The following is a 57,671-nucleotide window of genomic DNA, read 5'->3' as shown; positions in this document are numbered from 1 at the left end:
ACGTTTCACTTTGACGCTTTAACACCGGATCTAATGTGGTACGCATTAGAAAGCATCGGTATCCGCGCAGAATCTGGCTTTCTTGCGCTAAACAGCTATGAAAACCGCGTTTATCAGTTTGTCGATGAGGACAAACGACGTTTCGTCGTAAAGTTTTACCGTCCGCAACGCTGGACTACCGATCAAATTCGCGAAGAACACGAGTTTGCACTTGAATTGGCTGATGCAGAAATCCCTCTCGCGCCACCACTGGTTATAAACGGTACAAGTCTGCATCACTATCAAGGATACGACTTTGCACTGTTTAACAGCGTCGGAGGTCGTCAATTTGAAGTAGACAATCAAGAGCAGCTGGAATGGGTTGGCCGATTCTTAGGTCGTATCCATAAGGTTGGTGAAGGAAAAATATTCCAACATAGACCAACCTTGGGCTTGGAAGAGTTTCTGTATCAACCTAGAAAATTACTGCAAAACTCTCAATGCATCCCAATGCACCTTGAGAACGTGTTCTTCAACGATTTAGATTTACTGATCAAACAGATTGAGCAGCAATGGCCAGCAACTCACACCAATATTCGTCTCCACGGGGATTGCCATCCCGGTAATATTTTATGGCGTGATGGACCGATGTTTGTCGATCTGGATGACGCTCGCAACGGCCCAGCAGTGCAGGATTTATGGATGCTGCTCAACGGTGATCGCCAAGATAAACTTGTTCAACTGGATATTTTGCTTGAAGGCTACCAAGAGTTTTGCGATTTTAACGTCTCCGAATTGAAACTAATTGAACCGCTTCGTGGTCTACGAATGGTGCACTATATGGCTTGGTTGGCAAAACGTTGGGATGACCCAGCTTTCCCAATCGCCTTTCCTTGGTTCAACGATCCTAAATATTGGGAAGGCCAAGTGCTCGCATTCAAAGAACAAATCGCAGCATTAGACGAGCCCGTGCTCCCACTGATGCCACAATGGTAACATCACAGTATTAAGTTAGCGCCTTAAAAGGAAAAATGGAGTCCATAATGAAAAAATTGTTTGCACTGGTTGCAACCCTGATGTTTAGCCTATCGGCTTACGCAACAGACTTTCAGGAAGGAGTGCACTACAAAGAGCTCGACCTAACACCTTCTTCAAAACCTAGCGTAGTTGAGTATTTCTCTTTCTATTGCCCACACTGTAATCAGTTCGAGCCAATCATTGCTCAGCTAAAAGACAAATTGCCAGAAGGCGTGAAGCTACAAAAAAATCACGTATCTTTCATGGGTGGTAACATGGGTAAATCCATGAGCAAAGCTTACGCAACTATGATTGCTCTTGGCGTTGAAGATAAAATGATCCCTGTTATGTTCAACCGAGTACATAACTTACGTCAGCCACCAAAAGACGACCAAGAACTACGTCAGATCTTCACTGATGAAGGGATTGATGGTAACAAGTTCGATGCAGCGTTCAGCGGTTTCGCGGTGGATTCAATGGTTCGTCGTTTTGATAAACAGTTCCAAGAAGCCGGTCTAAGTGGTGTACCTTCTGTCGTAGTTAACAATCACTACCTAGTTCAAGCTCAAGGTATCAAGACTCTGGATGAATATTTTGAATTGGTTAATTTCTTAATCAATAAAAAGTAAACACAAAAAAGGGAGCACTAAGCTCCCTTTTTATTCATTAAGACTTGTAAATCTCTTTCAATAAATCGTCTTTGTCTTGCCACACATCCCCCAGCCATTGTTGAAATTGGCGTTTATAGGGTTTGTCATTGAAATAGTCACCTGAGACCTTCTCATCAACAGGTAATACTCGAATCCGTACCACTATCTTTGACATACGCCCCATCAACATATCTCTGAAAGGCTTCTCTACGTTGTCCGGGTAAGCAAGCGTAACATCAATGATATTCTCAAATTGCTCACCCATAGCAGCTAGTGTGTATGCGACACCACCAGATTTTGGCGGCAGAAGATGCTGATAGGCAGAGCGAACCGCTTGTCGTTTCTCTGCATCAAAACGGGTTCCTTCTACATAGTTCACAACCGTCGTTGGGTGGAACTTAAACTTCTCGCAAGAACGACGCGTGGTTTTCAAATCTTGACCACGTTTTTCTGGATGACGAAGTAAATACTCTCGGGAATAACGACGCATAAAAGGCATATCTAACGCCCAGCATCCCATACCGACAAATGGCACATAAAGCAGTTGATGCTTTAAGAAAAACTTAGGCATAGGTATGCGATCTTTAAACACCGAGCAAAGCACCACGATATCTGTCCAGCTTAAATGATTACTGATCAGCAAGTACCAACCGTCTTTCTTTAAATCTTCCCCACCTTCAATATCCCACTCAACAGGATTAGAAAGTGATAGCAGCCCTGCGTTTACCGTCGCCCACATCCACATCGCTTTATCAGCCATTTGAGTAGCACGGGCTTTGAGTCTCGGTGTTGGCAACAGCACTTTAATGACTGCAATCGCACAGATAATAAGAGAGCTTATCGCCGTGTTGGCAATAACCAATAATGCATTGATAACAAGCAGAAAATAAGACAACGCAGAGCCTTTACTTCAATGAACAAAAAATGAGCGCACAATTATACAAGCTTGTCATTTTTTTGAAATATCCTTCAGCAATGGTCAGAGTACTCACTAGCCTTTGTTGAATGGTAAGTAACTACTAACTGATTGATTGTGATGTCAGTTGTTTTAGCAATCTATCCATTGCTCGATAACCCAATGCTTCGGCCAAATGTGAACGATTGATCTGAGACTCCCCCTGCAAGTCGGCAATCGTACGCGCCACTTTGATAATTCGATGATAAGCACGTACAGACAATCCCAAACGATGTAGCGCATTCTCAAGAAATTCAGCATCCGGTTTCGTGAGCGGACAGACTTGCTCTATTTCTCGACTTTGCAAAAACGCGTTCACTTTACCGCTGCGCTCTAACATTTTCTCGCGTGCTTTCTGCACTCTTTGTTTAACAACAACCGTCGGCTCGCCTCTATCTCCTCCATTAGCTAGCGTGCCTTTTGGCAGTGCAGGAATTTCAATCGACATATCAAATCGGTCCAACAAAGGACCTGACAACCGGCTCAAATAACGCAGTATCACTTGTGGATTGACTCTTGCCTGCTCTCCCTCGTGATAACCTGTTGGGCTTGGGTTCAATGCCCCGACCAATTGAAAACGAGCGGGAAAGCGAGTTTTTCCTTGAACACGAGAGATGATGATCTCACCCGATTCCAAAGGCTCACGCAGTGAATCTAAAACCTTACGTTCGAACTCAGGCATTTCATCTAAAAACAGCAATCCATTATGGGCTAAGGATATTTCCCCAGGGCGAGGAATTGAGCCACCACCCACCAGAGCAGCCATTGAACTTGAATGATGAGGTGATCGAAATGGGCGCTGTTTCCAGTTATGAGCGTTGATTTCTTGCTGAGTTAGAGAAGCTACCGAAGCCGTCTCTATCGCTTCGGCATCAGTCATAGGTGGCAGTAAATCACACAAGCGTGAAGCCAACATGGTTTTGCCCGTACCGGGAGGTCCCAAAAACAGCAAGTTGTGATTTCCTGCAGCGGCAATTTCTAAAGCACGCTTTCCCTGTTGCTGTCCGATGATATCTTGTAAATCTCGTAGATGATTGGGTTCTGCTGGCAAATTTGAACTCTCAAATAGGCTCAATGTTTTCTGTCCACATAGGTCGGCACACACCTCCAGTAGAGTTTGAGCCGATTTATGCTGCTGACTATCGACTAAAGCTGCTTGGTCGCCGTTCCAGTGAGGAACCACCAAACAACGTTTGCTTTTGGATGCAGCCAATGCAGCCGGAAGTACGCCTTTCACACTTCGAAGCTCGCCAGATAGCGCCAGTTCTCCGATAAATTCATGCTTATCTAAGCATGTTTGTGCGATTTGGTTCGAAGCCGCCAAAATGCCCAGTGCAATAGGTAAATCAAACCTACCCCCTTCTTTGGGCAAATCTGCGGGTGCGAGGTTGACGGTAATTTTCTTCGCAGGGAAAGAAAACTGAGAGTTGATGATCGCACTGCGAACTCTATCTCTTGATTCCTTAACTGTGGTTTCTGGCAAACCGACCAAGGTGAACCCCGGCATACCGTTGCTGATATGAACTTCCACTGTAACTGAAGGTGCTTCCACACCCACACTGGCTCGACTATGGATAATCGCAAGTCCCATTTTGTCCCTTATTCTTTGATTAACAATCACTCAGCAGTGAATCCTCTGTCTGCTGGCCAATGGCATTTGTTATATATCGCGGGAGTTCAAAACGAGAATGTGAAAAAAGAATGAGTTTTTGCTTGTCATGTAACGGAGATGTATGTTACCACTAGAGACGCAAACAATTGCGCATACTATTAAAACGATTTTTTAGAGCATATTGATGAATTTGAACGCCCGCATTAACTCACTGATTACCCTGATTATCGTGGTCATTATTAAGACCGCGCGGGGACTTGCAGGCGTAAAATAATTGCCAAGATTCAAAAAGCCCCCGCACTGAAAAGTCCGGGGGCTTTTTTACAGCCTTTATGCTGAAACAAAAACAATAAGACTATACCCAAACTACTTGAAGTTGCAGGTAGGCGACAAGTGAGTGAATCCCCATGAGCATCGATAACTATGTGATTGGGGTGAACGAATGCAGACAACACCACTGCAGCTTCAAGTAGGAAGGGGATAAATAAAAAGCACATACTGATTAATACCTAGTCGGATATGTCAGGAAGAATGGGAGCGCACATGACGTGCAAACACAACACAACTAACCAACGCGATTCAAATCGCACTATCGGAGGCATACGATGACGGGAGCGCAACTAGTCGTAGCCGCTTTAAAACAGCAAGGTATCAAAACCGTTTTTGGTTATCCGGGTGGCGCAATAATGCCCATCTATGATGCTTTGTATGATGGCGGAGTAGAACACATACTGTGTCGCCACGAACAAGGTGCTGCAATGGCTGCCATAGGCATGGCCAGAGCCACTCAAGACGTAGCAGTATGTATGGCAACATCAGGCCCTGGAGCCACAAACCTTGTAACCGGCCTTGCCGATGCCTTTCTAGATTCCGTTCCACTCGTTGCTATCACAGGTCAGGTCGCCAGCTCTCACATTGGTACTGACGCTTTCCAAGAAATGGATGTGATAGGTATGTCTCTCTCCTGTACCAAGCACAGCTACCTCGTTACCGATATTAATGAACTGGCTCCAACTCTCGCTGAAGCGTTTGAGGTTGCTAAAACTGGCCGTCCAGGTCCGGTTATCGTTGATATCGCTAAAGACGTTCAACTTGGTCAAGCACCGGTGACATCACTACCAAGTTTTACTCCACCAGCAATCCCTCAGGTTGACCCACAACAGTTAGTGAAAGCACAACAGTTGATGGCCGAAAGTAAGCGTCCTGTTTTGTATGTGGGTGGCGGTGTTCAACTGGCTCACGCGACAGACTGCGTGCGCAACTTCTTGCGTTTAAACCCTATGCCTTCAGTAAGCACACTTAAAGGTTTAGGAACCATTGAGCGTCACGACCCACATTACCTTGGCATGCTGGGTATGCACGGTACCAAAGCCGCTAACCTAGTCGTTCAGGAAAGCGATTTGTTGATCGTTGTCGGTGCTCGTTTTGATGACCGAGTGACTGGCAAACTGGACACCTTCGCTCCTCATGCGAAAGTTATCCATATCGATATCGATGCTGCGGAGTTCAATAAGCTGCGTAAAGCGAATGCCGCACTGCGTGGTGACATCAACAGCATCTTGCCTCAGCTCGAATTAAGCCATGATATTTCATCTTGGGTACATCACAGTGAAAGCCTACGCAGTGGCTTTAAGTGGCGTTATGACCATCCGGGCGATCTCATCTACGCTCCGCTATTGTTGAAACAGCTATCAGACATGATGCCTGATAGTGCGATTGTCTCTACCGACGTAGGTCAACATCAGATGTGGGCAGCGCAACATGTACAGCCGCGCATGCCACAAAACTTCATCTCATCTGCCGGTTTGGGAACTATGGGCTTTGGCTTACCTGCCGCAATGGGCGCAGCGGTCGCTCGTCCAGAAGACCAATCTATTCTAGTTTCAGGTGATGGTTCATTCATGATGAACGTTCAAGAACTCGGCACACTGAAACGCCGCAAAATTCCGGTGAAGATGGTACTGTTGAACAACCAACGCCTAGGTATGGTTCGTCAATGGCAATCACTGTTCTTTGATGGTCGCCACAGCGAAACCATCCTTGATGACAACCCAGATTTCGTGATGCTGGCAAAAGCATTCGATATTCCGGGTAAAACTATCACCAAGAAAGAAGAAGTTGAGCCAGCATTGAAAGAGATGCTTGAGAGCAAAACTGCTTATCTGCTTCACGTGCTTATCGATGAAGAAGAAAACGTATGGCCGTTGGTACCGCCGGGCGCATCCAACAATGACATGTTAGAGAACACTTAAGAGAGGCTCACCATGCAAAGATATCTACTCGACATCAAAGCAGACGATAAACCAGTACTACTTGAGCGTGTTCTGCGTGTTATTCGCCACCGCGGATTCATCATTAAGCAAGTAGCGGCAACTCAGAACCACGAAAGCAAGGTTGCAAGCGTAGAGATTATTGTCGACAGTGACAGACCTATTTCTACCCTAACAAACCAGATAGAAAAATTATGGGACGTTCGTACTGTTGATGTAACCAACATCAGAAATGACGAGCTGCCAAACAACAATTTACAACAAAAAATTTGCGCTTAAACCCTTTAGGGCAAAGCAATAAGGTAAGGAAACACAACATGCCTAAATACCGTTCGGCCACCACTACACATGGACGCAACATGGCTGGAGCACGCGCACTATGGCGTGCTACTGGCGTTAAAGAAGAAGATTTCGGTAAGCCAATCATCGCAGTCGTGAACTCATTCACTCAGTTCGTTCCGGGTCACGTTCACCTTAAAGACCTAGGTCAACTGGTTGCTGCTGAAATCGAAGCGGCAGGCGGCATCGCCAAAGAATTCAACACCATCGCTGTTGACGATGGTATCGCAATGGGTCACGGCGGTATGCTTTACTCACTGCCTTCTCGTGAACTGATTGCAGACTCTGTAGAGTACATGGTGAACGCACACTGTGCTGATGCAATGGTGTGTATCTCTAACTGTGACAAAATCACTCCGGGGATGCTAATGGCGTCTATGCGCCTTAATATTCCTGTGATCTTTGTTTCTGGTGGTCCAATGGAAGCGGGTAAAACTAAGCTTTCTGACCAGATCATCAAGCTAGACCTTGTTGATGCAATGATGCAAGGCGCTGATCCTAAAGTTTCTGACGCGCAAAGCGAACAAGTAGAACGTTCTGCATGTCCAACTTGTGGTTCTTGTTCAGGTATGTTCACCGCAAACTCAATGAACTGTTTGACTGAAGCTTTGGGTCTATCTCAACCGGGTAACGGTTCTATGCTAGCAACACATGCTGACCGCAAAGAGCTGTTCATCAATGCAGGTCGTCGTATCGTAGAACTCACCAAACGTTACTACGAAAAAGATGACGCAAGTGCTCTACCACGTAATATCGCAAACAAAGATGCGTTCGAAAATGCGATGGCACTAGATATCGCGATGGGTGGTTCAACCAACACTGTTCTTCACCTGTTAGCAGCTGCTCAAGAAGGCGATGTGGATTTCGATATGACCGATATCGACCGCATGTCTCGCATGATCCCACATCTATGTAAAGTGGCTCCATCAACGCAGAAATACCATATGGAAGATGTTCACCGTGCCGGTGGCGTAATGGGTATTTTGGGTGAGCTAAACCGTGCAGGTCTGCTTCACAGCAAAACCAACACCGTTCTTGGCATCACAATGGAAGAGCAGCTTAACCAATACGATGTCATGCAAACCAGTTCTGATGCAGTGAAAGACTTCTTCCGCGCAGGCCCTGCTGGTATCCGTACCACTCAAGCTTTCTCGCAAAATTGCCGTTGGGACACATTAGACATTGACCGTAAAGACGGTTGTATCCGCGAGAAACAACACGCGTTCAGCCAAGACGGTGGCCTGGCAGTACTTCGCGGTAACATCGCCCTCGATGGCTGTATCGTTAAAACAGCAGGCGTAGATGAAAGTATCCTCAAGTTTGAAGGTCCAGCGGTGGTATTTGAAAGCCAAGAAGATGCCGTTGAAGGCATTCTTGGTGGCAAAGTGAAATCTGGCGATGTAGTAGTTATTCGTTACGAAGGTCCTAAAGGTGGTCCGGGCATGCAAGAGATGCTTTACCCAACCACTTACCTCAAATCTATGGGTCTAGGTAAAGAGTGTGCACTATTAACTGACGGTCGTTTCTCCGGTGGTACTTCTGGTCTATCAATCGGTCACGTATCTCCTGAAGCAGCGAACGGTGGCACGATCGGTTTGGTGAAAGCAGGCGACACTATCTCTATCGACATTCCAAACCGTACCATTGTGTTACAAGTCTCAGAGCAAGAGCTTGCTGAGCGCCGCTCTGAACAAGAGAAGCTAGGTTGGAAACCTGTTGATCGTCAACGTGAAGTTTCTTTTGCACTAAAAGCTTATGCCAGCATGGCAACCAGTGCTGACAAAGGCGCGGTGCGAGATAAATCTAAGCTAGAGGGCTAGCTTTATGACCTTGACCCAACAAACTGGCGCAGATTATCTGCGCCAAGTCCTTAGAGCTCCTGTCTATGAAGTGGCGAACGTTACGCCACTTCAGGAAATGCCTCGCCTGTCTGCACGTATCGGTAACCAAGTGCAGATCAAGCGTGAAGACCGCCAACCCGTGCACTCGTTTAAGCTGCGTGGTGCTTACAACATGGTGGCGAACCTGACCGAAGAGCAAAAAGCAGCAGGTGTTATCGCAGCCTCTGCGGGTAACCATGCTCAAGGTATGGCGTTGTCTGGCACTAAACTCGGTATTAAAACGACCATCGTCATGCCTCGCACTACACCTGATATCAAAGTAGAAGCAGTTCGCGGATTTGGCGGTAACGTTATTCTTCACGGCAGTAACTTTGACGAAGCAAAAGCAGAAGCAGAGCGTCTATCGGTAGAAAACGGTTATACCTTTGTCCCTCCTTTTGACCATCCATTAGTGATTGCAGGTCAAGGCACTATTGGTATGGAGATGCTGCAGCAAAACGGTCATCTCGATTACATATTTGTGCCAGTCGGTGGCGGTGGTTTAGCAGCAGGTGTTGCGGTACTGGTTAAGCAACTGATGCCTGAAATCAAAGTCATTGCGGTAGAACCTGAAGATTCAGCCTGTTTAAAAGCGGCTCTGGATGCAGGTGAACCTGTGGTGCTTGACCAAGTGAGTATGTTTGCCGACGGCGTGGCAGTAAAACGCATCGGTGATGAAACCTTCCGCCTATGTCAGCAATATCTAGACGGTCATATAACAGTATCAAGTGATGAAATCTGTGCTGCAGTAAAAGATATCTTTGAAGATACTCGCGCTATTGCTGAGCCTTCAGGAGCTTTAGCTCTGGCTGGATTGAAAAAATTCGCTGAGAAAAACCAACTAAAAGATAAGAAACTGGCAACCGTACTATCGGGGGCTAACACCAACTTCCACGGTTTGCGTTATGTTTCAGAACGATGTGAATTGGGTGAAAAGCGTGAAGGTCTACTCGCGGTAACGATTCCAGAACAAAAAGGCGCATTCTTTAAGTTCTGTCAAATCATCGGCAATCGTGCTGTAACTGAGTTTAACTACCGTTATAGCGATGACGAACTCGCGAATATCTTTGTTGGTATTCGTTTGGCTGGTGGTCAAGAAGAGCTAAATTCAATCATCAAAGAGTTACGTGCTTCAGGCTATCCAGTTCAAGATCTCTCCGACGATGAAATGGCGAAACTGCATACCCGTTATATGATTGGTGGTAAGCCGTCTAAACCATTGAAAGAACGTTTATACAGCTTTGAATTTCCAGAATATCCGGGGGCGCTGCTCAAATTCCTAAGCACTTTGGGTACTCACTGGAACATCAGCCTGTTCAACTACCGTAACCACGGTGCAGACTATGGTCGCGTACTGTGTGGTTTTGAACTTGAACAATCAGACTTAGAGCGTTTCTCTGCTCATCTGGTTGAACTGGGCTATCGCTGTAAAGATGAAACCGACAACCCGTCGTATCGTTTCTTCTTGGCAAAATAAGCCTCTCTCTTCTCTATACGAAAGACGAAAGATGAAAGACGAAAGCCATCGAATATTGATGGCTTTTCTTTTGTGCTTCGTTTTAGTTTTGACGCAAAAGAAAAGCTCCCGCCGATGGCAGGAGCTTTCACTGAGCTTAGCGCTTCAATCCTTATTTGATAAGGTCAAAACGGTCAGCATTCATCACTTTAGTCCAAGCTGCGATGAAGTCTTTTACGAACTTCTCTTGGTTATCATCTTGAGCATACACTTCCGCGTATGAACGCAAGATTGAGTTTGAACCAAACACTAGGTCAGCGCGAGTTGCAGTGAACTTAGCTTCGCCAGTCTTACGGTCACAGATATCGTAAGAGTTGCGACCTGTTGGTTTCCAAGTAAATGCCATGTCGGTTAGGTTAACGAAGAAATCGTTAGTCAAAGTACCAACGCGGTCAGTAAACACGCCGTGTTTGCTGCCACCATGGTTAGTACCTAGAACACGCATACCACCGATAAGCACAGTCATCTCTGGTGCAGTCAAACCAAGCAGTTGAGCACGGTCTAGTAACATCTCTTCAGGTGTCACTGTGTAGTGTTTCTTCTGCCAGTTACGGAAACCGTCTGCTACAGGCTCAAGTACATCAAATGATTCTGCATCAGTTTGTTCTGCTGTTGCATCACCACGACCTGCTGCAAATGGTACTTTAAAATCGTAACCAGCAGCTTTTACCGCTTTCTCGATACCCACGTTACCTGCAAGAACAATCGTATCTGCAATGCTGATACCAAATTCTTGTGCAACCTTAGTCAGCTCAGCAAGAACTCGAGCTAAACGCTCTGGCTCATTGCCTTCCCATGCGTTTTGAGGAGCAAGGCGGATACGAGCACCGTTTGCACCACCACGTAGATCTGAATTACGGAAGGTACGTGCACTATCCCAAGCTGTAGCAACCAACTCTGATACAGTTAAACCAGTAGCTGCGATCTTAGCTTTCACAGCTTCAATATCGTAACCAGTCACGCCTGCTGGAATAGGATCTTGCCAAATCAAATCTTCTGCAGGTACATCTGGACCAACATAGTTTGCTTTAGGACCTAAATCACGGTGTGTCAATTTAAACCAAGCACGAGCAAACACTTCGTTAAAGTACGCTGTATCTTGGTGGAAGCGCTCAGAAATCTTACGGTATTCCGGGTCAACTTTCAGTGCCATGTCCGCATCAGTCATCATTGGGTTGTAACGGATTGATGGATCTTCAACGTCTACTGGCTTGTCTTCTTCAGCGATGTCTACTGGCTCATACTGCCATGCACCTGCTGGGCTCTTAGTCAGTTTCCACTCGTGTTCTAGCAGCATCTTGAAGAAGCCGTTATCCCACTGTGTTGGATGAGTTGTCCATGCGCCTTCGATACCACTTGTCACTGTATCGCGACCGATACCGCGAGACTTATGGTTGTTCCAGCCAAGACCTTGCTCTTCAATGTCAGCCGCTTCTGGATCTGGACCTAGGTTTTCAGCTTTGCCGTTACCGTGAGCTTTACCCACAGTATGACCACCAGCCGTTAGCGCTACAGTTTCTTCGTCGTTCATTGCCATGCGAGCAAATGTTACACGCATGTCAGCCGCAGTTTTAAGTGGGTCAGGATTGCCATCCACACCTTCTGGGTTTACGTAAATCAAACCCATCATTACTGCTGCTAGAGGATTTTCTAGGTCACGTTCACCTGAGTAACGGCTACCTTCGCCACCACTCTTCGCTAACCACTCTTTTTCAGAACCCCAATAAATGTCTTTTTCTGGATGCCAGATATCTTCACGGCCGAACGCAAAACCAAAGGTTTTTAGACCCATTGATTCATAAGCAATGTTACCCGCAAGAATCATCAAGTCAGCCCAGCTGATTTTGTTGCCGTATTTTTTCTTGATTGGCCATAGTAGACGACGCGCTTTATCTAGGTTCGCGTTATCTGGCCATGAGTTTAGAGGAGCAAAACGTTGGTTACCGGTAGAAGCACCACCACGACCATCCGCAGTACGGTAACTACCCGCTGAGTGCCAAGCCATACGAATCATCAAACCGCCGTAGTGACCCCAGTCTGCTGGCCACCATTCTTGGCTATCTGTCATTAATGCTGTTAAGTCTTTCTTCAAAGCTTCTACATCAAGCTTCTTTAGTTCTTCTCGGTAGCTGAAATCTTCACCAAGTGGGTTAGTTTTCTTATCGTGTTGATGAAGGATGTCCAAGTTTAGTGCATTCGGCCACCAGTCCATTACCGTTGAACCCGTTGATGTCATGCCACCATGCATCACCGGACATTTACCTGTTGAATTGTGATCTTTGTTATTCATAAGGGATGCTCCTTTCAAAGCAGAAGTTTTGTAATATTCTCTTACATCCAAACCTATTATTTAGATGTTAATATTTCTCAGTTACGAATTAGGTTATATGCTTTTTAATTATTTCAAACTTATTATATTAATAGTTTGAAATATGATCACATTATTTAAACCGATTAAATCAATAAGAGAAATCTATCAAACAGATAAAACTTGCTTGATTACGACATAAAAACCAACACAAAATAATAAAAATCAAAAACTTAAATTAATATCATTTTTATATCAATGTATAAAAACCGGCTAAAAACCGAGTTAATTCACGTTAGAAAAAGCGAAAAAACTGACAAGAATAAACCCACAGAGACTCCAGAAAGCACCTACAATTAGAAAAGAAAAATTCCTAATAATTTCTATATATTTTCATATTTAAAAATAAATAACGAAAAACAAAAAATTTAAATATTCAAAATAAAGAAGGACTATTCGTTTTATATTCGCTTCTATATAGCCACAAAAGAATAAATCGACGTCGTCTATACTCAGGCTTAAAAACTATATACCCACATTTACTATGCGTGTTATGCATAGATCTAATGCTAAAGTTTCATTTAATTCATCAAGCTATCAAGGCTAGACTGTAGTCAATCAAGACAAATCACTCATGGAGGAACTTTATGTTTCAAGCTTTAACTCTTAACCAAGAAGACAAACGCACCATCGCATCGATTGAACAAATTGACGAATCTCAGCTTCCTGAAGGTGAAGTGGTTGTTGCTGTTGACTACTCCTCATTGAATTACAAAGATGGCCTAGCCATTACTGGTAAAGGCAAAATAATCCGTAACTTTCCTATGGTGCCTGGCATTGACCTAGCAGGTAAAGTTATCAGCTCTGAAGATGCTCGCTATAAAGAAGGTGATGCCGTTGTTCTAACTGGCTGGGGCGTTGGAGAAAATCACTGGGGCGGAATGGCACAAAAAGCGCGCCTAAAAGCGGATTGGTTAGTTCCTCTTCCTCAAGGCTTCTCTGCCAAACAGGCCATGATGGTTGGTACTGCAGGATTTACTGCAATGTTATGTGTACAAGCATTGTTAGATGCGGACATTAAACCTGAAGACGGTACTATTCTTGTTACCGGTGCTAGCGGTGGTGTGGGTTCAGTGGCGGTAACACTACTGGCTCAGTTAGGATACAAAGTAGCAGCCGTAACTGGTCGTGTTGAACAAAATGGGCCATTGCTTGAAAAATTAGGTGCGAGTCAGATTATTGATCGCAGTGAATTTGAAGAACCTGCACGTCCATTAGAAAAACAAGTTTGGGCAGGTGCAGTCGATACTGTCGGCAGCAAAGTATTAGCGAAAGTGTTAGCACAGATGGACTACAACAGCGCGGTTGCTGCTTGTGGGTTAGCTGGTGGTTTTGACCTTCCAACGACAGTCATGCCATTTATACTGCGTAACGTTCGTCTGCAAGGCGTTGACTCAGTGAGCTGCCCGCTAGAAAAACGTGTTGCTGCATGGAAGAAGCTTGCAGAGCTTTTACCTGCAAGCTACTTCGAACAAGCGTGTACAGAAATCGACTTGGCACAAGCGCCGAAATACGCAGAAGACATAACAAACGGTCGAGTAACTGGTCGTGTCGTTATTAAGCTGTAACTTGTCAGTAGATAAGGCTCTAAGAGCCTTATCTATTCAAGCCCCATATCTTCTACCCGCTTCGCTATTAGTTTTCCGCACTCTTCTTTCACAATACTTCTCAACCACTCCTGTACCGGAGAGTGTTCGCAACGCGGATGCCAAATCATTGAATAATCGAAAGGCGTAAAGTGAAACGGCAATGGTTTCACAACGAGATCGTGTCGCTCTGCAACTAAATAAGCGAGATCCGCCGGAACCGTCATAATCAAAGACATCATATCGATGATCGCCAACGCAGCCTCTAAATGATAAGCACGTAACACCATTTTTCTTGGTGGGTAAGATATTAAGGCTTGTTCAATAAGTGCTTTTACACCATCGCTGATAGCTATCATTGCATGAGGAAACCGCAAATAATCTTGCAGACTCATCGTTTTCTCTGCCAATGGGTGCTGTTTTGATAGTAAGCACAGCACACCGACCCTACCCAAAATCTCATGTTGCAGCGGCTCAATGGCTCTAATAGGTCGACAGATAGCGAGATCAGCGCCTTCATAAGTCAGTTGGTCAATCAGGCGTTCATGCTGAAGCGGCAGGAATTCGAAAGCAACGTTTGGCGCCTCTTTATATATTCGAGGTAAAGCGAAAGGCAGAATAGTCTGCATTGCATAATCGGTTGTGGCGATGGTAAAGGTGTGATCATAGGAAATGGGATTAAAATCTGTGGGAGAAAGTACCTGCCGAAGCGATTCTAAAGGTTCACCTAGAGCCAAATTTATCGCTAACGCTTTTTCAGTTGGAATAAGGTGTTGTCCCTGACGAGTGAACAGCGGATCCGACAATAAATCTCGCAAGCGCCCTAATACGCGACTCATCGCAGATTGGCTTAGATTTAATCTTTCTGCTGCTCGGCTGACACTGCACTCTTCAACAAGAACTCGCAATGCAATCAGCAGATTCAAATCGCGGCGATAAACGTCTTCTAATTCCACAATAACACTCAGGATTTAAAACAATAGTCAGAGTGTAACCAATAAATAAAAAAAATCCCGCCTTTCAGCGGGGAAGCCCAAGAAAACTGGGGATAGTGTCGGAATATCGTAGAGCATAGTATGACAATTAATGTTTCTGTTCTTCAGACGAACCTTGCCACAGGTGCATCTCAAGCCAGATACCACTGAGTGATGCAATAACACCCACCAACGGCATGAGAGATTGTTCAACCGGCGTTTTAATAACTAATGAGCAAAAGGAGATAAAACACATAACCGAATAGATGGTCAGTCTATCTAATGCTGTTAACATACAACCCCCGACTCACTTGTTACCAACTTGTTAACGAATTTAAACTAAATTGTTTCAATTGCCAAGAGTTTATTGAATAATTTTTCTCCAACAGTATTATCTACGCCCTAAATGTGACATCCGTTAGGTTTACTATGAGTTTCAACCAAGAAATTGCCGATAACATTAGTGTCGATAAAGTATTAGAAGCTGAAGGATTACGCTGCCCAGAACCTGTGATGATGGTCAGAAAGACAATTCGAACTATGCAGGATGGTGAGGTGCTGCTGGTAAAAGCGGATGACCCATCGACCACTCGAGACATTCCGAGTTTCTGTCGCTTTATGGATCATCAGTTGCTGTCATCAAAAACAGACGAATTGCCGTACCAGTACCTAATCAAAAAAGGTATGGACTAAAAAGCGGGAATGGAAAACAACAAAGGCTGCCACAACCCACTTAAGTTAACAAATCGATGGTTAACAAGGTGAAGTAATAGCAGCCTTTTGCTTAATCTTGATTTTCTACTGAGCGTAGCTCAACTTTCAGATTGTTAACTTGCTTTTGCAACGCTCGAATTTCGTTATGCAACGGAATGATGTGAGAGACACGAATCCAAGATTCCACCGTTAACCCCGCCATAATGATCGCACCGGCAACCATAGGTAGCCACATTTCAGTTAACGACATTCCAAGCAAAGTTAAAACAAAGCCAAACGTAAACAAGTAACTCTGACTTTTAACGCTCATCCCCATGTATCGTGACAACATAAACGAGCCCTCTTTTAGAAAATTCGCCTATTACACTAGCATGACAAGCGTGACACAAATATGTCAGCCTGCGCATTATTGGTTGTTATTTAAACAATAATTGCAACCAAAAATTACAGGCTGACACGAGCGAATTATAAGAAAGCTGTACCAGCAGCCAATGCCAAGAACAGTAGCGCAGTGACTTTGCGGATAATGCCTAACGGAAGTTTGTCTGCAGACAATTTGCCAATCAACACAACAGGAACATTCGCCAGCAGCATACCAATCGTCGTACCTAGAACAACCATAGTTAATGCATCAGAGAACTGAGCACCCAGGATAGACGTTGCGATCTGAGTTTTATCTCCGATCTCTGCGACAAAGAATGCAATGAAACTGGCAATGAAAGGTCCACGATTCGAGATCTCTTCATCGTCGTCCAGTTTATCTGGAATCAACACCCACCCAGCCATCGCTAAGAAACTGACCACGACAACCCATTTAAGAACTTCTGGAGATAAATAATCAGCAACAACAACACCTAGCCATGCAGCAAGAGCATGATTGACCACAGTTGCAAGGAAAATAGCTGCAATAATAGGAACCGGTTTACGGTAACGACTGGCTAACAGAAGAGATAGTAATTGGGTTTTGTCACCGATTTCGGCTAAGGCGACTGTTGTAATTGAAATTGCTAAAACGCTCACGACCTACTCATTAGGGCAGGGATTATTATATAAACCATAGACAAACCCTACGCCCTACCCAAGTTCGCAGTGTTTGTCTAAGGTCTTGCTAAACTCGAAGGGCTTCGAGTCTCGGACGCCATGGTGATTTTGCACCAATTATGTTGACGAACGAATCAATACCACTTGCCATGGTCATTGATAAGCTACTCCCCAAAGACAGGCGGAATTCTATACAGCATCGTTATTAATCTCAACCCTAAATTCGCCATAAGCTTCTATTTAACTTTTTCTCTTATCAAAGAATAAAGGCTAATAAACGATAAAAACTCTCCTAAAAGAAAGTTTAAGCTAATAATTAAGCAATATTGGCACTACTTTGTCAGGGAATAACTGGGTATACTTGATCGTTATTTTTTATCAATTCAGACAGAAGAATCGCGCGAACCTGACTATGCAAAAATACGATATCAAAACCTTTCAGGGTATGATCCTCGCGCTGCAGGATTATTGGGCCCAACAAGGCTGTACCATTGTTCAGCCATTAGATATGGAAGTGGGCGCAGGTACGTCTCACCCAATGACGTGCTTACGAGCTCTTGGCCCAGAGCCAATCGCTACAGCGTATGTTCAACCTTCACGCCGTCCAACTGATGGCCGTTACGGTGAAAACCCTAACCGTCTTCAGCACTACTACCAATTCCAGGTAATCATTAAACCGTCACCAGACAACATTCAAGAGCTGTACTTAGGTTCTCTGAAAGTACTTGGCGTTGACCCACAAGTACACGACATCCGTTTCGTGGAAGACAACTGGGAAAACCCAACTCTAGGTGCATGGGGTCTTGGCTGGGAAGTTTGGCTAAACGGTATGGAAGTAACTCAGTTTACTTACTTCCAACAAGTTGGTGGTCTAGAGTGTAAACCTGTTACAGGCGAGATCACTTACGGTATCGAGCGTCTAGCTATGTACATTCAGGGCGTTGATTCTGTTTACGACTTGGTATGGACAGATGGCCCACTAGGCAAAGTGACCTATGGCGACATCTACCACCAAAACGAAGTTGAGCAATCAACTTACAACTTCGAACATGCAGATGTGGATTTCCTATTCACTTTCTTCGACCAGTGCGAAAAAGAGTGTAAACACCTGCTTGAGCTAGAAAAGCCTCTTCCGTTACCAGCTTATGAGCGCATTCTAAAAGCAGCTCACGCATTCAACTTATTGGATGCACGTAAAGCAATCTCAGTAACAGAGCGTCAGCGTTACATCCTACGTATCCGTAACCTAACTAAATCGGTTGCAGAAGCGTACTACGCATCTCGTGAAGCTTTGGGCTTCCCTATGTGTAAAAAGGGTGAGGACAAATAAGATGGCAAAAGAATTTCTAATTGAACTCGGTACTGAAGAGTTACCACCAAAGCAACTTCGCACATTAGCGGAAGCATTTGCTGCAAACTTTGAAGCGGAATTGAAAGCCGCTGACCTTGCTCATGAAGGTATCAAATGGTTTGCAACACCACGTCGTTTAGCACTTAAAGTCACCAACCTTTCTGAAGGTCAGGCTGACAAAGTGGTTGAAAAGCGTGGTCCTGCGGTTGCAGTAGCTTTTGATGCAGACGGTAAACCAACCAAAGCTGCTGAAGGCTGGGCTCGTGGTAACGGCATCACTGTTGAACAAGCAGATCGCCTAAAGACAGACCAAGGCGAATGGCTGCTTTACAAACAAGAAGTGAAAGGCCAAGAAGCAAAAGCGGTTGTTGTTGAACTGGCAGCAAAAGCACTGGCTAACTTACCTATCGCGAAACCAATGCGTTGGGGTGATAAAGAAACTCAATTTATCCGTCCGGTAAAAACACTGACTATCCTGTTCGGTGAGGAGCTTATCGAAGGCGAAATCCTTGGTGTAAGTTCTTCTCGTACTATCCGTGGTCACCGTTTCATGGGCGAAGCAGAATTCACTATCGATTCTGCATCTCAATACCCAGCGATTCTAGAAGAGCGCGGAAAAGTCATCGCTGACTACGATGCTCGTAAAGCAACCATCATTGCTGATGCACAGAAAGCAGCACTACAAGTTGGCGGCGTTGCAGACCTAGAAGATGACCTAGTTGAAGAAGTAACTTCTCTGGTTGAATGGCCTGTTGTGCTTACTGCTAAGTTTGAAGAAAAGTTCCTCAAAGTACCTTCAGAAGCTTTGGTTTACACCATGAAAGGCGACCAGAAGTACTTCCCTGTTTATGACGCAGATAAGAAACTGCTACCTAACTTTATCTTCGTATCAAACATCGAGTCTAAAGAGCCTCGCCATGTTATCGAAGGTAACGAGAAAGTAGTTCGTCCACGTCTTGCTGATGCAGAGTTCTTCTTCAACACAGACCGCAAGAGCAAACTGGTTGATCGTCTACCTCAACTTGAAACGGCAATCTTCCAGCAACAACTGGGCACAATCAAAGACAAAACAGACCGTATTACTGAACTTGCAGGCTACATTGCTGAACAAATCGGTGCGGATGTTGAGAAGTCAAAACGCGCAGGCTTGCTAGCAAAATGTGACCTAATGACATCAATGGTATTCGAGTTTACCGATACTCAAGGTGTTATGGGCATGCACTACGCACGTCATGATGGTGAAGCTGAAGAAGTTGCAGTAGCCCTTAACGAGCAATACATGCCTCGTTTTGCTGGCGACAACTTGCCAACCAACGGTGTGTCAGCAGCGGTTGCTATGGCTGATAAACTAGACACTATCGTAGGTATCTTCGGTATTGGCCAAGCACCAAAAGGCAGTGACCCATTTGCACTACGCCGCGCATCTCTAGGTGTACTGCGCATCATCGTCGAATACGGCTACAACCTAGATTTAGTAGACTTAGTCGCGAAAGCGAAATCACTGTTTGGTGATCGTTTAACTAACGAAAGCGTTGAGCAAGACGTAATTGAATTTATGCTAGGTCGTTTCCGCGCATGGTACCAAGATGAAGGTTTCAGCGTAGACATCATCCAAGCGGTACTAGCTCGTCGCCCAACCAAACCAGCAGACTTTGACCAACGAGTTAAAGCGGTTTCTCACTTCCGTGAGTTGGATGCAGCAGAATCACTTGCAGCAGCAAACAAACGCGTGGGTAACATTCTAGCGAAATTCGAAGGCGAACTGCCAGCTGAGATCGAACTGTCTCTTCTTCAGGAAGATGCAGAGAAAGCTCTGGCTGAAAACGTTGAAGTACTAACAGAAGCGCTAGAACCGGCGTTTGCAACAGGCAACTACCAACAAGCACTGAGCCAACTTGCTGCGCTGCGTGAGCCAGTAGACGCGTTCTTTGATAACGTAATGGTAATGGCAGAAGACGAAGCGCTGAAGAAAAACCGCTTAACTCTGCTTAACAACCTACGTAACTTGTTCCTGCAAATTGCGGATATTTCACTGCTACAAAAGTGATATAACGTTTCAGTTTGACTAGCTCAAACTACAAAGAGCGGCTAACTCATCGGAGTTGAGCCGCTTTTTTTATATATCGATACTTTGCCCCTAAATAGTGCTTTGCCTCACAAAAACATTGCGGTATGTTCAGGAGCTACTCTAAACGGCTGAGAATCTATCCGCCGACAATACTCCAAATAAACACAACCCCAGGTAGTCAGTAATGCAGTTTTCAACTTTTGGCGAGAAATTTAATCGATATTCAGGTATCACCCAATTAATGGATGATCTTAATGATGGTCTACGCACTCCGGGTGCCATCATGCTTGGTGGAGGTAACCCTGCCGCCATCCCAGAAATGCTCGATTATTTCCGACTGACAACCGAAGAAATGCTAGCTGATGGCTCGTTACTGGCGGGAATGACCAACTACGATGGTCCTCAAGGTAAAGATGTCTTCATCAGCGCGTTAGCCAAATTGCTACGTGATACTTACGGCTGGGACATTTCAGAAAAGAACATCAGCTTAACCAACGGCAGCCAAAGTGGTTTTTTCTACCTGTTCAACCTGTTTGCCGGTAAACAACCAGATGGCAGCTTTAAGAAGATTTTATTGCCTCTAGCACCTGAATACATTGGTTATGGTGATGCGGGTATCGACGAAGATATTTTCGTTTCTTACCACCCAGAAATCGAACTGCTGGACAACGGTCTATTCAAATACCACGTGGATTTTGAGCAACTAAAAATCGACGATTCCGTTGCAGCTATCTGCGCCTCTCGCCCAACCAACCCTACGGGGAATGTGTTAACAGAGGAAGAGATCCACAAACTCGACCAATTGGCTCGTGAAAACAATATCCCACTGCTGGTGGATAACGCTTATGGCGTACCATTTCCAAACATCATCTTTGAAGATGTAGAACCGTTCTGGAATGAGAACACCATTCTCTGCATGAGTTTATCGAAACTCGGACTTCCGGGTGTTCGCTGCGGCATCGTGATTGCCAACGAACAAGTCACTGAAGCACTGAGCAATATGAACGGCATCATTAGCTTAGCACCAGGGAGCGTTGGCCCTGCTCTGGCTCATCGCATCATTGAAAAGAACGACTTGCTACGTTTGAGTGAAGAGGTGATTAAGCCTTTCTATAAACAAAAATCACAGCGTGCAGTAGAGCTTCTACAACAAGCTATCGATGATGAACGTTTCCGCATTCACAAACCGGAAGGCGCTATATTCTTATGGCTGTGGTTTGATGAACTGCCAATTACTACTATGGAACTTTATAAACGTTTGAAAGAACGCGGAGTTCTGATCGTTCCGGGTGAATATTTCTTTATTGGTCAGAAGGAAGATTGGGCTCATGCTCATCAGTGCCTACGCATGAACTATGTTCAAGATGATGAAGCGATGCAAAAAGGTATCGCAGTCATCGCTGAAGAAGTTAAGAAGGCGTATCAGGAAGCATAAAACAGACACAAAAAAGCCCGCTTTCGCGGGCTCTTTCATATTAATTCTCTAGTAAGTGCTTGCCGTTAATGGCTATCTTTCTTGGTTGCATCACTTCTGGAATTTCACGTTCCAAATCGATATGTAGCAAACCATTCTCCATATTGGCACCAATCACTTTTACGTAGTCCGCTAATTGGAACTTACGCTCGAAATCACGCTCGGCAATACCTTGATAAACGTATTTTTTTTCTTCTGCTGCTTTACGTTCACCGCGTACGATTAAGGTGTTTTCTTGTTGAGTGATATCTAGCTCTTCGTCAGCAAATCCAGCTACCGCCATCGTAATGCGGAACTTGTTCTCTTCTTGCTGCTCGATGTTGTATGGAGGGAAACCGCCTTGGCTATTTTTCGCTGCGTTCGCTTCCATCATGTTTAGAAGACGATCAAAACCAATTGCGTTACGGTATAGAGGAGTAAAATCTACAGTTCTCATAATAAGTATCCTTCTGTGAAGCAATATTTAAAAACAATCATTGATGAAGCGAACTCTCCTTTAGGACGAGTCAGTGGAAACCCACCAGCTGCGGCATTTCCTGCTTCGTAAATAGATATAAGGTCTGTTTTATCTCTTTCAAGCCTAGGGTAAAAAATTTTTTGTATTGCCCAAAAGCAGCCTATATGGCACCTGATTGCATAAAAAATGATAAAAGTATCAGGAGTCTTGGAGGCCTATCACAAATTAACACCAATCCGCACAATATACCGTTCAGAGTTCTAGCCAAATAAAATCGGTGGGTTAGACTCGAACATGTTAATGCAATGTTAAAACCATAAGGACAATTGATTGTCCCATCCCTACGTATTGAACCATCCTAGATGACGCTACTTTCCATCACACAAATACACCTGCCTAGTAGCTGTCACGTAATAAAGGAACTGATAGAACATGATCAACGACGCTTACCATTATCAAAATAAATTCAATAACGTCGCGCAATTACTGGAAGATGGATTTTCCCGTTTTGACGAAAAACCGGCTTTTCACTGCTTAGGTCAATCCTTAAGCTATGCCGAAATAGAGCAGAAATCTCGTTATCTTGCTCAGTGGTTTCAACATCAATGTGGTTTGAAGGCTGGTGATCGCATCGCCATTCAACTTCCCAACCTGACTCAATATCCGATTGTTACCTACGCCGCTTTTCGCGCAGGTCTGGTTATTGTCAATACTAACCCGCTCTACACCTCAAGAGAGATGAAGCATCAGTTCAATGATTCCGGCGCTCGAGTTCTGGTCATTCTGGAAGATTTAATGCCTAAATATCAGGCTATTGAAGATGAACTGTGCATAGAGAAAGTTCTGATCACCGCCGCACCCGATCTACTTACAGGTAAACAACAAGATCGTGGCGACTATTTTGATTTCAACTCAGTAATCAGTGAAGGTGAACACCTGCCACCAGTATTTGAAAATAACGCACAGATTAACGATATTGCGGTTATCCAATACACTGGCGGTACAACAGGCGTATCAAAAGGAGCCTGTTTAACTCACGGTAACTTGATGGCAAACGCCTCACAAATGAACATTCGAATCATCCAACGAACTGAATCTGAGGGCGAGAATTTTGTCTGCCCGCTACCCCTGTATCACATCTATGCCTTTACCGTGAACCTGATCAGCCTGTTCAGCTTAGGGGTGCAAAATATCCTGATCCCAAATCCAAGAGATATTGATGGTTTCATTCAAACCCTCAAAAGCGTTCGTTTCTCTGGTTTTTCAGGCATTAACACGCTGTTTATGGGGCTTTGCCAACATCCTGAGTTCCAGTCGTTGGATTTCAGTCAGCTTAAAATTACCTTCTCTGGTGGCTCTATGCTGACCAGCAAAGCGTACAACACTTGGCTTGAAATCACCGGCTGTACGATTACCGAAGGTTGGGGGTTATCAGAAACCTCGCCAGTCATTACCTTAAATGAGTTCGACAAAGAGCAAGTTGGATGTGTGGGGACACCTCTTCACGCAACAGAAGTACAGGTATGGGATATTAATGATAAACCTTTGGCACAAGGTCAAATTGGTGAGCTGGTGGTGAAAGGACCACAAGTGATGTTGGAATACTGGCAACGCCCCGACGAAACAGCAAACTCGATCATCAATGGTTTCTTCAAGACTGGCGACGTGGGCTTAATTAAAAGTGACGGCCATGTCCAAATTGTCGACCGCTTAAAAGATATGATTATCGTCTCTGGCTTCAATGTGTATCCAAATGAAGTGGAAGATATTTTGTGTAGCCACCAGCATATTACTGAAGCAGCAGTAGTCGGCGACCATGATGAAAAAACGGGTGAAATGGTGCATGCGCATATCGCAACCCTAGAACCATTAGACGAAGGGGATATTATCCACTTCTGCCGACAGCATCTGACTAACTATAAAGTGCCAAAGCGCATCACTTTCCATCAGCAATTGCCAAAATCTGCGGTTGGCAAAGTACTGCGCCGCGAGTTACGCAATACTCAATAACTAGTGAGTGAAACAGCAAAACTGCGAGCACAAAAAAGCGCACTCTAAAGTGCGCCTTTTGTTACTTTGACTAACTCGTGCGTGAATTACACGTCTAGGTTAGCTACTTTCAGAGCGTTGTTCTCGATGAACGCACGACGAGGTTCAACTTGGTCACCCATCAATGTGGTAAACAATTCATCCGCGCCCACAGCATCTTCGATAGTAACTTGCATCATACGACGAGTTTCTGGGTCCATAGTGGTTTCCCAAAGCTGATCTGGGTTCATCTCACCAAGACCTTTGTATCGTTGTAGAGAAAGACCACGACGAGACTCTTTGATTAGCCAATCCAGCGCAGAAGCAAAACTGTCTACAGGCTGTGTACGCTCACCACGTTTGATAAATGCACCGCTTTCAATTAAGCCATGCAGTGCTTCAGACGTATCAGCTAGCTTGCCATACTCTCTAGAGTTCAGCAGATCGACACTGATTAAGTATTCGTAAGTCACACCATGAGTACGAACCACCAATTTCGGTGCATAAACGCTTTGCTCAGCGTTTTGCTCAACTTGGTAGCTGTATTGGCTAGCACCAGACTCTTTCGCGTTTAGTTGATCAACCAACACTTTAGTCCATGCATCCACAGCCGCTTGGTCTTTACACTGTTCTGCCGTTAGGCGAGGAACATACATGAACTCTTGAACCATAGCGTATGGGTAACGACGGCTCATACGACCAACAAGTTTAACTGCCGCATTGTACTGATGTACAAGTTGCTCAAGAGGAGCACCTGCTAATGCAGGAGCATCAGCGTTAACATGCAGTTCTGCACCATCCAAAGCCAAAGAAACTTGGTATTGCTCCATAGCATCTTCATCTTTGATGTACTGCTCTTGTTTACCTTTCTTCACTTTGTAAAGTGGTGGCTGAGCAATATAAATATAACCACGCTCAATCAACTCAGGCATTTGACGGTAGAAGAAGGTCAACAGTAGCGTACGAATGTGCGAACCGTCGACGTCAGCATCGGTCATGATGATGATGTTGTGGTAGCGCAGTTTGTCTGGGTTGTACTCATCGCGACCGATACCACAACCGAGTGCAGTGATCAGTGTTGCCACTTCCTGAGAAGAAAGCATTTTGTCAAAACGTGCTTTTTCAACGTTTAGAATCTTACCTTTCAGAGGAAGAATCGCTTGGTTCTTACGGTTACGTCCCTGCTTGGCTGATCCGCCAGCAGAGTCCCCTTCCACTATGTATAGTTCAGACAGTGCAGGGTCTTTTTCCTGACAGTCAGCAAGTTTACCCGGAAGACCTGCAAGGTCTAACGCACCTTTACGACGTGTCATTTCACGAGCTTTACGCGCCGCTTCACGTGCACGAGCCGCATCGATGATTTTGCTACACACCATCTTCGCTTCAGAAGGATGCTCAGCAAGGAACTCATTCAGTTTCTCACCCATTGCAGACTCAACCGCAGATTTCACTTCAGATGAAACCAGCTTGTCTTTAGTTTGGCTTGAGAATTTTGGATCTGGAACTTTTACAGAAACAACCGCTGTCAACCCTTCACGAGCATCGTCACCAGACGTCGCTGTTTTGGCTTTCTTGCTGTAGCCTTCTTTGTCCATATAAGTATTTAGTGTACGAGTTAACGCTGCACGGAAACCTGCTAAGTGAGTACCACCATCGCGCTGTGGGATGTTGTTGGTAAAGCAGTAAATACCTTCTTGGAAACCATCGTTCCATTGCATTGCAACTTCAACGCTAATGCCGTCTTCACGCTCTGAGTTAAAGTGGAAAACTTTCTCGTGAATTGGTGTCTTGTTACGGTTTAGGTGAGTTACAAACGCCTGAATACCACCTTCATACATGAAGTGGTCTTTCTTATCTTCTTCACGATCATCAATCAGTTTGATTGATACACCAGAGTTCAAGAATGAAAGTTCGCGTAGACGCTTAGCGAGAATATCGTAGTGGAATTCGATATTGGTAAACGTGTCAGCACTTGGCCAAAAACGCACTGTAGTACCGGTTTTTTCAGTATCACCAATCACACTGAGTGGCGCTTGAGGTACACCGTGGTGATAAGTTTGAGTATGAACGTGACCACCGCGGTAAATCGTCAGAACCACTTTTTCAGATAGCGCGTTTACTACCGACACACCTACGCCGTGCAGACCGCCTGATACTTTATAAGAGTTATCATCGAACTTACCACCAGCGTGCAGTACCGTCATGATAACTTCAGCTGCAGAAACTTTCTCTTCTGGGTGAAGCTCTGTTGGGATACCACGGCCGTCATCGCTAACCGATACTGAGTTATCTTCGTGAATAGTAACGATGATGTCTTTACAGTGACCTGCTAACGCTTCATCTATTGAGTTATCCACCACCTCAAAAACCATGTGGTGTAGACCGGTGCCATCATCAGTGTCCCCGATGTACATACCTGGACGTTTACGTACTGCGTCCAGACCCTTTAGTACCTTAATACTCGATGAATCGTAGTTATTCGACATGAGTTACTCTCTGACTAAATTATCCTTGCTCTATTGTGCCATGTTCCACATGAAACATCTTGCTGTTTGGCTCGACCATGTCGGCAACTTGGCTTTGCGTAATAGAACTTACAAAAACTTGAGCCTGCGTCGCCTTCAAGCAGTCTGCAAGACGCTTACGACGCTGGCTATCGAGTTCGGAAGCAAAGTCATCTATTAAGTAGATGCATTGTTTCCCGGTCAACTCAGTTAAGTGTTGGCCCTGTGCGACACGTAGTGCACACACCATTAATTTCAGTTGCCCCCGTGAAAGCACATCTTCCACCGGAGTACCGTTAACTTTTATCTTCAAATCCGCTTTGTTTGGTCCACTAAAGGTGTAACCAAGCTGTTGATCTCGTTCGAAGTTCTTTTCCAGTATCTGCTGGTATGGGGTGTCTTTGTCCCAACCGCGGTAGTACTTTACCGCAATATCGAACTCCGGTAAAAACGTGCGGCATAATTCTTCGGCAACGACTTTCATTTGTTCGACGTAAGTACGGCGCCATTGGTCAATATGTCCAGCCAACAAGGCCAATTCCTGATCCCAATAACTCAACTCACGGTAGCTTGTCGCCGTTTTGAGTAATGCATTACGCTGTTTACTTAAACGCTTAAATCTTCCCCATGCATCATAAAAAGCTGGTTCAGAATGAAACACACCCCAATCGATGAATGATCGGCGCTGTTTCGGTCCATCCGTCAATAAATCAAAGCCTTCCGGATGAATCAACTGCAACGGTAAAACTTGTGCCAACTGCGCCAATTTTTGACCCGATTGGCCGCCTATTTTAACCTCAGTTGAACCGTCACGCTGCTTATTAATGCCGATAGGTAACTCAAATTGATCCGAAGTCAAAAAACGCCCATGAACAAAGAGTTCAGAGCACTCATTTTGAATCACTCTCCCGGTGAGCGAACTTTTGAAAGAGCGACCATGCCCAAGCAGATAAATCGCTTCCAAGACACTGGTTTTGCCACTTCCATTGACACCAATAAGAAAGTTAAAGCCTGATGATAAAGAAATATCACAGGCTTTAATATTACGAAATTGCTGAATAACCAGACGCGTTAGCGGCATAGCGCGAACTTAACTCTGAGTTACAGACGAATTGGCATCACAACATACATCGCGCTGTCATCTTCTGCATTCTCCACCAGTGCACTGGCGTTAGCATCTGACATCGAGATACGTACGTTATCACAACGAAGGGTATTCAACACATCTAGGATGTAGCTTACGTTGAAGCCGATCTCAATCGCTTCACCTTCGAAGTTCACATCCAAAACTTCCTCTGCTTCTTCCTGCTCTGGGTTATTCGCCGTAATACGCATTTCATTGTCAGCCAAATTCACACGTACACCGCGGAATTTTTCATTCGACAAAATAGCAGCACGTGAAAAACACTGACGTAATTCATCACAGTTAGCAAGCAAAACTTTGTTGGTACTTTGTGGCATTACGCGGCGATAATCAGGGAAACGACCATCAACCAGTTTAGATGTGAAGACAAAGTTGTTCACATCTGCACGCAAGTTTGAACTGCCGATTTGTAGTACTACCGATTGCTCAGGGGCATCCAGCAGCTTGACTAATTCCAGTACACCTTTACGTGGCAATATGATTTGCTTATGCGCAAAATCAGCGCCAAGTTCAGTTTGAGAAACTGCCATACGGTGACCGTCTGTTGCCACTGAACGCAGTGTGCTGCCATCAATTTCAAACAGCATACCGTTTAGGTAGTAACGCACGTCTTGGTTTGCCATCGAAAACTGAGTTTTCTCAATCAGACCACGTAACTCACCTTGTGTCAGTGACACTTCCACTTCGCTTTGCCAATCTTCGATATTAGGGAAATCATTGGCTGGTAAGGTTGCAAGTGAGAAACGGCTACGACCAGAACGTACTTGAATACGATCACCTTCTAAAACAACGGTAATCACAGCTGAATCTGGCAGACCACGGCAGATATCAAGAAATTTACGAGCTGGAACAGTAATACTGCCTGCTTCAAAATCACCTTCCAACGTGACACGACTGATCAGTTCTACTTCCAAATCCGTTGCCGTCATCGACAATTGATTATCTTCAACTTTAATCAGCAAGTTACCTAAAATAGGCAGTGACGCACGGCCACCTAAAGTGCCCGATACTTGTTGTAGAGGTTTAATGAAGTGGCTACGTTCGATAGTAAATTTCATAGTGTGCTCTTAAACGATAGACGGATAAACGACGCAAATCAGCGCAAGCTCAAATCAGCGAAAACTATAGCGCAATTATGAAGAAAGCGTACGAATCAAGTTTGAGTAGTCTTCTTTTATGTCGTGGCTCTCTTCGCGCAGTTGCTCGATTTTACGACATGCATGAAGCACAGTGGTATGGTCACGGCCACCGAAAGCATCACCAATTTCTGGCAAACTGTGGTTAGTCAGCTCTTTGGCTAGAGCCATCGCTAACTGGCGTGGACGCGCTACCGAACGTGAACGACGTTTTGACAGTAGATCCGCCATTTTAATTTTGTAGTATTCTGCGACTGTCTTTTGAATGTTATCAATCGTTACCAGCTTCTCTTGTAGAGCCAGTAAGTCACGCAGTGCTTCACGTACAAAATCAATAGTAATTGGACGACCGGTAAAGTTCGCATTGGCGATGACACGGTTTAGCGCACCTTCCAACTCGCGAACGTTTGAACGCAGACGTTTTGCAATAAAGAATGCCACTTCATCAGGTAGATGAATTTGGTGGTCTTCCGCTTTTTTCATCAAGATAGCCACACGAGTTTCTAGCTCTGGCGGCTCAATTGCAACGGTTAAGCCCCAACCGAAACGAGATTTTAGGCGGTCTTCTACCCCATTGATCTCTTTTGGATAACGGTCAGAGGTTAGGATGATTTGCTGATTACCTTCCAACAACGCGTTGAAGGTATGGAAGAACTCTTCTTGAGAGCGCTCTTTATTGGCAAAGAATTGAATATCATCGATCAATAACGCGTCAACGCTACGGTAGTAACGTTTAAATTCTTCAATCGCGTTATTTTGCAGTGCTTTAACCATGTCCTGAACGAAACGTTCTGAGTGCATGTAAACCACTTTCGCATTCGGTTTGTTATCTACAATGGCGTTACCCACAGCATGAAGCAAGTGAGTTTTACCTAAACCCGTGCCACCGTATAAGAATAGTGGGTTATACGCAGCTCCAGGGTTATCAGCCACTTGACGAGCCGCCGCCAAACCTAACTGGTTCGATTTACCTTCAACGAAGTTATTAAACTTATGCTTAGGGTTAACGTTCGAGCGATAAGTAATGTCCGCTTCGACAGACTCATCATCCCACGTTTTATGGACAGGACGACGCTGTGCCAACTGTGCAGGAGCCGATGACTCAGCCGCGACATCAGCAGCAGAACGAGCTGGAGCCGGTTTTACTGCAGCAACAGGCTTACTGCCAACTTCAAAACGTAGACTTGGTACGTCATTGCCACAGTACTCTTTCAACAATAAGTTGATGTTATTGATGTACTTATCGCGAACCCAATCAAGCACGAAGCGGTTCGGAGCAAACAAAGTGAGAGTATTATCATTGAGCTCCGCCTGTAGCGGACGAACCCACATGCTGAATTCTGCTGCTGGTAATTCTTCTTGAAGCTGTTGCAAGCATTGCAACCAAAGCGAAGATGACACGGTGCTCTCACTCTAATACGATGATCGATAAAGGTTGGTAATTCTACCTGTTGATAACTAAGATCGCCAGCAATTGATCGATGATCCAGTGAATAAGATCAAAGTTATTCACAATATTTCCTTCTCGATTGTAGAGATCTACATAAACATCCCCATTTTTACCCACATATCCCAGAAAATTAGTAAGTTATCCCAAATTAAGAATTTATTATGGTTATTGTTAATAACATAAGGTTATTTGTTCTGAACTGACATTTGCCAGTAACATTCCGCCCTATATTCATTAGGAGTTAGAAAATGAAAAACTGGATTAAACTAGCAGTGGCAGCACTTGCTCTAGCCGCTTCTACAGCTCAAGCTACAACAGATATTAAAGTAGGCATGTCTGGCCGTTATTTCCCATTCACATTTGTTAAACAAGACCAACTGCAAGGTTTTGAAGTGGATGTATGGAATGAAATTGCTAAACGCAACGATTACAAAGTGGAGTTTGTGACTTCAAACTTCTCTGGTCTATTTGGTCTTCTAGAGACAGGTCGTATCGATACTATCTCTAACCAAATCACTATTACTGACGCTCGCAAAGCAAAATACCTTTTTGCAGACCCGTACGTAATCGATGGTGCACAAATTGCCGTTCGTAAAGGTAATGACAGCATCAATGGCATCGAAGACTTAGCTGGTAAAACAGTTGCAGTAAACCTAGGTTCTAACTTTGAACAACTGCTACGCGACTACGATAAAGACGGCAAAATCAACATCAAGACTTACGACACGGGTATTGAACACGATGTGGCTCTAGGTCGCGCTGACGCATTCGTAATGGACCGTCTATCTGTTCTAGAAACTATCGAGAAAACAGGTCTTCCTCTACAGTTAGCGGGTAAACCTTTCGAAACAATCGAAAATGCTTGGCCATTCCTGAACAACGAGAAAGGTCAAAAACTACAAGCTGAAGTTAACCAAGCACTTGCAGCAATCCGCGCAGACGGTACGCTAAGCACAATCTCAAACAAGTGGTTTGGCACTGATATTACTAACTAATCAGCTAAACTGTACTTACTGAGAGGTGGGATTGTATGATCCCGCCTTTTGTTGTCTTTAAGGGGAAGTAAATGGGTTTTGACTTTCAATACATGCTGGATCTGATGCCGATACTGCTGAAGTATCTTGGCACGACTATGGAAATGGCGACGTGGGGAATGTTTTTCTCTCTGATTCTTTCTGTCATCTTAGCCAATATTCGAGTATTTAAAGTTCCTGTATTGGATCAGCTTAGTCAGCTCTACATTAGCTTCTTCCGTGGTACACCACTGCTAGTTCAGCTTTTCCTTCTTTATTATGGCTTACCACAAATATTCCCTATCTTAGTGGGCATAGATGCGTTTAGTGCAGCCGTTATTGGTATCACATTGCATTTTGCCGCCTACATGGCAGAGAGTATTCGAGCAGCCATTATTGGTATTGATCGTAGCCAGATGGAAGCAAGCCTTTCTGTAGGCATGACCACCAGCCAAGCTATGCGCCGCATTATTTTGCCGCAAGCAACACGTGTGGCTTTACCATCTCTGATGAACTATTTCATCGACATGATCAAATCGACTTCCCTCGCCTTTACACTAGGCGTAGCCGAAATCATGGCGAAAGCTCAGATGGAAGCATCATCCAGTTTCCGCTTCTTTGAAGCTTTCCTCGCTGTGGCTTTGATTTATTGGGGTGTTGTGGTGGTTCTGACACGCGTACAAATTTGGGCTGAAAACAAACTCAACAAGGCGTATGTAAGATGATCAAACTGACTAACATTCACAAACGCTTTGGCAATAGTGAAGTACTTAAAGGTATCGATCTCTCTATTAATAAAGGAGAGATCATTGTCATCATCGGTTCAAGCGGCACAGGAAAATCAACTCTTCTGCGCTGCGTAAATTTCCTAGAGCAAGCTGACCAAGGCATCATCAACATTGATGATGTCACTGTTGATTGCCAAAACCATACAAAAGCGGAAGTGTTAGCGCTAAGACGTAAAACCGGCTTTGTATTCCAGAACTACGCTTTGTTCTCGCATATGACAGCAAGACAGAACATCGCTGAAGGTTTAATTACAGTAAAAGGCTGGAAGAAAAGCGAAGCTTTAGCTCGAGCGCAGCAAATTCTTGATGATATAGGCCTTGGTGACAAAGGAGACAGCTACCCTTCTGCGCTATCTGGCGGACAACAGCAACGAGTGGGTATTGGCCGAGCAATGGCACTTCAGCCCGAATTATTACTGTTTGATGAGCCAACTTCCGCACTCGATCCTGAATGGGTAGGCGAAGTTCTTGCGCTGATGAAGAAACTCGCCACGCAGCATCAAACAATGTTAGTGGTTACTCACGAGATGCAGTTTGCCAGAGAAGTAGCGGACAGAGTGATCTTCATGGCTGAGGGCAATATAGTCGAACAAGGTTCTCCACAGGATATTTTTGGTAATCCACAGGATCCTCGTTTAAAGAAATTCTTAAATATGGTTGGGATCGACTAAGGATCCTTGAGATTTTATCGAGACTCCGTATAATCGCCCGACCGGAAAAACCGAAGCCTCGTTTTCTTATTAATTTGAGAAATTGAACAGGACTTCGGCAAACCCAATCATTGACACCTTTTGTGACAGTGATTACAATTCCGCCTCTTTGTTGAGAGGCGTCGGATAGTCCTTTCTTTATATAAAGAGAAGACACAAGGCCCACGCCGGGTTTAACAAACCTAAAAACTACTGATCAGTAAGGTATTTACAATGAGCAAACGCACTTTTCAACCTACAGTTCTAAAGCGCAAACGTACTCACGGTTTCCGTGCTCGTATGGCGACAGCGAACGGTCGTAAAGTAATTAATGCACGTCGTGCAAAAGGCCGTAAGCGCCTTTCAAAATAATCCTTAAATTATTTTGAGTACGTACGCATTCAATCGGGAGTTACGCTTGTTAACTCCCGAGCATTATAAAAACGTCTTTCAGCAAGCTCATCGAGCTGGCTCTCCTCATTTCACAATCATTGCCCGCAACAATAATCTTTCTCACCCTCGTTTAGGTTTAGCTGTTCCAAAAAAACAAATTAAAACTGCCGTTGGTCGTAACCGCTTTAAGCGTTTATCTAGAGAAAGTTTTCGTCTTCAACAACACAAACTTCCAAACAAAGATTTTGTTGTAATAGCGAAAAATAGCGCGCAGTATTTGAGCAATGAAGAACTATTTACTTTGTTCGAAAAGTTATGGCAACGCCTATCTCGCCCTTCACGTGGATAGCCATTGGTTTAGTAAAACTTTACCAATGGACTATTAGTCCGCTTATCGGCCCTCGCTGCCGGTTTACTCCAACCTGTTCGTCATATGCTATAGAAGCACTGAGAGTTCACGGTTTTGTAAAAGGGTGTTGGTTATCTGGCAAACGTCTATTAAAATGCCACCCTTTGAATGAAGGCGGGTTTGACCCCGTTCCACCGATCCAAAAACACGACAGAGATAATTAACGATGGATTCTCAACGTAATATCCTGTTAATCGCTTTGGCTCTGGTTTCTTTTTTACTCTTCCAACAATGGCAAGTAGCTAAGAATCCAGCTCCGCAAGTGGTTGAACAGGCTCAATCAGGCAATACAGTACCTGCACCATCATTTGCAGATGAGTTTGACCCAGCACCACCTCAAACTAATGCTGTTGCAAAAACGATTACCGTTACTTCAGATGTACTAACTCTGTCTATTGACACAGTTGGCGGTGATGTCGTTTCTGCAAAACTAAACCAGTATGCAGAAGAACTGGATTCAGAGACTCCATTCCAACTACTTAAAAATGAGCAAGGCCATCAGTTTATTGCTCAAAGTGGCTTAATAGGTCCTCAAGGCATCGACCTAAGCAGCACTACTCGTCCTAATTATCACGTTGATGCTGACAGCTTCACGCTTGCAGACGGTCAAGACGAACTTCGTGTTCCAATGACGTATTCAGCAAACGGTATTGACTACACTAAGACTTTCATCATCAAACGCGACAGCTATGCAATTGATGTTGAATTCAACGTTGTAAACCACTCTGGTAACAACGCAACTATGGGTATGTACGCGCACCTACGTCAAAATCTACAAGATTCTGGTGGTAGCTTAGCAATGCCAACTTACCGTGGCGGCGCATACTCAAGTGAAGATACTCGTTACAAAAAGTACAGCTTCGACGATATGCAAGATCGTAACCTGTCTATCAACCTACCAAACGGTACTGGTTGGGCAGCGATGATCCAACACTACTTCGCAACAGCGTGGATTCCACGTAATGAAGCAGGTACTAACATCTACTCACGTATTATCGGTAACTTAGGTGATATCGGTATTCGTATGCCAAACAAAACGTTGGCTGATGGTACTCAAGAAACCTTCAAATCAACACTATGGGTTGGTCCAAAACTTCAAGACGAAATGGCAGCCGTTGCTCCAAGTCTTGACCTAGTAGTTGACTACGGTTGGTTATGGTTCATTGCAAAACCTCTACACTCACTGCTTTCGTTCATTCAAGGCATCGTAGTGAACTGGGGTTTAGCAATCATGTGTCTAACGTTTATCGTTCGTGGTGCTATGTACCCGCTAACGAAAGCACAATACACATCAATGGCGAAAATGCGCATGCTGCAACCTAAACTGCAAGCAATGCGTGAGCGTATTGGCGATGACCGTCAACGCATGAGCCAAGAGATGATGGAACTGTACAAAAAAGAGAAAGTGAACCCACTTGGTGGCTGTTTACCAATCTTCCTACAGATGCCAATTTTCATCTCGCTATACTGGGCACTAATGGAATCTGTTGAGCTACGTCATTCACCATTCTTTGGTTGGATTCATGACTTGTCTGCTCAAGACCCATACTACATCCTACCTATTCTAATGGGTGCAAGTATGTTCATGATCCAGAAGATGAGCCCAACGACAGTTACTGATCCGATGCAACAAAAGATCATGACTTTCATGCCAGTAATGTTCACATTCTTCTTCCTGTTCTTCCCTTCAGGTCTGGTTCTTTACTGGTTGGTATCGAACATCGTGACTCTGATTCAGCAGACTTTGATTTACAAAGCGCTGGAGAAGAAAGGCTTACACTCCAAGTAAGTAATCAATGATGAATTGCAAAGGCGGCCAAAAGGTCGCCTTTTTGTTTGTTGCTGATTACAATAACGCTAATTCTTATGTATTTAGGTAACAACCGTTATGACGACTGATACCACTGTTTTCCAAAGTAGCCTTGCTTATCAAGATACTATTGTTGCTCAAGCAACAGCTCCTGGACGAGGCGGAGTCGGCATTATCCGTGTCTCAGGCCCACTTGCGGCTAAAGTAGCTCTAGAAGTAACAGGACGCACACTAAAACCACGCTACGCGGAATACTTGCCATTTAAAGATGATGATGGTCTTGAACTTGACCAAGGCATTGCTCTGTACTTCCCTAACCCACACTCATTTACCGGTGAAGATGTATTAGAACTGCAAGGTCACGGTGGCCCTGTTGTGATGGATATGCTGATCAAACGTATTTTGAAAATTTCCGGAGTTCGCCCAGCACGACCAGGTGAGTTTTCAGAACGAGCATTCCTCAATGACAAAATGGATTTAACCCAAGCAGAGGCAATTGCAGACTTAATCGATGCCAGTTCTGAGCAAGCAGCAAAGTCTGCTCTTCAATCGCTGCAAGGCCAGTTCTCACAACGAATTAATACGCTGGTGGAATCACTGATCCACCTTCGCATCTATGTCGAAGCAGCCATTGATTTCCCAGAAGAAGAAATTGATTTCTTGGCCGATGGTAAGGTAGCAGCCGATCTGCAATCTATCATCGACAACTTAAATGCTGTTCGTAAAGAAGCCAATCAAGGCTCTATTTTGCGTGAAGGCATGAAAGTGGTGATTGCTGGTCGTCCAAATGCTGGTAAATCGAGCCTGTTGAATGCGTTATCCGGAAAGGAATCGGCGATAGTTACCGACATAGCAGGTACCACTCGTGACGTTCTGCGCGAACATATCCATATCGATGGTATGCCACTACACATCATCGATACAGCAGGTCTTCGTGACGCTTCTGATGAAGTTGAAAAGATTGGTATCGAACGCGCTTGGGATGAAATAAAACAAGCTGACCGTGTGCTTTTCATGGTCGATGGAACAACAACAGACGCAACTAACCCAGAAGATATTTGGCCAGATTTTGTTGATCGTCTGCCAAGCAATATGGGAATGACGGTGATTCGTAATAAAGTGGATCAAACTGGCGAAACTCTGGGCATTTGCCATGTGAGTACGCCAACCTTGATTCGCCTTTCAGCAAAAACCGGTGAAGGTGTAGAAGCACTTCGCACACACTTAAAAGAGTGCATGGGCTTCTCTGGCAACCAAGAAGGCGGCTTTATGGCGCGTCGTCGCCACCTAGATGCCCTAGAACGAGCGGCAGAGCACTTAGACATAGGCCAGCAACAACTTGAAGGTTACATGGCGGGAGAAATCCTAGCAGAAGAGTTGCGTATTACTCAGCAACACTTAAATGAAATTACGGGTGAATTCAGCTCTGACGATCTTTTGGGCCGAATCTTCTCATCTTTCTGTATCGGTAAATAAACGGTATTAGTAAATAAAGCGGAGCGCTATGATCCATATAATTACAGGCAGTACCCTTGGTGGTGCGGAATACGTGGGTGATCATCTGAGTGACTTGCTCCAAGAGCAGTCATTGGAAACAACGATTCATAATCAGCCAGAATTTGAAGATATCCCAGCTGAAGGAACATGGTTAATCATCACTTCAACTCATGGAGCTGGTGATTATCCTGATAATATTCAGCCTTTTATCGCTGCATTACAAAATACTCCACCAAAAACCGGCAACTTAAAATTTGCTGTCATTGGGATTGGGGATTCAAGCTACGATACATTCTGCGCTGCAGGTAAACATGCGTATGCATTGCTTGAAGATATTGGTGCAACACCCGTATCAGAGTGCTTTACCATCGATATTCAAGAACATCCTGTTCCAGAAGACGCAGCCGAAGAGTGGTTAAAAAGCATCATCCACCAGCTTTAAATCAGTAACTAAACTATAGAATAAGCAGCGGCAACGCTGCTTTTTTTACACCCCAATGAAACTGACACTATACTTTTTATCAAATATTGATGCTAATTAGACCAATTAGATTGTGGATAACTATACATTTATCCGGTGATCAACCTATAGTTATCCAAATAATAACTTTGATCAGTTTTAGGTGTTGTGTATAAGTGTACTTTTTGATCCCAGCTAATACGCAATTAGATCGTGTGTAGATCACAAGTTCTGATCCGTTAAAGATCCATGATCTTATTGATCATTTTTCACTTATCCACAGAGATCGTCGATCCTAATAGTAAGAACAATAAAAGATCTCTATATAAAGATCTTATATATATTTAGTTATTCGTAGTGACAGGAAAATATAGAAAAGCGATTTTCTAGACTTAGGAAAGAAGGTAGAATACGCCTCTTTTGTTTAACTCTTAATCTCATTGAATACCTGAGGTCGTTCATGCTTTATCACGAAACATTTGACGTCATTGTGGTTGGTGGCGGTCACGCAGGAACGGAAGCCGCTCTCGCAGCCGCACGTACAGGACAACGTACGTTACTTCTAACGCACAATATTGACACGCTAGGACAGATGTCTTGTAACCCAGCGATTGGTGGCATTGGTAAAGGCCACTTAGTTAAAGAAGTAGATGCAATGGGTGGTTTAATGGCTCAAGCTATTGACCATGCGGGTATTCAGTTCAGAACACTGAATGCTTCTAAAGGCCCTGCAGTACGTGCAACACGCGCACAAGCTGACCGAGCTCTATACAAAGCTTATGTTCGCAGCACACTAGAAAACACACCAAATTTGACCCTTTTCCAACAAGCGGCAGATGATCTTATTGTTGAAAACGATCAAGTTCAGGGTGTAGTTACTCAAATGGGCGTTAAATTCCGCTCTAAATCGGTGGTATTGACAGTTGGTACCTTCTTAGGAGGAAAGATCCATATTGGTATGGAAAACTTCTCTGGGGGCCGCGCAGGCGATCCACCATCGATCGCGCTTGCCGATCGACTACGCGAATTACCGTTCCGTGTTGATCGCCTGAAAACAGGTACACCACCACGTATTGATGCAAACAGTGTCGATTTTTCTGTGCTTGAAGTTCAGCACGGTGATAATCCAACACCTGTTTTCTCATTCATGGGTAAGCGCGAACAACATCCGCGTCAAATTCCGTGTTACATCACACACACCAATGAGCAAACTCACGATGTGATTCGTTCGAATCTCGATCGCAGCCCAATGTATGCTGGCGTGATTGAAGGGATTGGTCCACGCTACTGCCCATCTATCGAAGATAAGGTGATGCGTTTTGCTGATAAAAACAGCCACCAGATCTTTATTGAACCAGAAGGTTTGAATACGACGGAACTCTATCCGAACGGTATTTCCACCAGCTTGCCATTTGACGTACAAGTTAAGATTGTGCGTTCAATGAAAGGTTTTGAGAACGCGCATATTGTGCGTCCTGGTTATGCTATCGAGTACGATTTCTTTGACCCTCGTGATTTGAAACAGACTTACGAGACGAAATTTATCCAAGGCCTGTTCTTTGCTGGCCAAATTAACGGTACAACGGGTTACGAAGAAGCTGCTGCACAAGGTTTGATGGCAGGTTTGAACGCAAGTTTGTACAGCCAAGGCAAAGAAGGTTGGAGCCCACGTCGCGATCAAGCCTATATGGGCGTGTTGATCGATGATCTATCCACCATGGGTACTAAAGAGCCATACCGCATGTTTACTTCGCGTGCTGAATACCGTTTGTTGCTGCGTGAAGATAACGCTGATCTTCGTTTAACGGAAAAAGCGCGTGAACTTGGTCTTGTTTGTGATGAGCGTTGGGCTCGTTTCAATCAGAAGATCGACAATATGGAAAAAGAACGTCAACGCCTAAAAGAGACTTGGATGAACCCTAACTCAAAAGGTATTGATGCTCTAAACGCACTTTTGAAAACACCAATGTCACGTGAAGCGAGTGGTGAAGATCTACTACGTCGTCCAGAGATGGATTACGATTCACTGGTGTCTTTGCCTGAATTTGGTCCTGCGCTTGAAGATGCAGAAGCGGCTGAACAAGTTGAAATTCAAGTGAAATACGAAGGTTATATCGATCGCCAAAAAGATGAGATCGAGAAATCTTTACGCCATGAAAACACTAAATTGCCTGCAGATCTTGATTACAAGCAAGTAAAAGGTCTATCGAACGAGGTAGTCTTGAAGCTCAACGCAGCTAAGCCTGAAACGGTTGGTATTGCGTCACGTATATCTGGTATTACTCCTGCTGCAATCTCAATCTTGTTAGTTCACTTGAAAAAACAAGGTATGTTGAAAAAAGGAGAGGCGGCTTAATGGATTTGCGCGCGAAACTCGATTCGTTAATCGCCAAAACAGATTTAGATGTATCTGATAAGCAACGTGAGCAACTGCTGGGTTATGTTGGACTGCTGAACAAGTGGAATAAAGCGTATAATCTTACATCCGTAAGGGACCCTGCGGATATGTTAGTGAAACATATCCTTGATAGCATTGTGGTGAGCCCTTACCTTGACGGTGAGCGCTTCATTGATGTTGGAACGGGGCCTGGATTACCAGGTATCCCTCTGGCAATCATGAACCCTGACAAGAGCTTTGTCTTGTTGGATAGCTTGGGTAAACGTATTCGCTTCATCAAGCAAGTCCTACATGAACTTGGTATCGCAAACGTAACGCCTGTACAGAGTCGTGTTGAAGAATACGACCCTGAAGGTGGATTTGATGCTGTCTTAAGTCGCGCTTTCGCTTCGATGTCAGATATGGTTGAGTGGTGTCAACACTTACCGCGCGCCAATTCTGGTGTGTTTTTTGCCCTCAAAGGACAACTGCCACAGGAAGAGATCGATCTGTTACCTGAGTGGTGTTCTGTGACCGATGTCAAAGCTTTGAAAGTTCCAGAGTTAGAAGGCGAGCGTCATCTTGTAATCTTATCCCGTAAGGGATAACAGCGAGGCATACCGTGGGTAAAATCGTAGCGATCGCCAACCAGAAAGGTGGCGTAGGAAAAACAACAACTTGTGTTAATTTAGCAGCCTCTATGGCGGCAACTAAACGTAAAGTTCTGGTGATAGATCTTGACCCTCAAGGGAACGCCACTATGGCAAGTGGTGTAGACAAATACCAAGTCGACGCTACGGTTTACGAGTTTTTGGTGGAAGAAGCACCATTTGAAGAAGTGGTATGCCGCAACACTGCTGGACATTATGACTTGGTCGCAGCCAATGGTGATGTGACTGCTGCAGAAATCAAATTGATGGAAGTTTTCGCTCGCGAAGTCCGTCTTAAGAACGCTTTAGCGGCAGTTCGTGATAACTATGATTTCATCTTTATTGATTGTCCTCCTTCTTTAAACCTCCTTACAATCAACGCGATGGCAGCTGCAGACTCTGTGTTAGTGCCAATGCAATGTGAGTATTTCGCATTAGAAGGTTTAACCGCGTTAATGGACACCATTAGCAAACTTGCTGCGGTTGTGAACGATAAATTGAAAATTGAAGGCTTGCTTCGCACTATGTACGACCCTCGTAATAGATTGGCGAACGAAGTCTCTGATCAGTTGAAAAAGCACTTTGGTAACAAAGTCTATCGTACTGTTATTCCTCGTAATGTCCGTCTCGCTGAAGCTCCAAGTCATGGCAAACCTGCTATGTACTATGACAAGTATTCCGCAGGCTCTAAAGCTTATTTAGCTTTAGCTGGAGAAATGCTTCGTCGCGAAGAAGTTATCGCCTAACACAGATTAAAGGAATTCGTTTACATGTCGTCTAAACGTGGTTTAGGAAAAGGATTGGATGCTCTACTGGCAACCAGTTCACTTGCTCGTGAAAAGCAACAAGTCGCATCGCACAGCCAAGAGATGTCTTCGGACGGTGAATTACAAGATATTGCGATTACCAGCTTAAGACCGGGTATTTATCAACCCCGTAAAGATATGTCTCCTGAAGCTTTGGAAGAGCTGTCTGCATCCATCCAATCTCAAGGTATTATTCAACCTATTGTTGTGCGCCCTGTTAATACAGGTGGCTACGAGATTATTGCAGGCGAACGTCGTTGGAGAGCAGCTAAGCAAGCGGGTTTGAAACAAGTCCCTTGTTTGATCAAATCTGTGGAAGATCGAGCAGCGATCGCAATGGCTTTGATCGAGAATATCCAACGTGAAGATCTTAATGCGATCGAAGAAGCTCAAGCTTTAGAACGTTTACAAGACGAATTTAAACTCACTCATCAACAAGTTGCAGATGTGATTGGTAAGTCACGCACCACTGTGAGTAACTTATTACGCCTTAATCAACTCTCTGAGTCGGTAAAGCGATTGGTGGAAACTAAACAACTTGAAATGGGGCATGCGCGTGCGTTGTTAATGCTCCAAGGTGAGCAGCAAGAAGAGATTGCAGAGCGTATTGCTAAGAAACAATTAACGGTTCGTCAGACAGAGCAATTAGTTAAAAAATGTCTCTCAGACGTATCTGAAGAAAAAAATGTGGTTGAAGACGTAGAAGTTCAACAAATGTCACAAAAACTAAGTGAAAACTTAGGGGCAAAAGTGTCAATTGTGCGTTCCAAAAATGGTAAATCTAAGGTGACGATTAGCCTTGATGAACCCCAGAAACTAGAGCAATTGGTTGCAAAGCTACAAGCCTAGGTGACATAATCGCGCTGCGTCACATTTTTAAGAAAAAAGAATTTTGTGTGAAAAATGTTGGTTAGCATACAAAAATGTAACATAAGATTGTATTTACGTTGCATTACTTTTGCGCCTTCGTATAATTTTCGCCAATTTCTCAACACCAAGTTTTTTCAGTGTTGAGAATGTAACTAGAGGTACGAATACATGGTAGCTGCGTTGGCTAGGCCAGGACGAGAGCTTGCAAAGCAATTGTTAATGATCCAGTTTGGCGCGGTTATGGTTGTGGCAGCAGGGATGGCGATTGCTGTAAATGCTGATTGGGGAATTTCAGCGCTGATTGGGGGAGGCATTTGTGTCTTTGCCAATGCGGTTTTTGCGCTGTGTGCTTTTATGTTTAGTGGAGCTCGCGCTGCAAAGCGTATCGCGGTCTCTTTCTACACTGGTGAAGCTCTTAAAATCCTCATTACAGTAGTTTTATTCTCTGTCGCTTACATGTATATGCAGGTGGAACTTGTTCCCCTGAAACTAACCTATTTGCTGGCTCTAGGTATTAATATCTGTGCGCCAGTGCTATTCATTAACAACAAAAAATAGGATGAGTTATGGCTGCGCATGGTGAAGCGCTAACATCGTCCGGATACATTGAACACCACTTGACTAACCTTTCTCTTTACAAGTTAGGTCTAGTTGAAGCGGAAACAAGTTTCTGGAACGTACATATCGATAGCCTGTTTTTTTCTTTGTTTACTGGATTGATTTTCCTTTGGATTTTCCGTTCTGTAGCGAAGAAGGCGACAGCGGGTGTACCAGGCAAGCTACAGTGTTTTGTTGAAATAGTGGTTGAATTTGTCGATACCAACGTCAAAGACACCTTCCATGGACGCAATCCACTAATAGCACCGTTGGCACTGACTATCTTTTGTTGGGTATTGCTAATGAACATCATGGACTTAGTGCCAATTGATTTCTTGCCGTATCCAGCACAGCATTGGCTAGGTATCCCTTACTTGAAAGTGGTTCCTTCTGCTGATGTGAACATCACCATGGCTATGGCACTAGGCGTATTTGCTTTAATGATTTACTACAGCATTAAAGTGAAAGGTCTGGGTGGTTTTGCGAAAGAATTAGCATTACATCCATTTAATCACCCTGTGATGATTCCGTTTAACCTACTAATTGAAGTGGTGTCGCTACTAGCTAAACCTCTATCACTTGGTATGCGTCTATTCGGTAACATGTTCGCAGGTGAGGTTGTATTTATTCTTATCGCAGCAATGCTACCATGGTGGCTACAATGGATGGGTTCACTACCGTGGGCAATTTTCCATATTCTGGTAATTCTGATTCAATCTTTCGTGTTCATGATGTTGACTATCGTTTATCTGTCAATGGCACACGAAGATAGTGATCATTAATATATAGCTTTTATTTGGGCACAATTAGCCAACAACTATAATTGGAGATAGTAATGGAAACTTTACTGAGCTTTTCTGCAATCGCCGTAGGTATCATCGTCGGTCTTGCTTCTCTTGGTACAGCGATTGGTTTCGCACTTCTAGGTGGTAAATTCCTTGAAGGTGCAGCTCGTCAACCAGAAATGGCTCCTATGCTACAAGTTAAGATGTTCATCATCGCGGGTCTACTGGATGCGGTTCCAATGATCGGTATCGTAATCGCACTTCTATTTACATTCGCGAACCCATTCGTTGGTCAATTAGGTTAATCACGTTTTTCCAGCGGCAAGCCTGTATAGGTTTGCCATTGATTAATACTAAGTCCATATAGAGGGGTAGCTGTTGTGAATATGAACGCAACTCTGCTAGGTCAAGCACTGTCTTTCGCACTATTTGTGTGGTTCTGCATGAAGTATGTATGGCCACCAATTATGCAAGCGATTGAAGAGCGTCAGAAGAAAATTGCTGATGGTCTACAAGCCGCTGAGCGTGCAAAAAAAGATTTAGATCTAGCACAAGCCAACGCTTCAGATTCTTTGAAAGAAGCGAAGCGCACAGCAACAGAGGTCATCGAGCAAGCGAATAAACGCAAAGCTCAGATTCTAGATGAAGCTCGCGAGGAAGCTCAGGCAGAACGCCAGAAAATCCTAGCTCAAGCAGCATCAGAAGTTGAAGCTGAACGTAATCGTGCCCGCGATGAGCTGCGCAAACAAGTTGCAACTCTGGCAATTGCTGGTGCTGAGAAAATTCTTGAGCGTTCTATCGATAAAGATGCGCACAAAGATATTCTCGACAACATTACTGCAAAACTTTAAGTCTGGGGGCGCGAATGTCTGATTTGACTACTATTGCTCGCCCCTACGCTAAAGCAGCTTTTGACTTTGCGGTAGAAAAGCAACAACTGACTCAATGGAGTGAGATGTTAGCTTTCGCTGCCGAAGTTACAAATAACGAGCAAATGAATGAACTGTTAACCAGTTCTGCTTCTGCTGAGAAACTTGCAGAAATTTTTATCGCAATTTGTGGCGAACAGTTTGATGAATTCGGTCAGAACCTAATTAAGGTGATGGCTGAGAATGGCCGTTTACGTGCTATTCCTGATGTTTTTGAGCAATTCGTTGCTCTTAAGAAAGAGTATGAGAAGAAAATCGACGTAGAAGTAATTTCTGCAACTGAGCTTTCTGAACAACAACTTTCAGATATCGGAAGCAAACTGGAGCAGCGTCTAGAACGTAAAGTTCAGCTGAATTGCAGTGTAGATGAGACCTTACTTGGTGGGGTCGTAATTCGAGCCGGAGATCTTGTCATCGATAACTCAGCGCGTGGTCGTTTGAACCGCCTGAGCGATGCCTTGCAATCTTGATGGGGATTGGAGCATGCAACTTAATTCCACGGAAATTAGCGATCTAATTAAACAGCGTATTGAATCATTTAACGTTGTTAGTGAAGCTCGCAATGAAGGTACTATCGTATCGGTAAGCGATGGTATTATCCGTATTCATGGCCTTGCGGACGTGATGCAAGGTGAAATGATTGAATTACCGGGCGGTCGTTATGCACTAGCACTTAACCTTGAGCGTGACTCAGTGGGTGCGGTTGTAATGGGCCCATATGCTGACCTTAAGGAAGGCATGAAAGTTACAGGTACTGGTCGTATTCTTGAAGTACCAGTTGGTCCAGAACTACTAGGTCGCGTAGTGAACACACTAGGTGAGCCTATCGATGGTAAAGGTCCAATCGAAGCTAAATTAACTTCGCCTGTAGAAGTGATTGCACCAGGTGTAATCGACCGTAAATCGGTAGATCAACCTGTACAAACTGGTTATAAGTCAGTTGACTCAATGATCCCAATCGGTCGTGGTCAGCGTGAGCTTATCATCGGTGACCGTCAAACTGGTAAAACAGCGATGGCGATCGATGCAATCATCAACCAGAAAAACTCTGGTATTTTCTCTATCTACGTAGCAATCGGTCAGAAAGCATCGACTATCGCAAACGTAGTTCGCAAACTAGAAGAGCATGGCGCACTATCGAACACTATCGTAGTTGTTGCATCTGCTTCTGAATCTGCAGCGCTACAATACCTAGCGCCATATGCAGGTTGTGCGATGGGTGAATACTTCCGTGATCGCGGCGAAGACGCACTGATTGTTTACGATGATCTATCTAAACAAGCGGTAGCTTACCGTCAGATCTCTCTACTACTAAAACGCCCACCAGGCCGTGAAGCATTCCCGGGTGACGTTTTCTACCTCCACTCTCGTCTACTAGAGCGTGCTGCTCGTGTAAACGAAGAATACGTAGAACGTTTCACTAACGGTGAAGTGAAAGGTAAGACAGGTTCTTTAACTGCACTACCTATCATCGAAACACAAGCTGGTGACGTTTCAGCATTCGTACCGACAAACGTAATCTCTATTACCGACGGTCAGATCTTCCTACAAACTGAGCTATTCAACGCGGGTGTTCGCCCAGCGGTTGACCCAGGTATCTCAGTATCTCGTGTAGGTGGTTCTGCGCAAACGAAGATCATCAAGAAACTATCAGGTGGTATCCGTACAGCACTAGCTGCATACCGTGAACTAGCGGCTTTCGCTCAGTTTTCTTCTGATCTTGATGAAGCGACTAAGCGTCAGTTAGACCACGGTCAAAAAGTTACTGAACTGATGAAGCAGAAACAATATGCTCCAATGTCAGTGTTTGACCAAGCTCTAACTATCTTTGCAGCAGAGCGTGGCTACCTAAAAGATGTAGAACTGTCAAAAGTTCTAGATTTTGAGGCGGCTCTACTATCGTATGCTCGCGCTCAGTACGCAGATTTTGCAGCTGAGATCGACAAGACGGGTGCTTACAACGATGAGATCGAAGCTCAGCTTAAGAAGCTAGCAGACGATTTTAAAGCAACCCAAACTTGGTAATAAGTCGGTGGCAGTCTCTGCCACCAACTAATGGAGAGTAACGATGGCCGGCGCAAAAGAGATACGTAATAAAATCGGTAGTGTTAAAAGCACGCAGAAAATTACGAAAGCGATGGAAATGGTAGCAGCTTCAAAAATGCGTCGCTCTCAAGACGCAATGGAAGCTTCTCGTCCATACGCTGAAACAATGCGTAAAGTGATCGGTCATGTGGCTAACGCAAATCTAGAGTACCGTCATCCGTACCTAGCTGAGCGTGAAGCTAAACGTGTTGGTTATATCATCGTTTCTACAGATCGTGGCTTGTGTGGCGGCTTGAACATTAACGTGTTCAAAAAAGCTGTGACAGATATGCAAGCTTGGAAAGCAAAAGGTGCTGACATTGAGCTAGCGGTAATCGGCTCTAAAGCAACGGCTTTCTTTAACAACAGTGGCGCAAAAGTCGTCGCTCAGGTTTCTGGTCTTGGTGACTCACCAAGCTTGGAAGATCTGATCGGTTCTGTTGGCGTAATGTTGAAAAAATACGATGAAGGTGAATTGGACCGTCTATATGTGGTTTACAACGAGTTTGTAAACACCATGGTTCAGCAACCAACGATCGATCAATTGCTACCTTTGCCTAAATCGGAAAGCGAAGAGATGCAGCGTCCGCATTCATGGGACTACATCTACGAGCCTGAACCAAAACCTCTACTGGATACGCTTCTTGTGCGTTACGTAGAGTCTCAGGTTTATCAAGGTGTAGTTGAGAACCTTGCTTGTGAGCAAGCGGCTCGAATGATTGCGATGAAGGCTGCAACTGATAACGCAACCAACTTGATTGAAGATTTAGAACTTGTGTACAACAAAGCCCGTCAGGCCGCGATCACACAAGAACTATCGGAAATCGTTTCTGGTGCGGCAGCGGTTTAAGCTTAGGTAAAACAAACAGTTTAGAGGATTAACGATGGCTACAGGTAAGATCGTACAGATCATTGGTGCGGTAGTCGACGTAGAGTTCCCACAGAGCGAAGTACCTAGTGTTTACGATGCTCTGAACGTTGTGGATTCTAAAGAGCGTCTAGTTCTTGAAGTTCAACAACAGCTTGGCGGTGGCGTAATTCGCGCAATCGTTATGGGTAGCTCTGATGGTTTACGTCGCGGTTTGGCAGTTGAAAACACTGGCGCTCCAATCTCAGTACCAGTAGGTACTAAGACACTAGGTCGTATCATGAACGTACTTGGTGATGCGATTGACGAGCGTGGTGAAATCGGTGCGGAAGAGCTTTACTCTATCCACCGTGCAGCGCCAAGCTACGAAGAGCAATCAAACGAGACAGCTCTTCTAGAAACAGGTGTAAAAGTAATCGACTTGATTTGTCCATTCGCTAAGGGTGGTAAAATCGGTCTATTCGGTGGTGCAGGTGTAGGTAAGACCGTTAACATGATGGAACTTATCAACAACATCGCACTACAACACTCTGGTCTATCAGTATTCGCGGGTGTTGGTGAACGTACTCGTGAAGGTAACGACTTCTACTACGAGATGCAGGAAGCGGGTGTTGTAAACATCAACGAACCTGAGAAATCTAAAGTAGCAATGGTTTACGGCCAGATGAACGAGCCACCAGGTAACCGTCTACGTGTTGCACTTACTGGCTTGACTATGGCTGAGAAATTCCGTGATGAAGGCCGTGACGTACTGCTGTTTATCGATAACATTTATCGTTACACACTTGCAGGTACTGAGGTATCAGCACTACTAGGTCGTATGCCTTCTGCGGTAGGTTACCAACCTACTCTTGCTGAAGAAATGGGTGTTCTACAAGAACGTATCACTTCAACTCGTCAAGGTTCTATCACGTCTGTACAGGCGGTATACGTACCTGCGGATGACTTGACTGACCCATCTCCAGCAACAACGTTCGCACACTTGGATGCAACAGTTGTACTTAACCGTAACATCGCAGCTATGGGTCTATACCCAGCGATCGACCCACTAGATTCGACTTCACGTCAGCTAGATCCATTGGTTGTTGGTCAAGAGCACTATGATGTTGCGCGCGGTGTTCAGCAAACGCTTCAGCGTTATAAAGAGCTGAAAGATATCATTGCGATCCTAGGTATGGACGAGCTATCTGAAGGTGATAAGCAAGTTGTATCTCGTGCACGTAAGATTGAGCGTTTCCTAACTCAGCCTTACCACGTAGCGGAAGTATTTACTGGTGACCCTGGTGTGTACGTTCCTCTTAAAGAAACACTACGTGGCTTTAAAGGCCTACTAGCTGGTGACTACGACGACATTCCAGAGCAAGCGTTTATGTACTGCGGTACTATCGACGAAGCTATCGAGAATGCGAAGAAGCTATAAGGCTAACTAGGAGGCGATATGGCAGCAATAACCTTTCATCTAGACGTTGTGAGCGCAGAGAAGAAAATCTTCTCAGGTCGTGTTGAAACGTTTCAGGTGACCGGTAGCGAAGGTGAGCTTGGTATTTTCCATGGTCACACACCGCTGCTGACCGCTATTAAGCCTGGTATGGTGCGTATAGTGAAGCAACACGGCCACGAAGAAATTATTTATGTTTCTGGTGGTATTGTTGAAGTTCAACCTGGTACAGCGACTGTACTGGCTGACACAGCAATTCGTGGTGAAGATCTAGATACAGCCAAGGCTCAAGAAGCCAAGCGTCGCGCTGAGGAGAAAATCCAGAATCAGCATGGCGATATGGACTTCGCGCAAGCGGCCAGTGAACTGGCTAAAGCCATTGCTCAGCTACGAGTAATTGAGCTGACTAAGAAACGTCGTTAATTTAATTAACACGTTTTACGAAAAGGCGACCATTGGTCGCCTTTTTTGCTTTATTTAGTTCGCGCTTTATTTTTAATAGAAATTAACGCCAAATAATTAACACCATGACAGTAAGCCGCTAGAATGCACTCAGTCGTTACCTCAAATAAATAGGTTAAACATGAAATTTAGCGCCGTGATTTTGGCTGCGGGCAAAGGCACTCGCATGCATTCTAATATGCCAAAAGTTCTTCATACTCTTGCCGGTAAACCAATGGTGAAACACGTGATTGATACGTGTAATAGCTTGGGTGCACAGAACATCCATCTGGTTTATGGTCACGGTGGTGATCAAATGAAGCATGCGTTAGCGGAAGAAAACGTTAACTGGGTTCTGCAAGCGGATCAGCTTGGAACTGGTCATGCGGTTGATCAAGCGTCTCCTCAATTTCAGGATGATGAGAAGATCCTCGTTTTGTACGGTGATGTTCCATTGATCTCTGAAGAAACCATCGAAAGCTTGTTGGACGCACAACCCAATGACGGCATTGCACTGTTAACCGTAGTGCTTAAAAACCCAACAGGCTACGGACGTATCGTGCGTAAGAATGGTCCTGTGGTAGCTATCGTTGAACAAAAAGATGCTTCTGAAGAGCAGAAGCTCATTAAAGAAGTTAACACTGGCGTTATGGTTGCAACAGGGCGTGATCTAAAACGTTGGTTATCGGGTTTAAATAACAACAACGCTCAAGGTGAATACTACCTAACTGACGTTATTGCAGCTGCCCACGATGAAGGTCGTGCTGTAGAAGCGGTACATCCAGTAAGCGCGATTGAAGTGGAAGGGGTTAATGACCGTATTCAACTTGCTCGTCTTGAGCGTGCATTCCAGACTCGTCAGGCTAATCGTCTACTAGAGCAAGGTGTGATGCTCCGAGATCCGTCTCGTTTTGATCTGCGTGGTGAGCTGCAATGCGGCATGGATGTAGAAATCGACGTTAACGTGATTATCGAAGGTACGGTATCTATCGGTGATAATGTTGTGATTGGTGCTGGCTGTATCTTGAAAGACTGCGAAATTGACGACAATACGGTGATTCGTCCATACAGTGTGATTGAAGGCGCGAGTGTGGGTGAAGATTGTACTGTAGGTCCATTTACTCGTCTTCGCCCTGGTGCGGATCTGCGTAACGATGCTCACGTTGGTAACTTCGTTGAAGTGAAGAATGCGCGTATTGGAGAAGGCTCTAAAGCTAACCACTTAACTTACATTGGTGATGCTGAAATAGGTCAGCGCGTTAACGTAGGTGCTGGCGTGATTACCTGTAACTATGACGGTGTAAACAAACACAAAACCATTATTGGTGACGATGTGTTTGTGGGGTCTGACTGTCAGCTGGTGGCGCCAGTTACTATCGCCAATGGAGCTACAATTGGTGCAGGGACGACATTAACCAAAGATGTTGCTGAAGGTGAGTTAGTAATTACTCGCGCTAAAGAGAAGAAAATATCTGGCTGGCAACGTCCAACCAAGAAAAAATAAAAAGAAAAGCCAGCTAAATGCTGGCTTTTTTAATGCTATTTCTATTTAAAAACGAAAGATGATTGGATGTTACGGACGCTCGAAAATTGTCGCGATACCTTGTCCTAAACCAATACACATAGTCGCTAGACCGTATTTCGCCTGTTTCGCTTCCATCAAGTTAATCAGAGTAGTTGAAATACGAGTACCGGAGCAGCCTAGTGGGTGACCTAGTGCTATTGCGCCGCCGTTAAGGTTTACCTTTTCATCCATTTTGTCCAATAAACCTAAGTCTTTAGCACAAGGTAGAGACTGGGCAGCAAACGCTTCGTTCAGTTCAATCACATCAATATCTTCCATTGATAGACCTGCACGCTTAAGCGCTTTATGGGTTGCTGGCACAGGGCCATAACCCATGATTGAAGGATCGCAACCAGCAATCGCCATCGATTTCACTTTGGCTCGGATAGTAAGTCCTAACTCCAGCGCTTTTGCTTCACTCATAATAAGCATTGCCGATGCGCCGTCAGACAGCGCAGAAGAAGAACCTGCGGTTACCGTACCATTCACTGGGTCAAAGGCTGGACGAAGTGCTGATAAACCTTCAGAGGTTGTTTCAGGACGAATTACCTCATCATAATCAAGAGTGAATAGGGTGCCATCTTCAGCGTGCGCTTCAGTTGGAAGAATTTCATTCTTGAATCTTCCCTCAACGGTTGCGGCATAAGCTCTTTGATGTGAACGAGCAGCAAACTCATCTTGTTGTTCGCGACTAATTCCGTGCACTTTGCCTAGCATTTCAGCGGTTAAACCCATCATGCCAGCAGCCTTAGCTACGTTCTTTGATAGCCCAGGGTGGAAATCTACACCATGATTCATTGGAACATGTCCCATGTGCTCTACACCGCCAACCAAGCAGATTTCAGCATCTCCGACCATAATAGAACGAGCTGCATCGTGAAGTGCCTGCATGGATGAACCACATAAGCGGTTAACCGTAACAGCGCCTATTTCAATTGGCAGGCCAGCTAAAAGTGCCGCGTTGCGTGCCACGTTGAAACCTTGTTCAAGAGTTTGTTGAACACAACCCCAGTAGATATCTTCGATTTCAAGTGGGTTAACTTGAGGGTTTCTTGCCAGAATACCTTTCATCAGATGAGCCGAGAGATCTTCCGCTCGCTGGTGGCGAAACGCTCCGCCTTTGGAACGTCCCATTGGGGTACGAAGGCAATCAACAATCACTACATTATTCATTTTGTTATTCCTTTTCCAAAGTGGTTACAGTGAGCCAGCTTGTTGTGAGCCTATTTGTTGAGAACTAAAGAAGGTTTCTCCTTTTTCAGCCATATCAATCAGGCGTTGAGGAACATGATAAACCGCACCTAAATGCTGATGTTTTTTCGCCATTTCTAGGTAAGTACTGAGACCAATACTATCTAGGTAACGGAACACACCACCACGGAATGGAGGGAAACCTAAACCATAAACCAGTGCCATATCGGCTTCTTGTGGGGAGGCGATGATGTTTTCTTCTAAACAAAGCACAACTTCATTGATCATTGGAACCATCATGCGTTCAATAATGGTCTGATCATCAAACTCAGCAGAATTAGCACATACGGTTTGTAGTAGTGCAAGTACGCTGGTATCAAAGGCTTTCTTTGGTTTCCCTTTTTTATCGACAGTGTATTGGTAGAAACCACTACCGTTCTTCTGCCCGTATTTCTGTGCTTCAAATAGAGCACTAATAGCGTCAGGCCCTTCTTTGGCCATACGAGTAGGGAAGCCTTGTGCCATCACTTCTTGAGCATGATGAGCAGTATCAAGCCCAACCACATCTAACAAGTATGCAGGTCCCATTGGCCAACCAAATTGACGCTCCATGACTTTATCTATTTGTGTGAAGTCGCCACCATCACGCATCAATAGGCTAAAACCTGCAAAGTATGGGAAAAGGACTCGGTTTACGAAGAATCCAGGACAGTCATTCACCACGATTGGTGATTTGCCCATTTTTGCTGCATAAGCAACTACGCGGTTAATGGTGTCTTCAGAGGTATGTTCACCACGAATGATTTCAACCAGAGGCATGCGATGCACAGGGTTAAAGAAGTGCATACCACAAAAGTTTTCTGGGCGCTTCAGTGATTTCGCCAGCAAATTGATTGGAATGGTCGAGGTGTTTGACGTGATTACGGTATCAGCAGAAACCTGTTGCTCCACTTCACTTAATACAGCGGCTTTAACTTTCGGGTTCTCAACGACCGCTTCAACCACCACATCAGATTGCTCGATACCCGCGTAGTGCAGTGTTGGTGAAATAGAGGCGATGACGGATGCCATCTTAAATCCATCGATCTTGCCGCGTTCAAGCTGTTTGTTAAGTAGCTTGGAGGCTTCTGTCATACCCAAATCAAGGGAAGACTGAGCGATATCTTTCATTGTTACTGGTACGCCTTTCGACGCCGATTGATAAGCGATACCGCCACCCATAATTCCAGCGCCTAAAACAGCCGCTCGTTGGGTCTCTTTTGATGCTGACTTCGCTGATTTTTTCGCAAGCCCTTTAATGTATTGGTCATTGAGGAATATACCTACAAGAGCTTGAGCTTCTTGGGATTTCGCAAGAGTAATAAAATGCTTACGCTCAATATCGAGAGCGGCATTGCGCTCGCAATTTGCAGCTTGCTCGATAGTTTTCACAGCGGTCATAGGAGCTGGATAGTGAGTACCTGCTACCTGCGCAACCAAGCCTTTTGCCATAGTAAAGCTCATCATTGCTTCTATTTTGCTTAAGGTCAGCGCTGAGGTTTTTTGCTTGCGGCGTGCTTGCCAGTCAATCTTTTCATTGATGGCTTGCGTTAATGTTGCGATTGCAGATTCTGCTAGCTTGTCGCTTTCAACTATCGCATCAAGTAAACCCAATTTTAATGCTTCGTCTGCTTTGCACGCTTTACCTTGGGTGATGATTTCCATTGCACTGTCAGCACCGATGATTCTTGGTAGACGAACTGTGCCGCCAAAGCCAGGCATAATACCCAGTTTTGTTTCTGGCAAACCAATGCTGGTGGTTTTATCACCAATGCGGAAGTCGGTAGCGAGTACACACTCACATCCACCACCAAGAGTAAAACCCTTTAAGGCTGAGAGCGTTGGTACTGGTAAGTCTTCCAGCTTATTAAATATGTCGTTTGCAAACACTAGCCACGTATCTAACTCAGCTTCTGGTTTTGCAAATAGTCCTAAAAACTCAGTAATGTCGGCTCCGACAATAAATGAGTCTTTATCCGTTGTGAGCACAACACCTTTTAAACCTTGATGAGTTTGGAGAGCATCAAGAGCTTCGTTCAGCGAGTTCAAAGTGCTGAGGTCGAGCTTATTTACAGAGTTCGGGGAGCAGAAGCTTATTTCTACGATACCGTTCTCTAGTTCCTTTACCTGTAGGGTTTCGGCTTGGTAAATCATTGTCTATCTCCTTGACATACAACCGAAGGATTGTGTGTGAGAGTTTTTGTTGTATTTAGTTTCTGGTGTGACCAGTAGATTCAGTTTGAACGTCAGATTCTATATTTTCAATACATTTTTTAAACAAGTGTTTAACATTGTGTGCTAATACCAATCCTGAGCACATTTTTAGGGCTCGTGATACACTTAGCTACCTTTATGATTTTGTGAAAAATATGAACGTTCGACCTTATTTGATCCCAAATGAACCTGTTATCTTCGAAGAAGAGATTAAGAAGAGCCTGTTTATTACCTATCTTGCACATACACCAACAAGTGAGGCGGCTAAGGCGTTTGTGGAACAAATAAAACAGAAGCATCCAGATGCTAGGCATAACTGCTGGGGCTTTGTTGCTGGCAGGCCTGAAGATTCCATGCTTTGGGGATTCAGTGACGACGGAGAACCATCAGGTACAGCAGGTAAGCCTATATTGGCTCAATTGTCTGGGTCTGGTGTGGGAGAAATAACCGCAGTAGTTACCCGTTACTATGGCGGTATCCGGTTAGGTACGGGCGGTTTGGTTAAAGCGTATGGTGGAGGAGTGCAACAAGCTCTTAAGCTGCTTCAAACTATTGAGAAAAAAATCACCACAAATTTGCACCTAAGTTTAGACTACGGCTTGGTTCCGCTTGCGCAGTCTATTATCAAACAGTACGACGGAACAGAAGTTGATGCTCAATACGGTTCAAACGTGGAATTGGATGTGGAGCTAGAAGTTCTTCATGTTGAAGATTTCACCCAAACTATCATTAACCGAAGCGGTGCAAAGATTATTGTTACCGATTTAACCAATATATAGGAACTAGGAAGCTCGGCTTCATTTTGTCTATCAATGCAATTTCGTTCAATTATCCGAATTGTCGGGCTTTTGCTCGCGATATTTAGTTTTACAATGCTGGCTCCTGCGTTGGTCGCTTTGATCTATCGCGATGGTGCTGGTGTGCCTTTCGTTTCTACTTTTTTTGCATTGTTGTTTTTTGGCGCGATTCTTTGGTTTCCTAACCGCCGCCATAAACATGAGCTAAAGTCGCGAGATGGTTTTCTCATCGTAGTACTGTTTTGGACGGTAATCGGTAGCGCTGGGGCGATGCCATTTATATTCTCTGATAACCCAAACGTTTCAGTAACCGATGCTTTTTTTGAATCTTTTTCTGCACTAACTACTACAGGTGCGACTGTCATTGTTGGTCTCGATGAATTGCCCAAAGCGATATTGTTTTATCGTCAATTCTTACAGTGGTTTGGTGGCATGGGTATCATCGTTTTAGCAGTTGCGATCTTGCCTGTACTTGGTATCGGTGGCATGCAGCTTTATCGCGCTGAAGTTCCTGGACCAGTAAAAGACAATAAGGTGACTCCGCGTATAGCAGAGACAGCAAAAGCGCTTTGGTATATCTATTTGAGTCTAACGATTGCTTGTGCTGCCGCCTTTTGGCTAGCCGGTATGACAGTGTTCGATGCAATCTGTCATAGCTTCTCAACTATTGCTATCGGCGGCTTCTCAACCCACGATGCCAGCATGGGCTATTTTGATAGCTATGCAATTAATCTGATCACCGTCGTTTTTCTTTTAATATCGGCCTGTAACTACACATTGCATTATGCAGCTTGGGCGACAGGTGGTGTACATCCTAAATACTATTGGCGAGATCCAGAATTTCGCGCGTTCGTCGTCATACAAGTCATTCTGTTTGCAGTCTGTTTCTTAATGTTAATAAATCACCGGACGTACGATTCTTTATATGACGCGTTTGATCAGGCGATATTCCAAACAGTATCAATATCGACTACAGCTGGGTTCACTACTACGGGTTTTTCTGAGTGGCCACTGTTTTTGCCAGTACTTCTCCTATTCTCCTCTTTTATCGGTGGTTGTGCTGGTTCAACAGGTGGCGGTATGAAAGTTATTCGCGTGTTATTGCTTACATTGCAGGGGGCTCGTGAGATGAAACGTCTTGTACACCCGAGAGCTATCTATTCTATAAAGCTGGGGGACAGTGCGCTCTCACAACGTGTAGTTGATGCGGTGTGGGGATTTTTCTCTGCTTATGCTTTGGTGTTTGTCGTTTGTATGCTTGCCGTTATCGCAACCGGTATGGATGAACTCAGCGCGTTTTCAGCGGTTGCTGCAACTTTGAATAACCTCGGACCTGGATTAGGCGAGGTGGCTGTTCATTTTGCCGATATTAATGACAGTGCCAAGTGGGTGTTGATCGTCTCCATGTTGTTTGGGCGTTTAGAGATTTTCACTTTATTAATTTTGTTAACACCTACGTTCTGGCGTAGCTAGGGTTACACACATTGGGAGATAGCGTGAAAGCACTTCTTTTATATTCGACCCGTGAAGGTCAGACAAAAAAAATCATGCACAACATTGCACAACAGTTAGAAGGCTACGAATGTGAGTTTGTTGATTTGCATGAATGTGCACCTATTGATTTAACGCAATATGAAAAAGTGCTAATTGGTGCTTCTATTCGCTACGGTAAGTTAAACACAAAACTGTACCAGTTCATCGAAGCTCATCAACAGCAATTAAATCACGTTAAAGCTGCTTTTTACTGTGTGAATCTCACCGCTCGCAAAGCTGACCAGGGGAAAGATACACCAGAAGGTAGTGTCTATATAAAGACGTTTTTGAAAAAGTCTCCTTGGCAACCAGCATTAATTGGTGTTTTTGCTGGAGCGCTTTATTACCCACGTTACCGTCCTATCGATAGGATGATGATTCGTTTCATTATGAAATTGACGGGTGGAGAAACAGATACAAGCAAAGAAATCGAATATACAGACTGGGAAAAAGTGTCTCTATTCGCCAAAAAGTTTGAGCAATTGTAAAGAAAATAGTCAAAAAAGAGCCGTGATGGCTCTTTTTTGTTCGAACAGCAAAAAACTTCCAAAACTTTGCAAAAAAACTATTGCCAATTCTGATCAGCTCCCTATAATGCCGCCTCGCTGACACGGGAACAGTTCGTAAGAAATGCAACCAGTTAGCCGGTTTATTAACTAGCATCAATTAATGATGAAAAAGTTTTAAAAAAGTGTTTGACACTGAAACTTAACTAGCTAAAATAGCCGTCCGTTTTGAGAGGAATGCCTTGAGAAACGAAGCTCTTTAACAATTTAAACCTATCAATCTGTGTGGGCACTCGTTGATGAAAATCAAATTAGATACTTCGGTATCAAAATTAGGTTTCAATGAACTGAGTGACCAATTGAATCGCAAGATTCAGCACAGTCAATTCAACATTACTATGTAATGTAA

At 44.4% G+C, this 57,671-nt stretch carries 52 protein-coding genes and 1 riboswitch (1 of these 53 running past the window's edge); of the genes, 38 read left to right on the top strand and 14 right to left on the bottom strand.

Translation table 11 applies throughout. The features are described from left to right. Both ACOSVQ_RS18320 and ACOSVQ_RS18315 read left to right on the top strand, forming a co-directional pair. Positions 1-975 carry the 3' portion of a serine/threonine protein kinase gene (locus ACOSVQ_RS18320; RefSeq protein WP_491983863.1) on the top strand. It extends 12 nt beyond the left edge of the window, so 975 of the gene's 987 nt are visible here — the last part of the coding sequence; the start codon falls outside the window, past its left edge; the stop codon is at positions 973-975. 47 nt (positions 976-1,022) lie between these two features. After that, entirely contained in the window at positions 1,023-1,625 is a 603-nt protein-coding gene (locus ACOSVQ_RS18315) for a thiol:disulfide interchange protein DsbA/DsbL (RefSeq protein WP_491983862.1), read from the top strand. A gap of 37 nt (positions 1,626-1,662) precedes the next feature. Here the strand turns inward: ACOSVQ_RS18315 and yihG are convergent, their stop codons facing one another. Both yihG and ACOSVQ_RS18305 read right to left on the bottom strand, forming a co-directional pair. Then, entirely contained in the window at positions 1,663-2,541 is an 879-nt protein-coding gene (gene yihG, locus ACOSVQ_RS18310; RefSeq protein WP_491983861.1) for a 1-acylglycerol-3-phosphate O-acyltransferase, YihG family, read from the bottom strand. Positions 2,542-2,665: 124 nt separating this feature from the next. Beyond that, complete coding sequence (locus ACOSVQ_RS18305; protein ID WP_491983860.1) at positions 2,666-4,192, bottom strand: YifB family Mg chelatase-like AAA ATPase; 1,527 nt, start codon at positions 4,190-4,192, stop codon at positions 2,666-2,668. A gap of 626 nt (positions 4,193-4,818) precedes the next feature. Between ACOSVQ_RS18305 and ilvG the strand changes: the two genes are divergently transcribed. Genes ilvG through ilvA form a run of 4 tightly spaced genes read left to right on the top strand, consistent with a single transcriptional unit; the run spans position 4,819 to position 10,179 of the window. Then, on the top strand, positions 4,819-6,465 hold the full coding sequence (ilvG, locus tag ACOSVQ_RS18300; RefSeq protein ID WP_102942812.1) for an acetolactate synthase 2 catalytic subunit: 1,647 nt from the start codon (positions 4,819-4,821) through the stop codon (positions 6,463-6,465). Positions 6,466-6,477: 12 nt separating this feature from the next. Continuing rightward, a complete protein-coding gene (gene ilvM, locus ACOSVQ_RS18295; protein ID WP_491983859.1) occupies positions 6,478-6,762 on the top strand; it encodes an acetolactate synthase 2 small subunit in 285 nt (94 codons plus the stop codon). 38 nt (positions 6,763-6,800) lie between these two features. Next, positions 6,801-8,642 carry a dihydroxy-acid dehydratase gene (ilvD, locus tag ACOSVQ_RS18290; RefSeq protein WP_491983858.1) on the top strand — a complete coding sequence of 614 codons (1,842 nt, stop codon included), beginning with the start codon at positions 6,801-6,803 and terminating at the stop codon, positions 8,640-8,642. Positions 8,643-8,646: 4 nt separating this feature from the next. Then, positions 8,647-10,179, top strand: coding sequence for a threonine ammonia-lyase, biosynthetic (gene ilvA / locus ACOSVQ_RS18285; protein WP_491983857.1), 1,533 nt, complete (start codon positions 8,647-8,649; stop codon positions 10,177-10,179). Positions 10,180-10,330: 151 nt separating this feature from the next. Here ilvA and katG read toward each other — a convergent pair whose 3' ends face one another. Next, a complete protein-coding gene (gene katG / locus ACOSVQ_RS18280; protein ID WP_491983856.1) occupies positions 10,331-12,508 on the bottom strand; it encodes a catalase/peroxidase HPI in 2,178 nt (725 codons plus the stop codon). 665 nt (positions 12,509-13,173) lie between these two features. On the opposite strand from katG, the gene acuI reads away from it, so the two are divergent. After that, positions 13,174-14,154 (top strand): acrylyl-CoA reductase (NADPH), encoded by a 981-nt coding sequence (gene acuI, locus ACOSVQ_RS18275; RefSeq protein WP_491983855.1) that lies wholly within the window; start codon positions 13,174-13,176, stop codon positions 14,152-14,154. Positions 14,155-14,186: 32 nt separating this feature from the next. On the opposite strand, the gene ACOSVQ_RS18270 is transcribed toward acuI, so the two are convergent. Both ACOSVQ_RS18270 and ACOSVQ_RS18265 read right to left on the bottom strand, forming a co-directional pair. Then, positions 14,187-15,128 carry a LysR family transcriptional regulator gene (locus tag ACOSVQ_RS18270; protein WP_491983854.1) on the bottom strand — a complete coding sequence of 314 codons (942 nt, stop codon included), beginning with the start codon at positions 15,126-15,128 and terminating at the stop codon, positions 14,187-14,189. A 127-nt stretch (positions 15,129-15,255) separates the two neighbouring features. Beyond that, the gene (locus tag ACOSVQ_RS18265) at positions 15,256-15,441 is read right to left on the bottom strand and encodes a hypothetical protein (RefSeq protein WP_491983853.1); all 186 of its coding nucleotides are present in this window, start codon (positions 15,439-15,441) and stop codon (positions 15,256-15,258) included. A 134-nt stretch (positions 15,442-15,575) separates the two neighbouring features. Between ACOSVQ_RS18265 and tusA the strand changes: the two genes are divergently transcribed. After that, positions 15,576-15,839: a sulfurtransferase TusA gene (tusA, locus tag ACOSVQ_RS18260; RefSeq protein WP_491983852.1), complete on the top strand. Its 264-nt coding sequence runs from the start codon at positions 15,576-15,578 to the stop codon at positions 15,837-15,839. Between the two features lie 91 nt (positions 15,840-15,930). Here the strand turns inward: tusA and ACOSVQ_RS18255 are convergent, their stop codons facing one another. After that, entirely contained in the window at positions 15,931-16,191 is a 261-nt protein-coding gene (locus ACOSVQ_RS18255) for a hypothetical protein (RefSeq protein WP_491983851.1), read from the bottom strand. Between the two features lie 134 nt (positions 16,192-16,325). Further along, on the bottom strand, positions 16,326-16,880 hold the full coding sequence (locus ACOSVQ_RS18250) for a TMEM165/GDT1 family protein (protein ID WP_491983850.1): 555 nt from the start codon (positions 16,878-16,880) through the stop codon (positions 16,326-16,328). Positions 16,881-16,970: 90 nt separating this feature from the next. Next, a riboswitch (yybP-ykoY riboswitch) is annotated at positions 16,971-17,086 on the bottom strand. Positions 17,087-17,313: 227 nt separating this feature from the next. Here ACOSVQ_RS18250 and glyQ point away from each other — a divergent pair. The 3 genes from glyQ to ACOSVQ_RS18235 all read left to right on the top strand — a co-directional run bounded on the left by glyQ (position 17,314) and on the right by ACOSVQ_RS18235 (position 21,755). Beyond that, the gene (glyQ, locus tag ACOSVQ_RS18245) at positions 17,314-18,231 is read left to right on the top strand and encodes a glycine--tRNA ligase subunit alpha (RefSeq protein WP_102942836.1); all 918 of its coding nucleotides are present in this window, start codon (positions 17,314-17,316) and stop codon (positions 18,229-18,231) included. 1 nt (position 18,232) lies between these two features. Then, positions 18,233-20,299 (top strand): glycine--tRNA ligase subunit beta, encoded by a 2,067-nt coding sequence (gene glyS, locus ACOSVQ_RS18240; protein ID WP_491983849.1) that lies wholly within the window; start codon positions 18,233-18,235, stop codon positions 20,297-20,299. Positions 20,300-20,504: 205 nt separating this feature from the next. After that, positions 20,505-21,755, top strand: coding sequence for a valine--pyruvate transaminase (locus ACOSVQ_RS18235; protein ID WP_491983848.1), 1,251 nt, complete (start codon positions 20,505-20,507; stop codon positions 21,753-21,755). A 40-nt stretch (positions 21,756-21,795) separates the two neighbouring features. On the opposite strand, the gene ACOSVQ_RS18230 is transcribed toward ACOSVQ_RS18235, so the two are convergent. Next, on the bottom strand, positions 21,796-22,230 hold the full coding sequence (locus tag ACOSVQ_RS18230; protein ID WP_165309918.1) for an Hsp20 family protein: 435 nt from the start codon (positions 22,228-22,230) through the stop codon (positions 21,796-21,798). Positions 22,231-22,683: 453 nt separating this feature from the next. Between ACOSVQ_RS18230 and ACOSVQ_RS18225 the strand changes: the two genes are divergently transcribed. Further along, positions 22,684-24,261, top strand: coding sequence for a long-chain-fatty-acid--CoA ligase (locus ACOSVQ_RS18225; protein WP_491983847.1), 1,578 nt, complete (start codon positions 22,684-22,686; stop codon positions 24,259-24,261). A gap of 86 nt (positions 24,262-24,347) precedes the next feature. Here ACOSVQ_RS18225 and gyrB read toward each other — a convergent pair whose 3' ends face one another. From gyrB to dnaA, 4 genes are all read right to left on the bottom strand, one after another. After that, the gene (gyrB, locus tag ACOSVQ_RS18220; protein ID WP_491983846.1) at positions 24,348-26,765 is read right to left on the bottom strand and encodes a DNA topoisomerase (ATP-hydrolyzing) subunit B; all 2,418 of its coding nucleotides are present in this window, start codon (positions 26,763-26,765) and stop codon (positions 24,348-24,350) included. 19 nt (positions 26,766-26,784) lie between these two features. After that, positions 26,785-27,864, bottom strand: coding sequence for a DNA replication/repair protein RecF (recF, locus tag ACOSVQ_RS18215; protein ID WP_491983845.1), 1,080 nt, complete (start codon positions 27,862-27,864; stop codon positions 26,785-26,787). A 20-nt stretch (positions 27,865-27,884) separates the two neighbouring features. Beyond that, positions 27,885-28,985, bottom strand: a complete 1,101-nt coding sequence (gene dnaN, locus ACOSVQ_RS18210; RefSeq protein WP_491983844.1) for a DNA polymerase III subunit beta — start codon at positions 28,983-28,985, stop codon at positions 27,885-27,887. 75 nt (positions 28,986-29,060) lie between these two features. Then, positions 29,061-30,464, bottom strand: coding sequence for a chromosomal replication initiator protein DnaA (dnaA, locus tag ACOSVQ_RS18205; RefSeq protein WP_491983843.1), 1,404 nt, complete (start codon positions 30,462-30,464; stop codon positions 29,061-29,063). A 297-nt stretch (positions 30,465-30,761) separates the two neighbouring features. On the opposite strand from dnaA, the gene ACOSVQ_RS18200 reads away from it, so the two are divergent. From ACOSVQ_RS18200 to glmU, 23 genes are all read left to right on the top strand, one after another. Continuing rightward, positions 30,762-31,508, top strand: a complete 747-nt coding sequence (locus ACOSVQ_RS18200) for an amino acid ABC transporter substrate-binding protein (RefSeq protein ID WP_491983842.1) — start codon at positions 30,762-30,764, stop codon at positions 31,506-31,508. Positions 31,509-31,579: 71 nt separating this feature from the next. Continuing rightward, positions 31,580-32,251: an amino acid ABC transporter permease gene (locus tag ACOSVQ_RS18195; RefSeq protein ID WP_491983841.1), complete on the top strand. Its 672-nt coding sequence runs from the start codon at positions 31,580-31,582 to the stop codon at positions 32,249-32,251. Further along, positions 32,248-32,985 (top strand): amino acid ABC transporter ATP-binding protein, encoded by a 738-nt coding sequence (locus ACOSVQ_RS18190; RefSeq protein ID WP_491983840.1) that lies wholly within the window; start codon positions 32,248-32,250, stop codon positions 32,983-32,985. Before ACOSVQ_RS18195 ends, ACOSVQ_RS18190 begins: the two co-directional genes overlap by 4 nt. 252 nt (positions 32,986-33,237) lie before the next feature. Beyond that, the gene (rpmH, locus tag ACOSVQ_RS18185; protein WP_004728723.1) at positions 33,238-33,375 is read left to right on the top strand and encodes a 50S ribosomal protein L34; all 138 of its coding nucleotides are present in this window, start codon (positions 33,238-33,240) and stop codon (positions 33,373-33,375) included. A gap of 46 nt (positions 33,376-33,421) precedes the next feature. Further along, on the top strand, positions 33,422-33,745 hold the full coding sequence (rnpA, locus tag ACOSVQ_RS18180) for a ribonuclease P protein component (protein ID WP_237292831.1): 324 nt from the start codon (positions 33,422-33,424) through the stop codon (positions 33,743-33,745). Further along, a complete protein-coding gene (gene yidD / locus ACOSVQ_RS18175) occupies positions 33,712-33,969 on the top strand; it encodes a membrane protein insertion efficiency factor YidD (RefSeq protein WP_081878773.1) in 258 nt (85 codons plus the stop codon). Before rnpA ends, yidD begins: the two co-directional genes overlap by 34 nt. A 2-nt stretch (positions 33,970-33,971) precedes the next feature. Further along, positions 33,972-35,594 carry a membrane protein insertase YidC gene (gene yidC, locus ACOSVQ_RS18170; RefSeq protein ID WP_491983839.1) on the top strand — a complete coding sequence of 541 codons (1,623 nt, stop codon included), beginning with the start codon at positions 33,972-33,974 and terminating at the stop codon, positions 35,592-35,594. 99 nt (positions 35,595-35,693) lie between these two features. After that, positions 35,694-37,091, top strand: coding sequence for a tRNA uridine-5-carboxymethylaminomethyl(34) synthesis GTPase MnmE (gene mnmE, locus ACOSVQ_RS18165; RefSeq protein ID WP_491983838.1), 1,398 nt, complete (start codon positions 35,694-35,696; stop codon positions 37,089-37,091). Positions 37,092-37,119: 28 nt separating this feature from the next. Further along, the gene (gene mioC, locus ACOSVQ_RS18160) at positions 37,120-37,554 is read left to right on the top strand and encodes an FMN-binding protein MioC (RefSeq protein WP_491983837.1); all 435 of its coding nucleotides are present in this window, start codon (positions 37,120-37,122) and stop codon (positions 37,552-37,554) included. A 478-nt stretch (positions 37,555-38,032) separates the two neighbouring features. Beyond that, positions 38,033-39,928: a tRNA uridine-5-carboxymethylaminomethyl(34) synthesis enzyme MnmG gene (gene mnmG, locus ACOSVQ_RS18155; RefSeq protein ID WP_491983836.1), complete on the top strand. Its 1,896-nt coding sequence runs from the start codon at positions 38,033-38,035 to the stop codon at positions 39,926-39,928. Continuing rightward, a complete protein-coding gene (gene rsmG, locus ACOSVQ_RS18150; RefSeq protein ID WP_491983835.1) occupies positions 39,928-40,557 on the top strand; it encodes a 16S rRNA (guanine(527)-N(7))-methyltransferase RsmG in 630 nt (209 codons plus the stop codon). The genes mnmG and rsmG overlap by 1 nt, the downstream gene beginning before the upstream one ends. Positions 40,558-40,571: 14 nt before the next feature. Beyond that, positions 40,572-41,345: a ParA family protein gene (locus tag ACOSVQ_RS18145; protein ID WP_491983834.1), complete on the top strand. Its 774-nt coding sequence runs from the start codon at positions 40,572-40,574 to the stop codon at positions 41,343-41,345. A 24-nt stretch (positions 41,346-41,369) separates the two neighbouring features. After that, positions 41,370-42,254 (top strand): ParB/RepB/Spo0J family partition protein, encoded by an 885-nt coding sequence (locus ACOSVQ_RS18140; RefSeq protein WP_491983833.1) that lies wholly within the window; start codon positions 41,370-41,372, stop codon positions 42,252-42,254. A 189-nt stretch (positions 42,255-42,443) separates the two neighbouring features. After that, the gene (locus ACOSVQ_RS18135; protein WP_491983832.1) at positions 42,444-42,833 is read left to right on the top strand and encodes a F0F1 ATP synthase subunit I; all 390 of its coding nucleotides are present in this window, start codon (positions 42,444-42,446) and stop codon (positions 42,831-42,833) included. Positions 42,834-42,841: 8 nt separating this feature from the next. Continuing rightward, positions 42,842-43,654 (top strand): F0F1 ATP synthase subunit A, encoded by an 813-nt coding sequence (gene atpB / locus ACOSVQ_RS18130; protein ID WP_491983831.1) that lies wholly within the window; start codon positions 42,842-42,844, stop codon positions 43,652-43,654. Positions 43,655-43,707: 53 nt separating this feature from the next. After that, on the top strand, positions 43,708-43,962 hold the full coding sequence (gene atpE / locus ACOSVQ_RS18125) for a F0F1 ATP synthase subunit C (protein WP_002540812.1): 255 nt from the start codon (positions 43,708-43,710) through the stop codon (positions 43,960-43,962). Positions 43,963-44,037: 75 nt separating this feature from the next. Next, a complete protein-coding gene (gene atpF / locus ACOSVQ_RS18120) occupies positions 44,038-44,508 on the top strand; it encodes a F0F1 ATP synthase subunit B (RefSeq protein ID WP_102942786.1) in 471 nt (156 codons plus the stop codon). A 14-nt stretch (positions 44,509-44,522) separates the two neighbouring features. Then, on the top strand, positions 44,523-45,056 hold the full coding sequence (atpH, locus tag ACOSVQ_RS18115; protein ID WP_491983830.1) for a F0F1 ATP synthase subunit delta: 534 nt from the start codon (positions 44,523-44,525) through the stop codon (positions 45,054-45,056). A gap of 13 nt (positions 45,057-45,069) precedes the next feature. Continuing rightward, positions 45,070-46,611: a F0F1 ATP synthase subunit alpha gene (gene atpA / locus ACOSVQ_RS18110; protein ID WP_165312668.1), complete on the top strand. Its 1,542-nt coding sequence runs from the start codon at positions 45,070-45,072 to the stop codon at positions 46,609-46,611. A gap of 43 nt (positions 46,612-46,654) precedes the next feature. Next, the gene (gene atpG, locus ACOSVQ_RS18105) at positions 46,655-47,521 is read left to right on the top strand and encodes a F0F1 ATP synthase subunit gamma (RefSeq protein WP_165312667.1); all 867 of its coding nucleotides are present in this window, start codon (positions 46,655-46,657) and stop codon (positions 47,519-47,521) included. Positions 47,522-47,555: 34 nt separating this feature from the next. Continuing rightward, complete coding sequence (gene atpD / locus ACOSVQ_RS18100) at positions 47,556-48,959, top strand: F0F1 ATP synthase subunit beta (protein WP_165312666.1); 1,404 nt, start codon at positions 47,556-47,558, stop codon at positions 48,957-48,959. An 18-nt stretch (positions 48,960-48,977) separates the two neighbouring features. Beyond that, complete coding sequence (locus ACOSVQ_RS18095; protein ID WP_102942781.1) at positions 48,978-49,400, top strand: F0F1 ATP synthase subunit epsilon; 423 nt, start codon at positions 48,978-48,980, stop codon at positions 49,398-49,400. Positions 49,401-49,560: 160 nt separating this feature from the next. Continuing rightward, positions 49,561-50,922, top strand: coding sequence for a bifunctional UDP-N-acetylglucosamine diphosphorylase/glucosamine-1-phosphate N-acetyltransferase GlmU (gene glmU / locus ACOSVQ_RS18090; RefSeq protein WP_491983829.1), 1,362 nt, complete (start codon positions 49,561-49,563; stop codon positions 50,920-50,922). Between the two features lie 69 nt (positions 50,923-50,991). On the opposite strand, the gene fadA is transcribed toward glmU, so the two are convergent. Beyond that, positions 50,992-52,155: an acetyl-CoA C-acyltransferase FadA gene (fadA, locus tag ACOSVQ_RS18085; protein ID WP_491983828.1), complete on the bottom strand. Its 1,164-nt coding sequence runs from the start codon at positions 52,153-52,155 to the stop codon at positions 50,992-50,994. Between the two features lie 24 nt (positions 52,156-52,179). Further along, positions 52,180-54,366, bottom strand: coding sequence for a fatty acid oxidation complex subunit alpha FadB (gene fadB / locus ACOSVQ_RS18080; protein WP_491983827.1), 2,187 nt, complete (start codon positions 54,364-54,366; stop codon positions 52,180-52,182). A 215-nt stretch (positions 54,367-54,581) separates the two neighbouring features. Here fadB and ACOSVQ_RS18075 point away from each other — a divergent pair, with 215 nt between their 5' ends. From ACOSVQ_RS18075 to hemG, 3 genes are read left to right on the top strand one after another with little or no spacing between them, the layout of a single operon-like run. Next, on the top strand, positions 54,582-55,205 hold the full coding sequence (locus ACOSVQ_RS18075) for a YigZ family protein (RefSeq protein ID WP_491983826.1): 624 nt from the start codon (positions 54,582-54,584) through the stop codon (positions 55,203-55,205). 33 nt (positions 55,206-55,238) lie between these two features. Further along, on the top strand, positions 55,239-56,696 hold the full coding sequence (locus tag ACOSVQ_RS18070; protein WP_491983825.1) for a TrkH family potassium uptake protein: 1,458 nt from the start codon (positions 55,239-55,241) through the stop codon (positions 56,694-56,696). A gap of 23 nt (positions 56,697-56,719) precedes the next feature. Continuing rightward, positions 56,720-57,244, top strand: coding sequence for a menaquinone-dependent protoporphyrinogen IX dehydrogenase (hemG, locus tag ACOSVQ_RS18065; protein ID WP_491983824.1), 525 nt, complete (start codon positions 56,720-56,722; stop codon positions 57,242-57,244). Positions 57,245-57,671 lie beyond the last annotated feature (427 nt).

This window comes from Vibrio sp. HM8-C (assembly GCF_058630515.1).
The sequence above is the reverse complement of the archived record's forward strand: the minus strand, read 5'-3'. Positions and strand labels throughout refer to the sequence as shown.

What these genes read in the sequence shown, in the direction of transcription:
- ACOSVQ_RS18315 (WP_491983862.1), top strand. Translation starts at nt 1,023, where the DNA reads ATGAAAAAATTGTTTGCACTGGTTGCAACCCTGATGTTTAGCCTATCG.
- ACOSVQ_RS18305 (WP_491983860.1), bottom strand. Translation starts at nt 4,192, where the DNA reads ATGGGACTTGCGATTATCCATAGTCGAGCCAGTGTGGGTGTGGAAGCA.
- ilvG (WP_102942812.1), top strand. Translation starts at nt 4,819, where the DNA reads ATGACGGGAGCGCAACTAGTCGTAGCCGCTTTAAAACAGCAAGGTATC.
- ilvM (WP_491983859.1), top strand. Translation starts at nt 6,478, where the DNA reads ATGCAAAGATATCTACTCGACATCAAAGCAGACGATAAACCAGTACTA.
- ilvD (WP_491983858.1), top strand. Translation starts at nt 6,801, where the DNA reads ATGCCTAAATACCGTTCGGCCACCACTACACATGGACGCAACATGGCT.
- ilvA (WP_491983857.1), top strand. Translation starts at nt 8,647, where the DNA reads ATGACCTTGACCCAACAAACTGGCGCAGATTATCTGCGCCAAGTCCTT.
- katG (WP_491983856.1), bottom strand. Translation starts at nt 12,508, where the DNA reads ATGAATAACAAAGATCACAATTCAACAGGTAAATGTCCGGTGATGCAT.
- acuI (WP_491983855.1), top strand. Translation starts at nt 13,174, where the DNA reads ATGTTTCAAGCTTTAACTCTTAACCAAGAAGACAAACGCACCATCGCA.
- ACOSVQ_RS18265 (WP_491983853.1), bottom strand. Translation starts at nt 15,441, where the DNA reads ATGTTAACAGCATTAGATAGACTGACCATCTATTCGGTTATGTGTTTT.
- tusA (WP_491983852.1), top strand. Translation starts at nt 15,576, where the DNA reads ATGAGTTTCAACCAAGAAATTGCCGATAACATTAGTGTCGATAAAGTA.
- ACOSVQ_RS18255 (WP_491983851.1), bottom strand. Translation starts at nt 16,191, where the DNA reads ATGTTGTCACGATACATGGGGATGAGCGTTAAAAGTCAGAGTTACTTG.
- glyQ (WP_102942836.1), top strand. Translation starts at nt 17,314, where the DNA reads ATGCAAAAATACGATATCAAAACCTTTCAGGGTATGATCCTCGCGCTG.
- glyS (WP_491983849.1), top strand. Translation starts at nt 18,233, where the DNA reads ATGGCAAAAGAATTTCTAATTGAACTCGGTACTGAAGAGTTACCACCA.
- ACOSVQ_RS18235 (WP_491983848.1), top strand. Translation starts at nt 20,505, where the DNA reads ATGCAGTTTTCAACTTTTGGCGAGAAATTTAATCGATATTCAGGTATC.
- ACOSVQ_RS18230 (WP_165309918.1), bottom strand. Translation starts at nt 22,230, where the DNA reads ATGAGAACTGTAGATTTTACTCCTCTATACCGTAACGCAATTGGTTTT.
- ACOSVQ_RS18225 (WP_491983847.1), top strand. Translation starts at nt 22,684, where the DNA reads ATGATCAACGACGCTTACCATTATCAAAATAAATTCAATAACGTCGCG.
- gyrB (WP_491983846.1), bottom strand. Translation starts at nt 26,765, where the DNA reads ATGTCGAATAACTACGATTCATCGAGTATTAAGGTACTAAAGGGTCTG.
- recF (WP_491983845.1), bottom strand. Translation starts at nt 27,864, where the DNA reads ATGCCGCTAACGCGTCTGGTTATTCAGCAATTTCGTAATATTAAAGCC.
- dnaN (WP_491983844.1), bottom strand. Translation starts at nt 28,985, where the DNA reads ATGAAATTTACTATCGAACGTAGCCACTTCATTAAACCTCTACAACAA.
- ACOSVQ_RS18200 (WP_491983842.1), top strand. Translation starts at nt 30,762, where the DNA reads ATGAAAAACTGGATTAAACTAGCAGTGGCAGCACTTGCTCTAGCCGCT.
- ACOSVQ_RS18195 (WP_491983841.1), top strand. Translation starts at nt 31,580, where the DNA reads ATGGGTTTTGACTTTCAATACATGCTGGATCTGATGCCGATACTGCTG.
- ACOSVQ_RS18190 (WP_491983840.1), top strand. Translation starts at nt 32,248, where the DNA reads ATGATCAAACTGACTAACATTCACAAACGCTTTGGCAATAGTGAAGTA.
- rpmH (WP_004728723.1), top strand. Translation starts at nt 33,238, where the DNA reads ATGAGCAAACGCACTTTTCAACCTACAGTTCTAAAGCGCAAACGTACT.
- yidD (WP_081878773.1), top strand. Translation starts at nt 33,712, where the DNA reads ATGGCAACGCCTATCTCGCCCTTCACGTGGATAGCCATTGGTTTAGTA.
- yidC (WP_491983839.1), top strand. Translation starts at nt 33,972, where the DNA reads ATGGATTCTCAACGTAATATCCTGTTAATCGCTTTGGCTCTGGTTTCT.
- mnmE (WP_491983838.1), top strand. Translation starts at nt 35,694, where the DNA reads ATGACGACTGATACCACTGTTTTCCAAAGTAGCCTTGCTTATCAAGAT.
- mioC (WP_491983837.1), top strand. Translation starts at nt 37,120, where the DNA reads ATGATCCATATAATTACAGGCAGTACCCTTGGTGGTGCGGAATACGTG.
- mnmG (WP_491983836.1), top strand. Translation starts at nt 38,033, where the DNA reads ATGCTTTATCACGAAACATTTGACGTCATTGTGGTTGGTGGCGGTCAC.
- rsmG (WP_491983835.1), top strand. Translation starts at nt 39,928, where the DNA reads ATGGATTTGCGCGCGAAACTCGATTCGTTAATCGCCAAAACAGATTTA.
- ACOSVQ_RS18140 (WP_491983833.1), top strand. Translation starts at nt 41,370, where the DNA reads ATGTCGTCTAAACGTGGTTTAGGAAAAGGATTGGATGCTCTACTGGCA.
- ACOSVQ_RS18135 (WP_491983832.1), top strand. Translation starts at nt 42,444, where the DNA reads ATGGTAGCTGCGTTGGCTAGGCCAGGACGAGAGCTTGCAAAGCAATTG.
- atpB (WP_491983831.1), top strand. Translation starts at nt 42,842, where the DNA reads ATGGCTGCGCATGGTGAAGCGCTAACATCGTCCGGATACATTGAACAC.
- atpE (WP_002540812.1), top strand. Translation starts at nt 43,708, where the DNA reads ATGGAAACTTTACTGAGCTTTTCTGCAATCGCCGTAGGTATCATCGTC.
- atpH (WP_491983830.1), top strand. Translation starts at nt 44,523, where the DNA reads ATGTCTGATTTGACTACTATTGCTCGCCCCTACGCTAAAGCAGCTTTT.
- atpA (WP_165312668.1), top strand. Translation starts at nt 45,070, where the DNA reads ATGCAACTTAATTCCACGGAAATTAGCGATCTAATTAAACAGCGTATT.
- atpG (WP_165312667.1), top strand. Translation starts at nt 46,655, where the DNA reads ATGGCCGGCGCAAAAGAGATACGTAATAAAATCGGTAGTGTTAAAAGC.
- atpD (WP_165312666.1), top strand. Translation starts at nt 47,556, where the DNA reads ATGGCTACAGGTAAGATCGTACAGATCATTGGTGCGGTAGTCGACGTA.
- ACOSVQ_RS18095 (WP_102942781.1), top strand. Translation starts at nt 48,978, where the DNA reads ATGGCAGCAATAACCTTTCATCTAGACGTTGTGAGCGCAGAGAAGAAA.
- glmU (WP_491983829.1), top strand. Translation starts at nt 49,561, where the DNA reads ATGAAATTTAGCGCCGTGATTTTGGCTGCGGGCAAAGGCACTCGCATG.
- fadA (WP_491983828.1), bottom strand. Translation starts at nt 52,155, where the DNA reads ATGAATAATGTAGTGATTGTTGATTGCCTTCGTACCCCAATGGGACGT.
- fadB (WP_491983827.1), bottom strand. Translation starts at nt 54,366, where the DNA reads ATGATTTACCAAGCCGAAACCCTACAGGTAAAGGAACTAGAGAACGGT.
- ACOSVQ_RS18075 (WP_491983826.1), top strand. Translation starts at nt 54,582, where the DNA reads ATGAACGTTCGACCTTATTTGATCCCAAATGAACCTGTTATCTTCGAA.
- ACOSVQ_RS18070 (WP_491983825.1), top strand. Translation starts at nt 55,239, where the DNA reads ATGCAATTTCGTTCAATTATCCGAATTGTCGGGCTTTTGCTCGCGATA.